Genomic DNA, 57,671 nt, shown 5'->3' with positions numbered 1-57,671 from the left:
TGTGCCGTTTTATGTCGGCGAGACTGTAAAAGTTATAGACGGTCCATTCAACGGCTTTAACGGAGTTATTGAAGAAGTGAACGAAGAGAAGCGCAAACTGAAAGTCATGGTAAAGATTTTCGGTAGAAAAACGCCGCTTGAATTAAGCTTTTTACAGGTAGAAAAAGAATAAGCACGTCTCATCCGGCAGCGGAGCTTCCAGGGCAATTTAAAGTAATTGCCTCTGCAGGTGAAAAAGTTCTTGTTCTTGTAATCCTGATTATTAATAACCAACATGAATTGCTACAATGGCTAAAGAAGTAGAGACTTTAATCAAACTTCAGATCAGAGGTGGCGCAGCAAATCCTTCACCCCCCGTAGGACCCGCATTAGGAGCCAAAGGGGTGAACATTATGGAATTCTGTAAGCAATTCAACGCTCGAACGCAGGAAAAAGCCGGCAAGGTTTTGCCTGTTGTTATTACTGTCTATAAAGACAAATCATTCGATTTTGTTGTAAAAACTCCACCTGCTGCTGTTCAGCTTCTGGAGTCGGCAAAAATTAAATCAGGCTCCCCCGAGCCCAACCGTAAAAAAGTGGCCTCGGTTACCTGGGAACAGGTAAAGGCCATTGCCGAAGACAAAATGAGCGACTTGAATTGTTTTACTGTCGATTCTGCAATGAGGATGATTGCTGGTACCGCCAGAAGTATGGGAATCACTGTTGAGGGTGATTTTCCGGTTAACAATTAAAATCCGTTTGCAACAATGACAAAACTAACAAAAAATAGAAAGTTAGCGTTAGAAAAGATCGAAGCCGGAAAGCAATATCCTATTGAAGATGCTGCCAAATTGGTGAAGGAGATTACCAAAAGCAAGTTTGATGCCTCTGTTGATATTGACATCCGACTTGGCGTGGATCCCCGAAAAGCCAATCAAATGGTACGCGGTGTTGTGACGCTTCCTAATGGTACCGGAAAAGAAACACGCGTTCTGGTGTTGTGTACTCCGGATAAGGAAGAAGAAGCTAAAGCTGCAGGTGCCGATTATGTTGGGCTCGACGAGTATATTGATAAAATCAAAGAAGGTTGGCTCGATTTTGATGTTATCATTACCATGCCCAGTGTAATGGCCAAAATTGGTGCTCTGGGACGGATACTCGGACCACGCGGTCTGATGCCCAACCCCAAAAGTGGTACCGTTACCATGGATATTGCCAAAGCTGTTAGTGAAGTAAAGGCCGGTAAAATTGACTTTAAAGTAGATAAGTACGGTATTGTACATTCTACTGTAGGAAAAGTTTCTTTTTCGCCCGATAAACTCGCTGAAAATGTGCGTGAATTTGTAGGTGTTATCCAAAAGCTGAAGCCTTCAGCCGCTAAGGGAACCTACATTAAGAGCATTACGCTCTCAAGTACCATGAGTCCCGGTATTCCTGTCGAAGCAAAATCGGTGGAGGTTTAAAGTTTAATGTTAACTGAAGAGTATTAGGAATCATGAAAAAGACAGATAAAAGCGCACTTATTAAAGAGCTGTCGGACAAAATCAATGAGTATAGTCACTTCTACGTCACGGATACACTTGGTTTAAATGCCGGCCAGACCAGCAATCTTCGTCGCGAATGCTTCAAGAAGGATATTAAGATGATGATGGTGAAAAACACCCTCTTTAAACTGGCTCTTGAGCAAAGCGACAAGAAGGTGGAAGGCTTAGACGATGCCTTTAAAGGCACTTCGGCTGTTCTTTTCTGTAATACAGGAAATGTTCCTGCCAAATTAATCAAAGAATTCCAGAAAAAAACCGAACTCCCTGTTTTTAAGGGAGCTTTCGTTGAGGAATCTGTGTATTTGGGCAGTGATCAACTGGAAGTGCTTACTAAAATTAAGTCTAAAGAAGAATTACTGGGCGAGGTTATCGGTCTTCTGCAGTCGCCTGCGAAGAACGTTATCTCTGCCTTGCAATCCGGTGGAACTAAAATTCACGGAATTCTTCAAACCCTTAGTGAAAAGGAATAATTTTTTACAAACTGAAATTGAAATTTTTTAATACCTAAGACAATGGCAGATATTAAGAAACTTGCAGAAGAATTGGTAAATTTGACTGTTAAAGAAGTGAATGAACTTGCTGATACTTTAAAAGAAGAATATGGAATTGAACCTGCTGCTGCAGCCGTAGCAGTAGCCGGTGGTGCTGCTGCCGGTGGCGAAGAAAGCGCCACTGCCGAGCAAACTGAATTCGATGTGATCCTGAAGTCGCCCGGTGGATCTAAACTGGCTATCGTTAAACTTGTTAAAGAAGTTACCGGTGTTGGTCTGAAGGAAGCTAAAGAGCTCGTGGATAAAGCACCTGCTCCCATCAAAGAAAAGGTCTCTAAAGAAGAAGCTGAAAGTCTTAAATCTCAATTAGAAGAAGCTGGAGCGGAAGTTGAACTTAAGTAGACAGGAAAAATATACCTGAATACGTTTACGGTTTAGGAACCCGTTTTTACGGGATCCTAAACCTTTTTATGCTTATATGTTTAAGTTCAAATAATTTGTTGATAGATGACTCCAATTACTACCGAAAGGATTAGCTTTGCTACCATCAAAAACCAACTGGACTATCCCGATTTTCTGGAAATTCAGTTAAAATCTTTCCGTGAATTTTTTCAGATGGGTACAACCCCCGAGGAAAGGAAAAATGAGGGGTTATGGCAGGTTTTCATGGAGAATTTTCCAATTACCGATACCCGGAACAATTTTGTTCTGGAATTTCTGGATTATGGTGTTGACCCGCCTCGATATACCATTGAAGAATGTGTTGAAAGAGGATTGACTTATTGTGTGCCCCTGAAAGCCAAACTGAAATTATATTGTACCGATCCGGAACACGAAGACTTTGATACTGTTGTACAGGATGTCTATTTGGGCACTGTACCATACATGACTGATAAAGGTAGCTTTATTATTAATGGGGCCGAGCGGGTCATCGTTTCTCAGTTGCATAGATCACCCGGAGTTTTCTTCGGACAAAGTGTCCATGCAAACGGCACAAAACTTTATTCAGCCCGCATCATTCCTTTTAAAGGATCATGGATTGAATTTGCAACCGACATTAATAATGTGATGTATGCTTACATCGATCGTAAGAAAAAACTGCCGGTTACCACATTATTGCGGGCTATTGGTTACGAAAGCGATAAGGATGTTCTTGAAATTTTTGACCTCGCTGATGAGGTTAAGGTTTCTAAAACTGCTCTTAAAAAAGTCGTCGGTCGAAAACTTGCTGCCCGGGTTCTGAAAACCTGGATAGAGGATTTTGTAGATGAAGATACCGGCGAGGTCGTTTCTATTGAACGGAATGAGGTGATTATTGACCGCGAAACCGTTCTTGAGGATGAGCATATTGATGAAATTATAGACGCGGGAGCCAAAACAATCCTCCTTCATAAGGAGGATCAAAATCTGTCCGATTACGCTATTATATATAATACGCTGCAAAAAGACCCGTGTAACTCTGAGAAAGAGGCTGTTGTTCACATCTACAGGCAATTAAGAAATGCGGAACCGCCTGATGAGGCTACGGCACGCGATGTGATTGACAAATTGTTTTTCTCCGACAAGCGTTACGATTTGGGTGATGTCGGACGTTACCGCCTGAATAAAAAACTGAATCTGAATATTGATCTTGAAACCAAGGTACTTACACGCGACGATATGATCGCTATTATTAAGTACCTGATTGAGTTGATTAATTCAAAAACTGAAGTTGACGATATTGACCATCTGAGCAATCGTCGTGTACGTACGGTGGGCGAACAAATGGCAAATCAGTTCGGTGTCGGACTTGCCCGTATGGCCCGTACCATTCGCGAGCGCATGAATGTGCGTGACAATGAGGTATTTACGCCTATCGATCTTATCAATAGTAAAACATTGTCTTCTGTTATTAACAGTTTCTTTGGAACCAACGCTTTGTCTCAGTTCATGGATCAGACCAATCCGTTGGCTGAGATTACGCATAAGCGACGGATGTCTGCGCTCGGTCCGGGTGGTTTGTCTCGCGAAAGAGCCGGTTTCGAGGTGAGGGACGTTCATTATACCCATTATGGACGACTCTGTCCCATCGAAACCCCTGAAGGCCCCAATATTGGTCTGATATCTTCACTTTGTGTGTTTGCAAAGGTCAATAATCTTGGGTTTATAGAAACACCCTACCGTAAAGTTGAAACCAGTAAGGTCAATCTATCCAATGAGGGTGTTTTTTATTTGACCGCTGAGGAAGAAGAGGCGAAGATTATTGCCCAGGCCAATGCTCCGCTTGATGATGACGGGCGTTTTGTGAATAGTAAAGTTAAGGCCCGTCATGATGGGGATTTCCCACTTATCGACCGCGAAGAAATTGCCCTGATGGACGTGGCGCCCAACCAGATTGCATCGGTAGCGGCATCTCTGATTCCTTTCCTTGAACATGATGATGCCAACCGCGCTTTGATGGGATCAAACATGATGCGTCAGGCTGTTCCTTTGCTTCGTCCCGAGTCGCCTATCGTGGGAACCGGGCTGGAAGGAATCCTGATCCGCGATTCAAGAACTCAGATTGTTTCTGAAGGTTATGGTGTTGTGGAATATGTTGATGCCCAGGAAATTGTTGTTCGCTACGATCTTACTGAGGAAGAACGTTTTGTTAGCTTTGAGCCCGAAACAAAACGATATGCACTGACAAAATATAAAAAGACCAACCAGAGTACCTGTGTTGATATGAAACCGCTCGTGAAAAAGGGCGACCGGATAGAACCCGGACAAATCCTTACCGAGGGGTATTCAACACAAAACGGAGAGCTGGCGTTGGGACGTAACCTGAAAGTGGCCTTCATGCCATGGAAGGGGTACAACTTTGAAGATGCCATCGTTATCTCCGAACGTTTAGTCAGGGAGGATGTGTTCACTTCTGTTCATATTGATGAATATTCACTTGAGGTGCGTGATACCAAACGTGGTTTGGAAGAGTTAACCGCGGATATTCCCAATGTGAGCGAAGATGCAACGAAAGAACTCGACGAAAATGGGTTGATCCGGATTGGTGCTCACGTTAAGCCAGGCGATATTCTGATCGGTAAAATTACCCCCAAAGGAGAGAGCGATCCTACACCGGAAGAAAAACTTCTGAGAGCAATCTTTGGAGAAAAAGCCGGGGATGTTAAGGATGCTTCTCTTAAAGCGTCGCCCTCATTGTCGGGTGTAGTTATCGATAAAAAACTTTTTTCAAGGGTTCTTAAAGATCGGAAGAATCGTACCAGCGATAAACCGGCTCTGGCTAAAATTGAGCAGGAATTTCATCGTGCTGCTGAAGAATTGAAGGGCCGGCTCGTCGATAAACTATTCTCTTTGATTAATGGTAAGACCAGCCAGGGAGTTAAAGATTATCTGGGAGTAGACCTGATTTCCAAAGGGACCAAGTTTACCCAGAAAATACTTCAGGAGTTGGATTATAATACGGTTAATCCAAATAAATGGACTACCGATAAGGAAAAGAATGAGCTCATACAGAGGGTCATCCACAATTACAGGATGAAATATAAAGAGCTTGATGCTAAAGAGAAAAGACAGAAATATAATCTTACAATAGGAGATGAACTGCCTGCCGGAATTGTCCAGCTGGCCAAAGTTTATATTGCCAAGAAGAGAAAAATAACGGTTGGTGATAAAATGGCCGGTCGGCATGGTAACAAAGGTATCATCTCCAGAATTGTTCGTCAGGAAGATATGCCATACCTTGAGGACGGAACACCTGTCGATATTGTGTTGAATCCACTGGGAGTGCCTTCGCGGATGAACCTTGGTCAGATTTACGAGACCGTACTTGGTTGGGCCGGAGAAGTTCTTGGTGTGAAATTTGCGACCCCTATTTTCGACGGTGCTTCAAATGAGGACCTCATTGAATGGACAAGAAAAGCTAAATTGCCGGATTTCGGCAAAACATATCTTTATGACGGAGGTACCGGTGAAAGATTTCACCAGCCCGCAACGGTGGGCGTTATCTATATGCTGAAACTTGGCCACATGGTCGAGGATAAAATGCATGCCCGTTCTATCGGACCTTACTCATTGATTACACAGCAGCCTTTGGGTGGTAAAGCTCAGTTTGGCGGACAGCGTTTTGGTGAGATGGAGGTATGGGCTCTTGAGGCTTTCGGAGCCTCCCATATTCTTCAGGAAATACTTACCGTTAAGTCCGATGATGTCGTCGGTCGCGCTAAAGCTTACGAAACCATCGTGAAGGGAGACCCGCTTCCCATGCCGGGAATTCCCGAATCACTCAATGTGTTGCTGCATGAAATGCGTGGTCTTGGATTGAGTGTGAATCTTGAATAGTACTCAGGCTGTGTGTTGCTACAGGCAGCACACTATGCTTTTTTAATTTTAAATTTCTAATACTCGGCTATATATGGCATTCAGAAGAGATCAGAAAGTCAAGAGTAATTTTTCCCGTATTACAATAGGTTTGGCTTCTCCCGAGGAAATTCTCGAAAGATCCAGCGGTGAAGTACTTAAACCTGAAACAATTAACTATCGTACATATAAACCCGAACGGGACGGGTTGTTCTGCGAACGCATTTTTGGGCCTGTTAAGGACTATGAATGTCATTGCGGAAAATATAAACGTATCCGTTACCGGGGCATTGTATGCGACCGTTGTGGTGTTGAAGTGACCGAAAAGAAAGTGCGACGCGAACGTATGGGACACATCTCCCTTGTTGTTCCTGTGGCACATATCTGGTATTTCCGGTCGCTTCCCAACAAAATTGGCTATTTGTTGGGTTTGCCTACAAAAAAACTCGACTCCATTATTTATTATGAGCGGTATGTGGTGGTTCAACCAGGGGTGACTGCTGCCGATGGTGTTAAATATATGGATTTCCTGACGGAGGAGGAATATCTCGATATCCTCGACAGTTTACCAAAAGACAATCAGCATCTGGATGATGAAGACCCCAATAAATTTATTGCCAAAATGGGTGCCGAGGCGTTGCATATGATCTTGTCGCGTCTCGATTTGGACGAATTGTCTTATGAGTTACGTCACAAAGCCAGCAACGAAACTTCACAGCAGCGCAAAAATGAAGCGCTTAAGCGATTGCAGGTGGTTGAATCTTTCCGTGAATCTAAAGGGGTGAATCGTCCCGAATGGATGATTGTGAAAGTCGTGCCCGTAATCCCACCGGAGTTGAGACCGCTTGTACCTTTGGACGGTGGACGTTTTGCTACCTCCGATCTTAATGACCTTTATCGCAGAGTAATTATCCGGAACAACAGGTTAAAGCGGCTGATCGAAATCAAAGCACCTGAGGTCATTTTACGCAACGAAAAACGTATGCTTCAGGAAGCTGTGGATTCGCTTTTTGATAACTCGCGCAAATCAAATGCAGTTAAGACAGATGCTAACCGTCCGCTGAAATCTCTTAGCGACAGCCTTAAAGGAAAACAGGGGCGTTTTCGTCAAAACCTTTTGGGTAAACGTGTTGATTATTCAGCCCGTTCTGTTATTGTGGTTGGTCCCGAGTTGAAAATGCATGAATGCGGTCTGCCGAAAGATATGGCTGCCGAACTCTATAAACCTTTCATCATTCGTAAATTAATTGAAAGGGGAATTGTTAAGACTGTTAAATCTGCCAAGAAAATTGTTGACAGAAAAGACCCTGTTGTCTGGGACATTCTGGAAAATGTGCTGAAAGGACACCCGGTATTGTTGAACCGTGCTCCAACATTGCACAGGTTAGGTATTCAGGCATTCCAACCCAAGCTGATTGAGGGTAAAGCCATTCAGTTACATCCGCTTGCCTGCTCGGCTTTTAACGCCGACTTCGACGGTGACCAGATGGCAGTGCACCTTCCTTTGGGAAATGCTGCCATTCTTGAAGCGCAAATGTTGATGCTGGCCAGTCAGAATATTCTGAACCCGGCCAATGGTGCTCCTATTACTGTGCCGTCTCAGGACATGGTGCTTGGGTTGTATTACATGACCAAGGCCAGACCGGGAGCACTCAACGAGGGTTTGGTTTTCTATTCGCCCGAGGAAGCAAAGATTGCCTATAATGAGGGTAAAGTAGAATTGCATACCAGGGTGAAGGTGAAAACCCGCGACCTTAATGAAGAAGGTGAGCTTGTTGAGGTAATGCTCGATACCACGGTTGGCCGCATATTGTTCAATGAATATGTTCCCGAAGAGGTCGGATATATCAATACCCTGCTGACAAAGAAAGCTTTGCGTGATATTATCGGACGTGTTCATAAAGTTTGTGGCACCCCGAGAACAGCCGCTTTCCTCGATGATATTAAATCTCTTGGTTACCGGTTGGCTTTTGAAGGCGGACTGTCATTTAATCTTCAGGATGTGATTATTCCTGCCGAGAAAACCACTCTTGTTGATGATGGATACAAGGAAGTGGAAGAAGTGATGAACAACTATAACATGGGATTCATCACGAACAATGAGCGCTATAACCAGATTATTGATATCTGGACACACGTCAATGCCCGTCTGACACAAACACTCATGAATCAGTTGAGTTCCGACAAGGATGGGTTCAACTCTGTTTTCATGATGCTCGACTCCGGGGCCCGTGGATCAAAAGAACAGATACGACAGCTTTCCGGCATGCGTGGTCTGATGGCAAAACCCCAGAAATCAGGTGCCGACGGTGGGCAGATTATTGAAAACCCGATTTTGTCAAACTTCAAAGAGGGACTTTCCGTTCTTGAGTACTTTATTTCTACTCACGGTGCCCGGAAAGGTTTGGCTGATACCGCTCTGAAAACAGCAGATGCCGGTTATCTGACCCGTCGATTGGTTGATGTTTCGCAGGATGTTATCATTAATGAAGAGGATTGCGGAACATTGCGCGGACTTACTGCCATCGCTATTAAGAGCAATGAAGAGGTTGTTGCTTCTCTTTATGAGCGTATTCTCGGAAGAGTTTCGGTACATGATGTTTATCATCCCCATACCGGCGACATTATTGTGAAAAGCGGAGATGAGATTGACGAGGAAGCTGCACGGATTATTGAAGAATCTCCAATTGAAAGAGTAGAAATACGTTCGGTACTTACATGTGAGTCCAAGAAAGGCGTGTGCGCCAAGTGCTACGGCCGTAACTTAGCCACTGGTAAGATGGTGCACAAAGGGGAGTCTGTTGGTGTCATTGCAGCCCAGTCAATTGGTGAACCTGGAACTCAGTTGACCCTGCGTACATTCCACGTTGGTGGTACGGCTTCAAACGTAACTTCCGAGAACAGCATGCTTGCCAGGTATGAGGGAATTGCTGAGTTTGACGAATTAAGAACCGTACCTTATACGACAGAAGAAGGACTTGATGTCGATGTGGTGATCGGACGTTTGGCAGAGTTACGAATTGTAGATAAAAACACTAATATTTCGCTCACAACCCAGCCTATCCCTTATGGGGCCAAGCTTTTTATTAAGAATGGTGCTGAATTGAAAAAGGGAGATTTGATTTGTGAGTGGGATCCTTTTAATGCCCTCATTATTACAGAAAAATCGGGTACCGTTTCATTTGAAAATATGATTGACGGGATTACCTTCAAAGAGGAGTCGGATGAACAGACCGGTTACAGAGAGAAGGTGATCATTGAAACACGTGACAAAACGAAAAACCCTGCCGTTCATATTAAAGATTCCAAAGGTGAAACCCTGAAAGTTTATAACCTCCCTGTGGGTGCTCACATTGCTGTTGATGAAGGGGATCAGGTTAAACAGGGTGAAACAATCGCCAAGATACCTCGTGCTGTGGGACGTTCAGGTGATATTACAGGTGGTTTGCCCAGAGTTACGGAGCTGTTCGAGGCCAGAAATCCTTCCAATCCGGCAGTTGTTTCCGAGATTGACGGCGAAGTGGTGTTTGGAAAGATTAAGCGTGGTAATCGTGAAATCATTGTGACATCCAAGAATGGCGAGGTGAAAAAGTACCTGGTTCCATTATCAAAACAGATTCTTGTTCAGGAAAACGACTATGTTCGTGCAGGTACACCACTTTCAGATGGTGCTATTACACCCGCTGATATTCTTGCCATTAAAGGACCTACTGCCGTGCAGGAATATATTGTTAACGAAGTTCAGGATGTATATCGTCTGCAGGGTGTAAAAATCAACGATAAACATTTCGAGATCATTGTCCGTCAGATGATGCGTAAAGTTGAAATTGATGATCCGGGCGATACCAAATTCCTCGAAAAGCAGCTCGTTGATAAGATTGAGTTTATGGAGGAAAACGATGAAATCTGGGGTAAAAAGGTAGTTATTGATTCAGGAGATTCAACAACACTGCGTCCCGGACAGATTGTTACAGCCCGCCGTTTGAGAGATGAAAATTCTCAGTTGAAGCGTAAGGACCTGAAGCTTGTTCAGACTCGCGATGCCGTACCTGCAACGTCCAGTCAGGTACTACAGGGAATTACCCGGGCTGCATTGCAGACGAAGAGCTTTATGTCGGCTGCTTCCTTCCAGGAAACAACCAAGGTTCTTAACGAAGCTGCCATCCAGGGTAAGGTGGACAACCTCGACGGTTTGAAGGAAAATGTGATCTGTGGCCATCTGATTCCTGCCGGTACCGGTTTGCGGGAGTACGATAAAATTATCGTAGGTTCCCAGGAAGAATACGATAAACTGGTTAATAAGCGCGAATCGGAACAGATTACGGATGAATAAAAAGGGACGTAATTGTTTAATTACGAACCATTGATATAAAAAGCGCGATTTTCTTTTCTGGAAATCGCGCTTTTGTCATTTTAAGGGACATCGAATTCGTCTAAATTCAATATCTTTAACCTGATTTAATGGTCAAAACTTTAAAAAGTCAAAATATGGAAGACCAAAACAACAACAAAAAGGGACAAATGAAGATTGAGCTTAATCCCGAAGTAGCTCAGGGCATCTATTCTAATCTGGCTATCATAAGTCATTCTCCATCGGAATTTGTGATCGATTTTGCCCGTATTATGCCGGGAGTTCCAAAGGCTTCCGTGAAATCAAGAATTGTGCTTACCCCGGAACATGCCAAGCGTTTGTTGCAGGCCTTGAAAGATAATGTGGCAAGATTCGAAGAAAACTACGGACCCATAAAGAGTATTGGCGGCCATGGGGATCAGGGGGACTTCCCGCCTATGAATTTCGGCCCCGCCGGTCAAGCGTGAACTTTACCGGAGTTGCTTAAAGCTAAGGAGATAAAAGTAACCGGCAGGCAGAGGTTAGTCATTAGTTTTTAGTCATTAGTTTTTAGTCATTAGTCATTAGTCATTAGTCAGTAGTGGGGTTTGATGGTAGTGACATGCTCAAAAAAACAACGGGAGTATGTCAATTTCATGTTTTGATCAGTTTATGATTTTAGTTAGATGAAACGAGTATGACAAGGTTTGCCTTAATAGATTATCAGATTTTTAGATATAAGATTTAAGATGAAATGAGCATAGATAGGTTTCCCACAATAAGAATATGTAAAAATCTTGCATGCGAGTTGCATCCGCCCTTAATAAATAAATTTTATACGGATGAATTAAAGAATTTTTTAGTGTCTGTTTATATAAGTTTTTGAACATCCTTTATTTCTGTTTTATCGGGACTTTTTTTAAATTGTTCTTTCAGGGCATAGAATGCTCCGTTTTCGGTTAGCTTTATATCAATTATGCCAAGAACGATGAGATTGACCAGTATTTTTTCGGCTTTTTTGCGCGAAATTTTTGCGATGCGTGTGAATTTAGAAAGCGTGATGTATTTGTCTTCATTGTTGAGCCATGTGAGTAATATTTGTTCAGGCTCCTGCAATTGGAAAAAAGTGCCCCGGTTTCTTTTTTGACGCATCCAAACCTTAAGCAATATACGGTTGGCCAGAAGATTTTTATCGTTGACCCTTACATATACCTTATACTTTCCCTCTTTTGTGGGGGCTTTATGTGGCTTTTTATCGCTTTTGGGAATGACAATTTCAACAACTGTTTTTCCTTCAATATGCCATTCGTGTAATTCAAAGTCAACGGCAGGCCGGCAATAGCGTTTGGCAGCTGCTTCAATCATGTAGTATTCTTCGTCGGATGATACCCCGACAATACGTCCGTTGTCTTTTACTCCGACTAACAACCGCCCTCCTTCAGTGTTGGCAAAAGCAGCCAAAGAACGTGCAATTTTTTTGCTGTCGTTAATGGCGTACTTAAAATCCTGCTGAAGATGCTCACCTTCTGCAATCCTGCTTTTCAAATACCTGTTCACTTCTTTTTTCCTTTTGGTTACAAATTTCGGGAAAATTAAGGGGAAAATGAAACGAGCATGGCAACGTTTTCCACAACAGAATATGTATAAGTTCTTGCATGTGAGTTCCTTCAGACCAATAACTTAGACTAATTTTATACGAATGAGATTTTAATTTCTGCACAAATTACTTGTGTTTAGAATAAATTAAAATTGACTTTGTTATGGGTTATGTGTTAAAAACATGATATAAGTCATAGCAAAACTCCATCAATTAATTCAACTTTAATAAAGAAAAAAATCTTCAATTTGTTTATTGTATTAAAATCAGTGTTATGCTTCCATCAAAAGATTACGTGAAAAAGCTTGCTGATCGCTACGGCCGGAAGGAGGAAAATCTGTTACCCATACTCGAAAATGTTTATGAGGATCAGCATTTGATTGCGGATGATGTGATGATTGAAATAGCCCGTGAGTTAGACATATCGGCAGCCCGGGTATATGGAACCGCCACCTTCTATTCTTTTCTCGAAACAAAGCAGTGTGGCAAATATGTGATTCGGGTATGTAAAACAATCACTTGCATGATGCATGGGAAAAATCTGGTTATTGAAGCGCTTCAGGATCTTTTGAAGATAAAAGTAGGAGAAACAACTGCTGACGGGCTATTTACACTGAAAGAGACCAATTGTCTGGGCCAATGTCATAAAGGCCCGGCCATGCTTATTAATAATGTGGTTTATACCGAGCTTACTCCCGGGAAAGTTAAAGATATTATCAACGAATACCGCCTTCAGGAGCAGGCCTCTGCATGAGCAGGTATTTTATATACGAATGAAACGAGCATGACAAGGTTTGTCTCAAAAGGACATGTATAAATCTCAATCATGCGAGTTCCATCAGACCAATAACTTAGACTAATTTTATACTGATGAAACGAGCATGACAAGGTTTGTCACAAAAGTTTATGTATAGAATCAATCATGCGAGTTCCATCAGGCCAATGACTTAGACTTATTTTATACTGATGAAACGAGCATGGCAAAGATTGCCACAATAAGAATATGTATAAATTCTTGCATGCGAGTTACATCCGACCTTAATAAATAAATTATATACGGATGAAAACATTCTGGTTATGAATAAAAGTCTGAAACGTCTCGATCTGATCTTTAAGAATGAGCATGATGCCGAAGCCATTCTTTCCAAATCGTTGTCACGAACCAACGAAGAATTGATTGAAGATTTAATTAGTTCCGGCTTGAAAGGTCGCGGAGGTGCCGGTTTTCCAACAGGGTTGAAATGGAAGCTTACGGCGGAAGCTAAAGGAGAGAACAAATATGTGATTTGCAACGCCGACGAGGGTGAACCGGGTACATTTAAGGATCGTGAAATACTTTCAAGCGTTCCCCATAAGGTGATGACCGGTATGGCTATATGTGCAAGGATTATCGGTTCACAAAAGGGATATATCTATCTTCGCGGAGAATATAAATTTCTGGTTCCGGAACTGAACAAAGCCATCGATGAATTTCATGCTTTGCTTGATAAGTTGAAGCTGCCATTTCGTATTGAAATATTCCTGGGTTGTGGTGCATACATCTGTGGTGAAGAAACGGCACTTTTCGAAAGTATGGAAGGACACCGTGGAGAACCGCGCAATAAACCACCATATCCGACAGATGCCGGTTACCTGGGTGGTCCAACTGTGATTAATAATGTGGAAACATTGGCTCATACCTATTCAATTTTTAAATACGGGCCGGAAAAATTCCGTGATCTTGGGGTGAAGGACAGCCGTGGAAGCAAAGTATTCTCAGTGAGTGGTGATACTCCCATCCCTGGTATCTATGAACTTGAATTTGGGATGACTCTCCAGAAATTCGTGGATGATTTTGGAGACGGAGATGCCAAAGCTGTTCAAGTGGGAGGAGCTGCCGGATTTTGCGTGCCCCGAAAGCGCTTTGAAAATACCAAGATTGGTTACAGGGGGAAATTAACCGGTATTTCACTCCCCACTGGTGGTTCCATGATGATATTTAATTCATCACGTTCGATGTATAATGTTCTTCACAATTATCTCGACTTTTTTGTAGAAGAGAGTTGTGGCCAATGCACGCCTTGCCGTGTCGGGACTCAGCAATTGTTGCTGGGTATTGAAGCTGTGAAACGGGGCGATAAGCCTTCAGGTTATCTGGATGAGCTTCTTTCGCTGGCTGAGACCATGCGTATTACGGCAAAATGTGGTTTAGGTCAGTCGGTGGCCAATTCGTTCAGTTCTATTGTTGAAAACTTCCGTGAAGAAATGATTTATTAATGCCAAATCCGGGTTTATTATGAAGGAAAAAGTTAATTTAAAAATAGATAATCTCAGCGTTTCGGTGGATGCCGGAACCACTATTCTTGAAGCAGCAAAGATGATCAATGTGCGCATTCCCACGCTCTGTCATCATGAAGATTTGTGTGTGGCCGGAAACTGCAGGGTTTGCGTTGTAGAGCAAAGTGGTGCCGACCGCCTGCTTCCGGCCTGTGCCTCACCAGTTAGTGAGGGTATGGAAATTCATACCAACAGCCTCAAAGTGCGTACTGCCAGGAAACAAATTATTGAACTGCTGATTTCGGAGCACAGGGCAGAATGTACCACCTGTTACAAAAATGGAAATTGCGAATTGCAGGCCCTGACTAATGAATATATTGTAGGTGAAAGCGGGTATATCCCGCTTGTTCCGCTAAAAGGTTACACCGTTGATGAGTTTTCTCCTTCTATAATAAAGGATGACTCAAAATGTATCCGCTGTCAGCGCTGTGTGCGTACCTGCGATCAGATTCAAAGTGTAGGGGCGTTGACCGTTGCTCACAAGGGGGGAAAAATGAAAATCTCAACTTTTTTTGACAGACCCATTTATGAAGTGGTCTGCACCAATTGCGGTCAGTGTGTTAACCGATGTCCCACCGGAGCTCTTACTGAGAAGACCTATATCAATGAAGTCTGGGATGCTATATATGATCCGGACAAATTTGTTGTTGTACAAACAGCTCCGGCTGTCAGAATAGCGCTTGGTGAAGCATTGGATATGGAACCCGGGGAAATTGTAACCGGCAAAATGGTTGCAGCGCTGCGGCGAATTGGATTTAATTCTGTGCTGGATACAGATTTTTCGGCCGACCTGACAATTATTGAAGAAGGGAACGAGTTGCTTCAACGCCTGAAAATGGCATTGAAAGACAAAGACCCGAATGTGAAATTGCCAATGACAACTTCCTGCTCTCCGGGCTGGATCAAATTTATCGAGCATACATTCCCCGATTTCCTGGAACATGTGTCAACAGCCAAATCACCGCAACAGATGTTTGGCGCTTTGGCCAAAACCTTTTATGCCAAGAAGATTGGTGTCGATCCGGCAAAAATGGTAAGTGTTTCGGTGATGCCATGCACAGCCAAGAAATTTGAAGCCAACCGGCCGGAGATGAGAGCATCGGGATATCAGGATGTTGATTATGTAGTAACAACCCGTGAATTGGCCCTGATGGTTAAACAGGCAGGGATTGACTTCAGTTCGCTTCCTGACGATGACTACGACAGTATTATGGGTGAAAGTTCCGGTGCAGGTGTTATTTTTGGTGCTACCGGTGGTGTTATGGAAGCGGCACTGCGGACTGTTTATGAAGTTGTGACAGGACGGGAAGTCCCTTTTGAAGGACTTAATATTATGCCTGTCAGAGGTATGGAGAATGTAAGAGAAGCGTCCGTCAAAATTGAAAACCCATTACCCGAATGGGACTTTCTCGACGGGGTGGAAGTGAAAACCTGTGTTGCCCACGGGCTTTCCAATGCAAAAAAAGTGATGGAATCGGTTAGAGACGGGAAGGCCGATTACCATTTTATCGAGATCATGGCTTGTCCCGGAGGATGCCTGGGAGGTGGCGGCCAGCCCTTACCCACTTCTCCCGAAATAAGGCAAAAACGTGCCGAGGCTATCTACAGAGAAGATGCAGGAAAGAAAATTCGGAAATCACATGAAAACCCCGAAATCATTCAATTGTATGACGAATTTCTTATAGAACCCCTTGGACACAAATCGCACGAATTGTTGCACACGACTTATACAACGCGTGAAAGATACTGAATGCTACATGGAGAGTTCATTAGTAGTGAACTCATTAATATTGGCTTCAGGGAGCATTAACTGCATGGTACGTACATATCATGACGCGGATTAACAAAAAGGACCGGGGTATTTCCCCGGTTTTTTAATAATCTGATTTCGGGGGGCCCGGTAAAAATATATTCGGGAGAATTCAGCCGGGTGGCAGGAACAATTAATAAACTGTCGGGCGTTTTTTTTGCTTCTTCAAGGGCTTTGTTGTTGGTTTCTTTTTTCCGGGTTCCGGCTATTATGGTCTGATACGGAACATTTGAATTGTCGAACAGCCGTTGAATGAAGACGAGCAGCCGCCATAAACTGCGTTGGTTTTCCTTACATCTGAATTCAGGATGCAGGATGGTAATTTCACTGTTGTTTGCCTTTGTCCATGAACCGGCCCATGTCGAAGCTTCCTTTTCACCATCCCGGGTGCAAACCGGGAAAAAAATGTGTCTTGGGTGCCATGACACATTAACTTTTTCAGGAAGTATAAGATAGGGGACTTTTAACATCCTGCAACCGGAAAAAAAGCGGGTAGCTTTGTATGTTTTATTGATGTTGACAACTGTTTGCGGAACTATGATCAACGAAATATCAGGCAAAGGATTTTCAAGCCATGCAGATATCACCTGAAAAAAATCTTTTTCGGACCCCGACACTTCATAATTCTCACTTTCGAGCTGTTTTTTCAGGCACAGTTCGCGATCATTGCAGGTGGTGATTAGTGGTTCGTAGTTCAATAGCCGTCCCAGTTTGTAACTTAGTTCAATGATTTGTTTTGACTGGTCGTCTGCTGAGATAACGGTTAGTAGAGCTGGCATTGTTTTGAATGTTTAAAAATTACTGGTCGGACATACTGCCTTGGTCAAAAATATGTAAATTTATTGAGTATCCTGACAATTTCAAACTTTAAGAAAGCCTTCATGAGTAACGAAACAAATATTACAATATGTCTCGGTAGCTCTTGTTTTTCAAGGGGCAACCGTCATACGCTCGAATTAATAAAAGGGTATCTTAAGGAACATGGGTTGGAGAATAAGGTGTTTTTTCATGGTGATCTGTGTGGCGGCCTTTGTGAATATGGGCCGATTTTGAAAATCAATGATAAGATATATAAGCATGTAAACTCGGAAAATATTTATGAAATACTTAACGAATTCTTTTTAGAGAAAGACGATGAGTATTAGTTTTTTGTCTTGGGTGTCTTACCCCTGATTTTCGCGTAAATTCGTGGACAACCAAAAATAATTGCGTAGCGTTAGCTTATCAGGCTAATTCGGATTTGATTTTTTATAACTTGTTGGTTCTGGCTTGTCCAGACTATGTAGATATAGTTTTTTTATTTATGGTACAGTTAATTCATGCAGACCCCGATAAATGTAATTTAAGTCTCACCTGTATTCGTGTTTGTCCGGCCAAGGCCATCAGAATAATAGGCAAGCATGCTGAGATATTGCCGTCGAGATGTATCGGTTGTGGTAATTGTGTTACCATGTGTTCCCAGAATGCTATTGATGTTCGTGATGAAAAGAAAATGGTTCAGGATTTACTCGAGGGCGATGTCCCGGTGGCTGCAATTTGCGACCCGACCATTTCGGCTGAATTTGTAGATATAACAGACTACCGGAAATTTGTGGGTATGATCCGTGCACTTGGATTTACGTATGTCATGGAGGGTGCTTTTGGTGTTGACCTCGTTTCTTTTCGCTACCGTGAATTATTATACAATTTTTATGGTAAATACTATATCAGTACAAATTGCCCTCCGGTGGTGTCCTATGTTGAAAAATATCATCCGGAACTGGTGGATAACCTTGCACCAATAGTTCCTCCTTATGTGGCTATGGCTAAAGTGACGAGACAGTTATATGGAGAAAACACCAAAGTAGTTTTTCTTACCGCGTGTGTTGCAGCAAAAGATGATGCTCGTTTTTTTAAAGGAGACGGACGTACTGATGCTGTGCTGACATTTCTGGAATTGAGAGAAATGTTTGCCGAAAAACGTATTACAGAAAACTCTGTGGAATTCAGCGATTTTGACCCTCCTATTGGTCGGAAAGGCGGACTTTTCCCTATTAACCGTGGAATGCTTCAGGCTGTTGACATAAATCAGGACTTACTTAGCGCCAGCATTATCATTACTGAAGGAAGAAATAACTTTCTTCAATCGTTACAGGAATTTAAGACAGAAATAGGTTTACAGCAGCATCTCGATCTTTTTTATTGTGAAGGTTGCATCATGGGGCCGGGAACATCGTCTGGCGGTAAAAAATTCTACCGGCGTTCCCAGGTGATCAAATATGTAAACAAAAGGCTCAGAGATTTCGATTATGAGACGTGGCAACAACAGGTTGAGTCGTTTCGCGACCTTGACCTGGGGCGTTCATTCAAACCCAGAGACCAACGGTTACCTTATCCTTCGGAAAGTGAAATTCAGCGTGTCTTGCATGAGATGGGGAAGGGGAAAGTGGAGGACCAGCTTGGATGCGGGGCGTGTGGTTATCCGTCGTGTCGTGAGTTTGCCGTTGCCTATTGTCAGGGACTTACCAATTATGAGATGTGTTATACCTATACCATCCGCAAGATGCATACCTATATTGGAAAGTTGAATGCCACCAATGAGAAACTCAAGAAAACAAAGGAAGCACTCAAACAGAGCGAAGAGAAGGCCAGAGAAGAGGAGAAAGCAGCCAGACTTGCTGCCGAAACTACTACAGCTATGCTCAACAAAATAAGGGCAGGAGTGGTGATTGTTGATGAAAATCTGAAGATTATTGAATCGAACCATAGTTTTATTAATATGATTGGTGAAGATGCCCAACAAATAAATGAAGTGGTGCCTGGCCTCAAAGGGGCCGAATTGCAGTCGCTGGTGCCATTTTACAAATTGTTCGCCACTGTTTTGCAATCGGGGCAGGATTTATTGAATCGTGATACGGCTTTTGGAAGTTCAATTCTAAATGTTTCTGTGTTTACTATTGAGAAAAACAAAATTGTGGGGGGTATAATACGCGACCTTACAGCTCCGGAAGTTAGGAGAGAAGAGGTGGTGACACGGGCTCGCGAGGTGATACGGGAGAACCTTGAAACAGTTCAGCAAATTGCATTTCTTTTGGGTGAGAGTGCATCCAAAACCGAAAAGATTTTAACATCCATAATTGAAGCGCAAAAGCTGGGAACACGTGATGATGCTGAGATAGACAAGAAGTAAAAGCCTTTATTCTGAACTGAGATGCATTTACCCGAACAACATATCTTCCTTGATATTTTTTGTGAGCAAAACGAACATGAAGGTGAATCCATTTGTGGTGATGTCTTTCTCTCGCGAAGGGTAAGAGAAGAGGGACGAACCATTGTGGTCTTGTCTGACGGGATGGGCTCGGGCGTGAAAGCCAATGTTTTAGCATCGCTGACTTCGTCGATGGCTGTAAATTTTACGATAGAGCACCGCGAAGTTAGAACAACGGCTGAAATAATTATGGATACCCTGCCTGTTTGTTCGGTCAGAAAAATAAGTTATTCCACTTTTACCATTATTGATGTCGACGACAGCGGTCAAACAACTATTGTGGAATACGACAATCCTCCATGTTTATTGCTTCGGAATAATCGGGAGTTCGATCCCGGGTGGGAAAATCTTGAACTTGAATCGGAAAAACACAAGGGTAAGATTATTCGAACCTGCAGTTTCGTGGCTCAAAAGGAAGACCGGATTGTTTTCTGGACCGACGGAATAATTCAGTCGGGAATGGGAACACGTTCATTCCCGTTTGGATGGGGACGCGAAGGTGCTGTTGAATATGCGCTCAAAGTGTTGGGGAACGAACCATACATTTCGGCCACTAAAATGGCCAGGAAAATTGTTAACATGGCGGCGCTCCATGATGGTGAAAGTCCCAAGGATGATACCTCCTGCGGAGTTATATATTTTCGTGAACCCCGAAAACTTCTTTTGGTGTCGGGGCCGCCGTTTGAAGAAAAACACGACCTGGATTTTGCTCTGAAAGTGCAGCGCTTCAATGGCAAGAAGATTATTGCCGGTGGAACTACCGCCGAAATTGTTGCCCGGGAGCTGGCATTGGAATTTGATGTCGGAATGCAATCTTCCGATCCCGAACTTCCACCGGTTTCTTATGTTGAGGGCATCAATCTTGTGACAGAGGGTATTTTGACGCTCGGAAAAGTGGCGCGGATACTCGAAAACTATCATCGCGACACAAAACTGGGAAATGGCCCTGCCGATCAGATTGTCCGAATGTTTTTGGAAAGCGATAAAATTCATATTCTAAACGGTACCAGGATTAATGTTGCCCATCAGGATCCCAATTTGCCGGTAGAACTTGAAATCAGGCGGACTGTCATTAAGCGTATAGTGAACCTCTTGGAAGAGAAGTTCCTGAAAGAGGTGACTGTAGAATATATGTAACAATGACCGCTCCACGATTTTGACAAAAATTGCCCTTCCGGGAATAGATTCTTCAATATTTTATTTGTTTCCCGGACTTCGTAGTCAGTAGGGGTCCGGGAAAATAAAACAGGTTAATTCAGCAATCATTCTTACGATAATTTAGACTTATTATTAATTACTTACAATGCGATTTTTTATTTTTTCTAATGGTAAAAAATTATAGTTTCGGGTAAATATTATTGAAAAAAATCTTTAATTATATATTTTTGATAATTAAGGTTTTGTGAATTTACAAGCATTCAAATTCAGGCCGAAAATCAAATGAAGATTAGTCAGTTAGTGGAAGTTCTGGATGGCAAGGTGGTTTGTGGTGAGCAGTTCCTCGACAAAGAGGTGCAATATGGTTTTGCAAGCGACTTGATGAGCGATGTACTTACTTTGGATAGTGACAAGCTGGTTTTAATTACCGGCTTGAATAATTTGCAGACAATAAGAACAGCTGAAATGGCAGACATAGAGTGTATTGTGTTTGTGAGGAACAAGAAGGTGTTGCCACCTATGATTGAAATTGCCTGTGAGCATCAAATGGTTTTAGTGGAATGCCGTTTTTCGATGTTTAATGCTGCTGCAAGGTTGAGTACAGCCGGACTACAGCCGGTGTATTAACAGTATAAAAATAATGAAGTTCAAATACGAAGTAGAGGGTGGAAATTTTGCAAAGGCCGGGAATGCCAGTAGTGAAGTTAAAAAGATAATGAAACAACTGAATGTTCCTCCGCCGATAATAAAACGACTTGTTGTTGCCCTTTATGAAGGAGAAGTTAACGTTGTTGCACATGCATGGAATGGTAGCATTTATTTGGAAATTGAACCGGATCGCATTAATGTAAAAATAAAGGACAATGGACCGGGTATTCCTGACATAGAGCAGGCAATGCAGGAAGGATTCTCGACTGCATCGCAGGCAGTACGCGAGATGGGGTTTGGAGCCGGAATGGGGCTTCCGAATATGAAAAAAAATGCCGACCAATTGGATATTACCAGTGAGATAGGGATAGGAACCATTGTTGAACTTGTAATTTTCTTAAACGGGGAAAAATAATGGCAGAAGCCGGATTTTATCATGCCCTGAAAGTCGATAATGAGCTTTGCTACGGTTGCACACACTGTATGAACATGTGTCCTACCGGGGCCATCCGAATAAGAAACGGGAAAGCATCGATAAGAGCCGATTGGTGTGTCGATTGCGGAGAGTGTATGCGAACTTGTCCGGTAGATGCTATTTATGTTGAGCAGGACGACTTTGATAAAATTTTCCGGTTTAAATGCAGGGTGGCTCTGGTACCAGCGGTACTAATCGGACAGTTTCCGTCGAAAGTGACCGAGGCTGAGATTTTTTCGGTGATGAGAGAGTTGGGATTTACACATGTTTTTCAGACGGAACATACGGCAGGTCTTATCAATCGCACCATGATTGAAGTTGCCCGCGAAGCTGGACAAAAGCCGGTTATTTCTTCTTTTTGTCCGGCCATTGTGCGGTTGATACAGATTAAGTTCCCTTCTTTGCTCGATCAGGTTTTGAGGGTGAAGCCCCCCATTGATGCATCAGCAGTTTATTTCAGGAAACGCCTGGAAGACGAAGGTATTGATCCGGCGGATATCGGAATTTTTTATGTTACACCCTGTGCAGCTAAAATTGCTGCCGTGAAAAGCCCTGTGGGGGAAGAAAAATCACCACTTGACGGGGTTATTAACATGAGTTTTATTTATAATAAGATATACCGGATGGTTAAAAACCGATACAACAGCCGGAGTATCTCTCCGGGCGAAATGTTGCCCTTGCTGAGCCCGCGATCAATAAAATACAGTCTCACCGGAGGCGAAGTTTCCGGTATGGAGGGACGCTGCCTGGCTATTGATGAGATACACAATGTGATTGAATTTCTGGAAAAACTGGAAAATGATGAGATTGAGGGGATTGATTTTCTTGAGCTCAGAGCCTGTGACCAAAGTTGTGCCGGTGGCGTTTTGGTTGGCGGAAACCGTTTTCTTACTGTAGAGCGGCTCCATAAAAGAGCTGTTCGGTTCGAAGGTGTTGCCGATATTCCGGGCGATATAAAAGCGTATTCGAATTTTATGTCGAAAAACGTGAGAATTGGTGAATTAAAACCCCGGTCGATGATGGCTCTGGATGAGGATATGAGTGAAGCCATGCGAAAGATGCAACAGGTTCGTCATCTGATGTGTTTTTTGCCCGGAATTGATTGTGGAGCCTGTGGTGCCCCCAATTGTCAAAGTCTGGCCGAGGATATTGTCAGGAAAGAGTCCCAACTTTCGGCATGTGTGTTTATTCAGAGAATGATGGAAAAACACAGTAAGCTCAGTAGTGAGCATGCCTTGAGAATCATAGAAAAAATATGGGGCAGGAACAGGCTCGATAAAAACTGTAACAAGAAAGGAGCTGAAAATGACAGTAAATGACATCGTGCATCAATTAGGTCTTACCGTTTTTGGTGGTGAAAAAGGTCTTGACCGGGAAATTACAGGCGGATATGTTTCCGATTTGCTGAGCGATGTTATGGGTAACGCATCCGAAGGTGATGTGTGGATAACCCTGCAGACCCATAAAAATGTGATGGCCGTGGCCTCATTGAAAGAGGTGGCTGCGGTGGTACTCGTCAAAGGGTTGAAACCTGACCATGATACCCTTGCTCAGAGCAATGAGGAAGATATTCCTTTGCTGGGGACCGAACTTGAGGCCTTTGATGTTGCAGGAAAACTTTATGCTTTGATTAATAAAAATGAACCAATATAATGCTCAGAATATTTCGTGCCGACTTGCATGTTCACACAGTGTTGTCGCCTTGTGGAAGTCTGGAAATGAGTCCGGTACGAATTATTCGTGAAGCCCGGCAAAAGCACATTGACATATTAGCGGTCGCAGATCATAATTCTACCCGCCAATGCCGGGTAGTTATGAATCTCGGACGTGATGCCGGAATAAAAGTTTGGGGCGGATCAGAGATCAACACCCGGGAAGAAGTACATTGCCTGGCATTGTTTGAGGATATGGAAGCAATGGATGAGTTTCAGAAATGGTTAGACAAGTGGCTTTGGGTCATTAAAAATAATCCCGACTATTTCGGCCATCAGGTTTGGGTGGATGAGAATGAGAATATTCTGGGTGAGGAGGAACGATTGCTGATTGTCTCGATAGACAGGAGTTTGGAACAGTCGTATGAAGAGGTGCATCGTTTGGGAGGTGTGTTTATTCCGGCCCATATCGATCGGAGTAGCAACAGCCTGATTAGTCAGCTTGGGTTTATCCCGTCGGATGTCAGAGCGGATGCATTGGAAGTTAGTCCAAATGCAGAACCAGAAGATGTTCAAAGGCAGGGATGGGGTAAAATAAAACCTTTGGTTGCCGGATCGGATGCTCATCAGCCTGATAAGTTAGGCACGCACATAACACATTTAAAAATGAAGGATACCACACTGGAAGAGTTTAAGAAAGCTTTAAAGTGTGAGTCAGGGAGAAAGATACTTCCACTTTGGGATAACAACGATTGAAATGAAACGGGCATGACGATGATTGTCGTAACAGATTGTTAGATGTAAGATATAAGACGAGTCCCGATTATCCGGGATGAGTTCCATTATACTTAAAAACTAATGAAGGACTTGTCGATGCACATACTTGATATTGTCGAAAATTCGGTGAAGGCAGGGGCAACAGAGGTCGTTGTTGACTTGAACCATCATGATGATGCTTTGGATATGACCATTCGCGACAACGGTTGCGGTATGGATTCCGAAACAGTAAAAAAGGTATTCGATTCTTATTTTACATCGCGGACAACCAGAAAAGTGGGATTGGGATTGCCGTTTTTAAAGATGAATGCAGAACAGACAGGCGGCACAGTGCGTGTTGAATCGGAACCCGGGAAGGGTACTGTAGTGACTGCCACATTTGTAATCACGCATATAGATTGTGTGCCACAAGGCGATATTGCAGCAACTTTAGCGCTTCTGATAACCGGTCATCCCGATATCAATTTCAGGATACGGGTAACAAAGACCACCGGCTCGTTTGAAATTTCTTCGGAAGAGATTAAGGAGGTTTTGGATGATGTTCCTGTTTCGCATCCTAAAGTGAATGTTTTTATCAGAAATATGTTGAAAGAAGAAATCTAAGTTTTTGAAAATTGATTCAGATATGAGTAATAAAGTAAAAAGTCTTCAGGACCTCAGAAAAATGAGGGATGAATTCAAGGGTAATATCAGCCTTAGGGAAAAAAGTGATCATCCTGATAATCTCGTGCAAATCAGGGTATCTATGGCCACCTGCGGAATTGCGTCGGGAGCCAGGGAGACCATGAACTATATGATTGATGAACTGGATCGTCAGGCTATAGAGGCTGTTGTAACCCAGACAGGATGCATGGGCTATTGTTATGCAGAACCGACCATTGAAGTGACACTACCAGGCGAAGAACCCGTTGTTTTTGGAAATGTTAACACAAAAAAAGCTTCGGAGATTATAGAAAAGTATATTAAGAACGGTGAACTTGTGGATGGTATCATTCCTGACACTTACAAAACCATTGATAATAGATAAATGAACCCGGTCTGAAAAGCATCTTTATTGCCAAACTCGTTGTTGTTTTAAATTTTTGCATCCTCATTAACAACAAGTTAATTCCGGTACAAAAATTTTAAACGCCTTGATTTTGACAAAAATATGCTTTTCAGACTGCACTCATAAATCCAAATCCATAATATTGCTATGGCCAAATATAAAAATCATATTCTTGTTTGCGGAGGTACCGGTTGCCGGGCTTCCCAAAGCGAAGCCATTGCTGCCAATCTTCAAAAAGCAGTTGATGCAAACAATCTGGGGAATGACGTTCAGATTGTGAAAACAGGTTGCTTTGGTTTCTGTGAAAAGGGTCCGGTTGTAAAGATGGTCCCCGATAATACTTTTTACGTTCAGGTGACTCCCGACGATGCCGAAGAGTTGGTTTTGGAGCATTTGGTAAAAGGACGAAAAGTTGAACGTTTGTTGTACGTTGATCCCGAAACCAAAGCACCGGTGAGCGACTCGAAACACATGGATTTTTACAAAAAGCAGTTGAGAATCGCTTTAAGAAACTGTGGCTTCATCGATCCCGAGAATATCGGGGAATATATTGCAAGGGATGGCTACAGTGCTTTGGGAACTGTTCTGGAGAAAATGTCCCCCGAAGAGGCCATAAAGGTCGTTAAGGATTCGGGCCTGAGGGGACGCGGTGGGGGAGGATTCCCTACCGGTCTGAAATGGGAGCTGACCTACAAATCAGAATCTGATCAGAAATATGTGGTTTGTAACGCCGATGAAGGTGACCCTGGCGCTTTTATGGACCGCTCAATTCTCGAAGGAGACCCGCATTCCGTGTTGGAAGCAATGGCCATTTGCGGTTACTGTATTGGGGCCGATGCTGGTCTGATATACATCCGTGCAGAATATCCGCTGGCCATTAAGCGGCTTAAAATTGCCATAGATCAGGCCAGGGAGTACGGTTTACTCGGTAAGGACATACTCGGTTCTGGATTTGATTTCGATGTAAGTATCCGCTATGGTGCCGGTGCTTTTGTGTGTGGCGAGGAAACAGCACTGATTCATTCGATGGAAGGTATGCGCGGAGAACCTACCGTGAAACCACCTTTCCCGGCACAGAGCGGATATAAAGGCAAGCCAACCAATGTGAATAATGTTGAGACGTTTGCTAATATTCCCGTCATCTTCCTTAAAGGAGCCGAATGGTTCAAAAACATAGGTACTGAAAGAAGTGCGGGAACAAAAGTTTTTGCACTGGCCGGTAAAGTAAATAATGTCGGGCTCATTGAAGTGCCAATGGGTACGACGCTGCGAGAGGTAATTTTTGACATTGGCGGTGGCATAAAAAGTGGAAAGAAATTTAAAGCGGTTCAAACCGGGGGGCCTTCCGGTGGATGTTTGACAGAGAAGCACCTGGATTTGCCTATCGACTATGATTCTCTGGTGGCGAGTGGATCAATGATGGGGTCGGGCGGTATGATTGTGATGGATGAGGATGACTGTATGGTTTCCGTGGCCAAATTCTATCTTGATTTCACGGTTGAAGAAAGCTGTGGCAAATGTGCGCCATGCCGTATTGGAAATAAGCGACTATATGAGTTACTCGATAAAATTACCCAGGGTAAAGCTGAAGAGGGCGATCTTACCCTTCTTCGAAATCTTGCCAATGTAATAAAGGATACTGCACTTTGTGGGTTGGGGCAGACATCGCCAAACCCGGTACTATCAACTATGGATAATTTCCCGGAAGAATATGAAGCCCACGTGAAAGATGGAAAATGTCCGGCAGGACAGTGCCCTGCTCTTGTGCAGTATGTGATCGACCCTAACCTGTGCATCGGATGTATTCTGTGTTCCCGGGTTTGTCCGGTTGATGCCATTTCGGGAGAGAGGAAGATGCCGCATTTTATTGATAACTCTGTTTGCATCAAATGCGGGGCATGTGTGGAGAAGTGTAAATTTGGAGCCATCAATGTTCAGTAAACAGATTGATAATCATTGAAAAAAATAAAAGGAATGAACTTAGTTAAACTAACTATAGATAATAAGCCGGTTGTGGTGGAACAGGGAACCACCATTCTGGAGGCCTCAAAATCTATCGGCATCAGGATTCCATCGTTGTGCTATATGAAAATGGACGACATGAATTTTGAGAATAAGCCAGGTGGTTGCAGGGTTTGTGTCGTGGAAGTTGAAGGACGCCGCAATCTTGCCCCTGCCTGTAAAACAGAGTGCCTTGAGGGAATGGTTGTCAAAACCCATACGGTCAGAGTGATAAATGCAAGGCGTACCGTTGTGGAACTGATTCTTTCTGATCACCCTGCCGAGTGTCTGACTTGTGCTAAATCAGGAGAATGTGAATTGCAGGCCCTGGCACAAAATCTTGGCATCAGGGAAATTCACTACACTGGAGAGCAGTCGCATTATAAAGGTGACCAGTCTCCGGCCATCATCCGCGAAATGGATAAATGTATCATGTGTCGTCGGTGTGAAACAGCCTGCAACGAAGTGCAGACAGTGGGCGTTTTGTCGGCTGTTAATCGCGGTTTCGAGTCGGTTATAGCACCTGCCTTCGAAATGGACCTTGATCATTCGGTGTGTACATATTGTGGTCAGTGTGTTGCTGTTTGTCCCACGGGAGCGTTGACCGAACGTGACTATACCTGGAAAGTAATCGAAGCACTGGTTGATCCGAATAAAACGGTGGTGGTTCAGACAGCACCGGCCGTCAGGGCAGCATTGGGAGAATCATTCGGGATGGAGCCCGGCACTCTGGTTACCGGTAAGATGGTGGCTGCATTAAAAAAACTGGGATTCGACTATGTGTTTGATACCGATTTTGCTGCCGATTTGACGATCATGGAAGAAGGAACCGAATTCCTCGATCGTCTTACACGCCATTTAAACGGGGATAAGAGTGTTAAATTGCCCATTCTTACCAGTTGCTGTCCGGGATGGGTCAAATTTTTCGAACATCAGTTCCCGGAGATGATTGATATTCCTTCAACCGCCAAATCGCCTCAACAGATGTTTGGTGCCATAGCAAAATCTTACTTTGCAAAGAAGCTTGATAAAAAACGTGAAGACCTTGTAGTGGTTTCGGTAATGCCTTGCCTGGCCAAGAAATATGAATGTACGCGCGAGGAGTTCTCCGTGAATGGCGATGCCGATGTTAATGTTTCAATTACCACACGTGAACTGGCTCAGCTTATCCGCAATGCCAATATTGATTTTGCTTCACTTACCGATGAGGAATTTGACCAGCCTCTCGGGGAATCGACAGGTGCCGGAGTTATTTTCGGAACAACAGGGGGCGTGATTGAAGCTGCTGTACGTACTGCTTATGAATTGCATACCGGGAAACATCTTGAAAAGGTCGAATTTAATGAGCTCAGGGGAATGGAAGGTTCACGGAAAGCGACCGTCGATTTTGACGGCATGAAACTTAACATTGGTATTGCGCATGGATTAGGCAATGCCCGTAAGCTGTTGGAAGATATAAAATCAGGAAAGTCGGATTTCCACGCCATTGAAATAATGGCTTGTCCCGGCGGATGTATCGGAGGGGGTGGTCAGCCTTATCATCATGGCAATGTTGATATACTGAAAAAACGTCAACGGGCCATCTATGAAGAAGATGCCGGAAAACCCATACGCAAGTCGCACGAAAATCCGTTCATACAGGAACTTTATAAAGAGTTTCTCGGAGAACCGCTCAGCGATCTGTCGCATGAGCTGTTGCACACCCACTATTTCAATCGCAGGAAAAAAGAGGAGATTGAAGAATAAGTTTTTAGTGGATAGTGGATAGTTTTTAGTGGATAGTGGATAGTTTTTAGAATGTTATAAGTTATTACATCATCTAACAATCTAACATCTAACATCTAACAATCTAACATCTAACATCTAACAATCTAACATCTAATATCTAACAATCTAACATCTAATATCTAAATATCTTTAATCTGATAATCTAAAGATTTGTTTTTATGGCAAAAGTAAAAATACCCGATAACAAAGTTCAGGAGTTGAAGAACATTTGCAAAAGTTTTAATAACGATCCCGGCGAGCTTATCAACGTTTTACATCAGGCACAGCAATTGTTTGGTTACCTTCCTGCCGAGGTTCAGGAAATCGTGGCTGATGAGATGAATGTTTCCGTGGCACACGTGTATGGTGTGGTGACATTTTATTCTTTTTTCTCCATGTTGCCTAAAGGGAAGCATCCTATTTCCATTTGCATGGGGACAGCGTGCTATGTGCGGGGAGCCGAGAAAGTACTCGAGGAGTTTAAACGCCTGCTGAATGTGAAAGTGGGTGAAACAACACCTGATGGCAAGTTTTCGTTGAGTTGTCTGCGATGCGTTGGCGCCTGCGGACTGGCTCCCGTGGTAACCGTCGGAGAGCGGGTTCACGGGCGTGTTTCGCCCGAAGATGTGAAGAAAATTCTGGACGAATATTAGGTGATTTTCTGTATTATTTTTTCAATAACCCGATAATCGTCGTAACTTTATAGTTTTAAAGACAAGGGTTATGTCAATTTTTTATCATCCGCAGAAATACAGGATTGAAGATCGTCCCATGCAGAATTTTATTGATTCTGATGAGATTTGGGAAATCCTGAAGAGAAATGAAAACCCCGATCCCGGACGGGTGAGGGAAGTTATTGCCCGCTCGCTGGATAAAAACAGACTGACACTCGATGAAACGGCGGTCTTGATCAACGCCAACACACCTGAACTGGTGGAAGAAATAAAGCAAGGTGCCCGCGATTTGAAAGAGAGAGTATATGGAAAGCGAATTGTGCTTTTTGCGCCTCTTTATATCGGAAATTTATGTGTCAACAATTGTGCATATTGTGGTTTCAGAACCAGTAATAAGAAACAAAAGCGGATTACTTTAACACCCGAGGAAATAAGCGAAGAGGTAACTATGCTCGAAGATGCCGGGCATAAACGGTTAATCCTTGTTTTTGGAGAGCATCCCAAATACGATGCAAAATTTATTGCCGATACCGCGCGCCACGTTTACAGTGTTAAACACCTTAACGGAGAGATTAGAAGGGTCAATATCAATGCCGCACCTTTAGATGTGAATGGTTTTAAAATTGTCAAAGAAGCCGGTATCGGTACCTATCAAATTTTTCAGGAAACTTATCATCGCGATACATATCTGAAAGTTCATCTTAGCGGGAAAAAGCGTGATTTCGACTGGCGTATTACGGCTCTTGATCGTGCCCAGGAAGCTACCATCGATGATGTGGGCATTGGTGCTCTTCTGGGACTCTACGACTGGCGGTTTGAAGTTTTGGGGCTTCTTCGGCATGTCAATCATTTAGAAGCGGTTTATAATGTTGGTCCGCATACCATTTCTTTTCCCAGGCTGAAAAAAGCATCCGGGTTTGACGCTAAACCCGAATTCGATGTTTCAGATGAAGAATTTACCCGCCTGGTGGCCATTTTAAGACTTGCTGTTCCTTACACGGGAATGATTCTTACTGCCCGTGAACCGGCACATATCCGCGATGAGGTTTTTCATTTTGGAGTGTCGCAAATTGATGGAGGAACCAACATTGAACTGAAGGGTTATTCAACAAAAAATCCCGAACAAAATCTTGATCAGGAACAATTTACCATTGGGGATAACCGAACCTTGAACGAGGTGATGGACGAACTTATTGGTCACGGCTTTTTGCCTTCCTTTTGTACGGCGTGTTATCGTTTAAAACGAACCGGCGAACATTTTATGGAGTTTTCTGTTCCCGGTTTCATCAAGCGCTTCTGTCAGCCCAATGCTATACTTACCATGGCCGAATATCTTGAAGATTATGCTCCGCAAGAGACCAAAGAGAAAGGCTACCGGCTTATCGAAGAGAATCTGAAAGACTATAAGGATGAACAGTTTCGGGATAAGCTGATCGACCGGTTGGAAAGAGTTAAAAAGGGGGAAAGGGATTTGTATTTTTAAAGTTTCCTTCGCGCCCGTTTTTCCATCAATAACAAAGAATAATAAACGAACTGGTTAAGGGGAACATCTACGCCTGCTTTTTCCGCCAGCTTAACAACAGTTCCGTTCTGATATTCCAGTTCCGATGGCTTCCCATCCCAGATATCCCGTGTAAGTGATGAGGTCGAATTATAGGGGAAGGTGTCGATAAACGCCATGGTTTTGTCCACTAAATCGGGCTCCAGATTTATTTTTAAAGCTTTGGCCAGCTTTGCAATTTCTTCAAAAATATTGCGCATCATTTGGCGCGTTTCTTTTTGTTCTCTCACTTCGCCATAAGTAGAGCGGGTAACAGCAAGCAGACCGCTTACACAGATGGCCAGGAATTTTCGCCACAGATCGGCCTGAATGTCTTTGGAAACACGAGCCTTGAACCCGGCTTCTTCAAATATTTTCTGAAGGTTGAGTACCCTTTGCGTCTGCGAGCTGTCACATTCACCAAAAACAATAGTGGGATCTACCGCCATGTGGTTGATTATTCCCGGAGCGTCAATTTTACTGATGATACGGCAAAGTCCGGAGAGCACATTTTTTGACGGTAAAAATTCTTTAATCTCATCGCTTGTCAGCACACCATTCTGGAGTGGCAGAACCATGGTTTTTTCATCGATGACAGACTTGAGTTGCCGTGCTATTTCCTTAACCTGCCAGGCTTTTACGGCAATAATCACGAGCCCGGGTGTGGCAACTTCCGAAATTTTGTCGGTTACCTTCACCTGTTCTACTGAAAAATCGCCGTTTATACTTTTTACCTTCAGGCCATTCTTTTCTATGGCTTCTTTGTGTGCACCTCGTGCAATAAAAGTAACATCATGTCCGGCGGCAGCTAAACGGCCGCCAAAATAGCCACCTACACCACCTGTACCAACGATTAATATCTTCATGTTAATGCTTTTGACAGTTCTTTGTGATATTTGAATGTTAGCGAAACTACGAAACTATTCAACAATCAAATTTTTATCCTTTGGATATCTTACCGAATAAACGAGTCGTAGTTCTTTGGTTTCGCCGGGAGCAAGTTCCAATTCCCACCTGAGAATGCCCGTAACGGGATTGACTTTTGCTCCGCTGCTTTCTTCCAGTTCTACCTTGATCTCGCTGTTAGCGGATACGGGATATTGGTCTTCCACCAAAACATTGGCAGAGGTATTTTTGGTATTCCTGACGGTTATTTTCCAGGCTTTTGTCTCTTTGCGGTTGTTACCAAAAAATGATTTGGAAGAGTAATCTTTCAACTGTTCCCGTTTTACAACAATTGCCGGGTCCCGTCCGATGGATATGTTCAGTGTATCTTCTGAAGTGTAGGGATTAAGCTGTGTTTTGCCCTGGTAGGTCTGATTGAAATAGATGTTGGCCTGACCGGGCAGAAGATTAAGATCGCTCCAGTCGGTGATCTGAGCCAGCAGATAAACATGAGGCGACAATTTAGGAACAGTGGCATACTGATAGCCGGCTTCGATCTGGTGGTCGCTGACAGCAACATCGTATCCCTGGTTATCAGCCGGAATGGTATAAGGAATCTGAATTTGGAAAGCAGTGGTGGTTTGTTGCTGCGTGGTGGTGACATTTTCAGGGCCAAGAGAATTAATACCACGTATTCGCATTGGCTTTTCCTGTTTTTGCTTATCATTCACAACAACAACCTCATTTAATTCCATCCGGGCCTCCGGCGTTCCATAAGATTTAAGAGGAAGGGGTGGTTGAAAATCCAGAAACCATGGTTGTAGTTCGGGCTTATAATTACTGACTGATGGATTTCCGGTAGACAACGTCAGGTTAACATTTTTCCATTCTTCATCGGTATTTTGGTAAACTTTTGCTTTGTAAACCAAAGTGAGCGGATCGTCTGTGTCGTCCACCCTTATGTCGTAGAATGGCTGCCAGCGTGCCTGACGAACGGCATAGGTCAACTGAACGGGCGCATTAACCGGTCTGTTGGTCGTAACGGAAACCTTTACGGTGCTGGTTGGACGGTCTTTTCGTGCATTAAGTTCATTTAGCTGTCGGTTGAGTTTGTCCAGTCGCTCTTTCATTTTTTTTGTATTCTGCCGGTTGGCAAAAAGAGAGGTTTCAATTTCGGTAAGTCTTTCTCTGAAGAAGTCGGTTGCCCGGATGAGTTGCTCTACATTGACGCCGGTTTCATTGCCACCAATAGATTGGTTGCTGAGCAACATCTCCCGCTCTTTTATGAAAACATCCTGTGTATTTTGCACAAGTTCGATGCTGTCCTGAAGTGCATCGCGCTGCTTTATGAGCTGTTCAATGCGTGTATCGGTTTTTGACTGTTGAAGATAATCGATACTGTGGTTGACCGAAAGAATGGTAATGTCCTTACCTGCAGCGACTTGCAGACTGTTTGGATTCAGTTGGGATGTTATGCCTTTGAAGTATAATTCGCTGTTACCTGCAGGGATATTTACCATGGTCTGACGGGTTACCTGAGCACCGTTGAGGTAAACGACGACATCCGATATTTCGGAGTCTAATTCTTTTACGGTTTGGGCATTTGCCATGGTAACCATCAGAATGGCAAAAAGAAGAAATAACGTTCTCATTTTATTTATGGTTTGATTGACAATACTTCGTTAAAATTTCACAAATCACTGGTAGTTCGTTGCTTATGAAATCAAAGAATAACACACAACATTCTCATCATAAAATCTTTGCGTCATAACGTTTCTGCCTTTAGGCTTTTTTAACGGAATAGAATCCACCGATCTGTTAAATTATTACTCTTCTTTTTTTCCTGACCACCAAACGGCTCCCTCCAGATGTTTTAGAAACAGTGGGTTGTGATACAATTCAGGCTCATGTCCCAGGGCTGTTTGAAAAACTCTTCCTTTTCCTACTTCTTTGTACCAGACCAGGGGGTGGTCGCCCATGCGTTGTTGTGCTCCTTCAAACCACCGGTTGTCATCCACTTCGTAAGAGTTTTCATCAATGGAGATTAGTACATGAACGTCGGCTCTTGGATTTCGGTCAAAACTGTACCATTCGTCAGTGATGATCCAGACAGAGTCAGGGAAATGTTCGGTGGCAGGATGCGAGCGGTCTTCAATGATGAGTTTACCTTGCTGCGACGGCGGATGCCCGACAAAAGAAGTTCCAATGGCTTCAACATACCATGGCCATTCATATTCTGTGTCTGTTCCGGTGTGCAATGTCAAAAGTCCGCCACCGTTTTCCACGTAATCTTTCAAGGCTTGCTGTTGACTTTCATTAAGGATGTCTTTGGTCGTATGTACAAACAAAACGAGGTCAAATTTTTGTAAATTGTCGGGTTTGAAAATATCTGCTTCTTCAGTGGCTGTTACGTTCCAGTTGTTTCGCTCTGCCAGCCGGCCTATGGCGGTCAGACTTTGCGGAATGGCTCCGTGCCGGTAACCCGCTGTTTTTGAAAAAGCAAGGATATTGAGTTCTGCCTTTTGTTGCTGTGCGTTGGATGAGGTTGCTATCATAAAAAATAGTAGTGTGAGATAGAATATCTGTTTCATCTGTATAAAATTTATTTATTAAGGTCTGATGGAACCCGCATGCAAGGATTTATACATGTTCTTTTGTGACAATCTTTGTCATGCTCGTTTCATCCGTATAAAATTAGTCTAAATTGTTGTAACAATGCAATTTATCATGATTTAATTGATGTTAGATTCTTCGCTTCGCTCAGAATGACAGACTGTCTAATGTCATTCTGAGGAGGTAACGACGAAGCATCTGTTCCCTGTTTTTGGTTTCTTTGGTGATTAGAGGTTAGATGGTGTTTATACATATTCTTATTGTGACAAACTTTGCCATGCCCGTTTCATTTAGTATGAAATTTAATTTTCAAAGACTAATGGAACTTGTTCCGGGTAATCGGGACTCGTTTCAATTGTCTTATATTCTGTTTGTGTGAACCATTTCTTTGTTTCTCTTCGTGCGCTCGGTGGTTGGTTATTTTACCACAGAGAGACACAGAGTTTTTTTGGTTATTTCTTGATGGAATATAGCAGGATTTTGCAAGATACGATTTTCCCAATCAAAAATATTAAGGAGAAGAGAAAATTTGTTGCCCGTAACACTGTTTTCAATATTTCTGATTTAGATCGACAGAGATATACCGCCAAAGCGTTTTTCTGTTTTTTTAGTTGCTGTCTGTTACGAGTGTTTGACTGTAAAGTTTCCAACAAAGTAAAGTATCGTTAACTGATTTCAATGCCAAAAACAGTTCCTTATCCGGGCGGAGACTTGACAGTAGGTTTTCTCAGGTGATGGCGAACGATTTGGCGGGACAAACTCAGACCGGTACTGCTGCCTTTTTTCCGGGTGCTAAAAAATATCTGAGCCCGGTCTAAAAAGCATCTTTGTTGCCAAATCCGTTGTTGTTTTAAATTTTTGAAACGAGCATGACAAGGTTCGTCTCAAAAGTTGATGTATAAACTCAATCATGCGAGTTCCATCAGACCAATGACTTAGACTTTTTTATACTGATGAATCCTCATTAACAATAAGTTAACATCGGTACAAGAATTTAAAACGCCTGGATTTTGACAAAAATATGCTTTTTATACTGCACTCATGATTGAAATGACACTTTAGTTTTTCACCGTTGCCAAAAAATCACTAATTTGGCGTGCAAAATTAATGAGTTGAACAATCAAGTGTTAGCAATATGAACCTATTTTTGATGATGCAGGCCGCTTCCCAGGGAGCTGAAATGGCTGAAGGCGAAGAAAAAGTTACCATTGATCTTATTGAACTTGTGATGCTGGGCGGCTGGATTATGATTCCGCTTTTCCTGCTTTCTTTTATTGCTGTTTATATTTTTATAGAACGGTATCTTGCCATAAAAAGGGCATCAAGAGAAGACAAGAGTTTCATGAATCGCATTAAGGATTACATTCATGAAGGGAAGATTGATTCTGCACTTGCTCTCTGCCAGTCAACTGACAATCCCATTTCCCGCATGATCGAAAAAGGGATTACACGCATTGGGCGTCCTTTGAATGATGTAAATACTGCCATTGAGAATGTCGGTAACCTTGAAGTGAGTCGTCTTGAGAAAGGATTGCCCGTTTTAGCCACGGTTGCAGGGGGTGCACCAATGATTGGGTTTACCGGAACGGTTATTGGTATGATTAAATCGTTCTGGGAAATGTCGAATGCCGGCAATAACATTGAAGTGGATATGCTGGCGGGTGGTATTTATACGGCTTTGGTTACCACTGTTACCGGTCTGATTGTGGGAATTATTGCCTATTTTGCCTACAATTGGCTGGTAGCCAGGGTCGAAAATGTTATATTTAAAATGGAGGCTCGAACCATGGAATTCATGGACCTTCTTAACGAACCGGCCGGATAGTGGTTTGAATATATGTTGCAGTACCCGGGGGTGCTTATTGATTAACTGAAACAATACAGGAACATGGCTTTAAAGTCAAGAAGTAAGATAAATCCAACATTTAGTATGTCGTCAATGACCGACGTGATATTTCTTTTGCTGATCTTTTTTATGATCACATCCACGTTGGTACATCCTACGGCATTAAAATTGTTGTTGCCTCAAAGTCCTAACCAAACAGCAGCCAAACCTTTAACAACTGTCTCTATTACACGTAATCTGGATTATTATGTCGAAGACCAGAGGGTCAGTTTTAGCCAGATTGAGCCGTTGTTGAGAAAAAAAGTCGGGCAAAATCCCGATATCTATATCTCACTGCATGTGGATGAGAATGTACCAATCAAGGAAGTGGTGAAGGTGATGAACATTGCCAAGCGAAATAAATATAAGATGATACTGGCAACACGGGCCAGGTGACAGTTTTTAGAAGAAAATTGGGAGTTGTAAGCAAAAAGACTGTAAATGAGATAGAGAAAAAATTGATGGATTTGTTTCTGGAAGACAAATAAAACAACAAAAATGACCGGTCGAACAAAAAGGGACAAACAAGCAGGTGTAATCGGAACTACCATTTTTCATGCGGTAATTCTGATTCTTCTCATGGTGCTGGGATTGTCCAGTATCCCGCGGGAAGAGGAGGGGATATTGGTCGATTTTGGTGATTCACCTACGGGAATGGGGGCGACCGAGCCTGTTTTTAATGAGCCGTCGGGCGAACAAAATACACAGCCATCCGCTCCGCCCGAACCTGTCAGTCCCCCACCTGCAACGACACCGGAGGCATCTGAAGAGTCTGTTAACACTCAGGATTTTGAGGAAGCTCCATCCATTAGTGAGGAAGAGAAAGCGAAACAGGAGGCCGAAAAGAAAAGACTGGAAGAAGAGCGAAAGCGTCAGGAAGAGATAGAACGTCAGAAAAGAATCGAAGAAGAACGTCAACGCCAGGAAGAACTGGAACGTCAAAGAAGATTGGAAGAAGAACGGAAGCGTCAGGAAGAGATGGAGCGTAAAGCTCAGGAAGCTCGTAATAATGTCACCAATGCATTCAGTAAAACCAACGGCACCGGTTCTTCTCAGGGCGAAACCGGTGATTCCGGAAACCAGGGCGCTCTTTCGGGTGAACCCGGCGCCGGCAATTACGATGGAACCGGAAGAGGTTCCAGAGGAACAGGCTTTGATCTTAGTGGCCGCTCATTAAATGGTGCTCTTCCTAAGCCGGAATACGATATCCAGGAAGAAGGAATTGTGGTTGTTGAAATAACGGTTGACCGGAATGGGAATGTCGTAAGTGCCGAACCCATCTTAAGAGGTACCACCACTCAAAATTCTTACCTCTGGCGTGTGGCCCGTCAGGCTGCATTAAAAGCCCGTTTCAACAGCGATCCTGATGCACCTGCCTACCAAAAGGGAACAATTACTTATCACTTTAATTTGAATTAACCACGTAGTGGTTAGTAATGGACAGGCAGAAGTTTGCCAGGCAGTCCTGCTTCATTATTGTTCCATAGGATGAGTCCGGTCTAAAAGGCATCTTTGTTGCCAAACTCGTTGTTGTTTTAAATTTTTGCATCCTCATTAACAAAAAGTTAACTCCGGTACAAAAATTTAAAACGCCTTGATTTTGACAAAAATATGCTTTTTATACCGCCCTCATGATTATAAAATGAGTTTTAAACAGCGGTGTACTCCAGAATTCACAGAAGAATGGATGAGTGCAGTATAAAAAGCCTTCAAACTGCTGATTTTTACCATTTTTACCCCTGACTCCTGAAGGGGGACTGCTAAAAATCAGCAGTTTGAAAAAGTCCCCTTTAGGGGATTTAGGGGTCAAAAGACTTTTTAGACTGCACTCATGGATTGATAAATTAAAGGAATTGAGAAAATGGATAAAGCAATTAATAAAACAATAACAGATTATAAAAATTGGTTCAGCAAGTATTCAGATTTTGAGTCTGTTTATGTTTTTGGTTCTTATGCAAAGGAAAACTCAAACCAGGACAGTGATATTGATTTAGCTATAATTTCAAGGGATTTAGATGATTCAAAACGATTTGATGTTCAAGTTCAACTAATGTTATTAGCTTCTCAAATTGATACACGAATTGAACCACATCCGATTTCGCAAAGTGATTTTTATTCGGATAATCCATTTGTAGTTGAGATAAAAAGACTGGATTTGAAATAACAGAAAAAGCTATATAAGTACAACGCACAACATTAAATATTTGGTTTTTAGTTGTTTATTTGGTTTATTCCGGGAAATGTGTGGAACTGCTTTGTGTTCTTTCGGCATTCGCCAATGTTTATAGCTAAAATTATCCAATAAAATGCGATGCCGAAGTTGTCGTACATATTTTTATCTAAAACACTCCCAATACTTTAAGTCCTGAGAAGAGAACTACTGCCAATAAGATATACCGAATGTTTTTGGCACCAATTTTTCTGGCATTGCGTGATGCTACCCATGCTCCTGCAGCATTGCCCGCTGCAAGAAGCAAACCATAGCTCCAGACTATTTTTCCCGCTAATAAAAAAATTACAAGTGCAACAATAGTAAAAGAAAGCACCATGAGAACCTTTACTGAGTTTGCTTTTACCAGGTCGTATCCTGCACTCAAAACAAGTCCTGCCAGCAAAAATAATCCTACACCGGCCTGGATAAACCCTCCGTAAACACCGATGAAAAAGAAAATAGCACTGTTAATAATTCGTGAGCGGGTGGTTCTTACTCGTCCTGCTTTTCCTTTTATCCAGCTGGTCGGTTTCAGAAGTATCACGAAAAACATGACAATCAGCAGCCCGCCTATAAAATAGTTAAGAAAATCCTCATTGACTTCAACAGCTATCAGGGCACCAACTAATGAACCGAAAAGAGTCGGGATGACCAGCGACCATTCTTTTTTGGGGCTGAGTTCCTTTTGACGGATAAAATTGCCCGTCGCTACAATGTTTTGCACGACCACGCCAATCCGGTTGGTACCATTGGCAACTGCAGGCGGCAGACCCATAAACATCAAAAGGGGGAGGGTTATCAGTGAACCACTCCCCGCTAATGTATTTATGACTCCGGCGGCCAGGCCGGCTAAAATCAATATGGTGACGTCTGTCATTTCCATCTATCGGGCAAAAATGGGGAAATCTTTCATCATTTGGTTTACTTTTCTGCGAACCGAAACAATGGTGTTTTCGTTGTCGGGATTACTGAGCACTTCGTCGATAAGGTCAACAACGTGTCCGATGTGCTCTTCTTTTAGTCCGCGGGTGGTGATGGCAGGGGTCCCAACGCGAATTCCCGAAGTCTGAAATGGAGACCGGTCGTCGAAAGGTACCATGTTTTTATTAATGGTAATATCGGCAAGCACAAGTGTGTTTTCGGCCTTTTTACCGGTTAGTTCGGGAAATTTGGTGCGCAAATCGATGAGCATATTGTGGTTGTCAGTCCCGCCCGAAATCACCTTGTAGCCTTTTTCAATAAAGCATTCCGCCATTTTTTGGGCATTTTTCTTTACCTGCTTTTGATATTCTTTGTACTCGGGCTGCAATGCTTCAAAGAACGATACCGCTTTTGCTGCAATGATATGTTCCAGGGGGCCGCCCTGAATACCAGGGAATACAGCTGAGTCGAGTAATGAGGACATTTTTCTGAGTTCACCTTTTTTGGTCCTGATGCCCATTGGATTGTCAAAGTCTTTTCCCATCAGGATAATACCGCCACGTGGTCCACGCAGAGTTTTATGGGTGGTTGATGTAACAACATGCGCATATTTCACCGGATTTTTCAGCAGACCGGCAGCAATCAGACCGGCAGGGTGGGCCATATCAATCATGAGGATGGCTCCGACTTTATCGGCAATGGCGCGCATACGTTCATAATCCCAGTCGCGCGAATAGGCTGAAGCACCCCCGATAATTAGTTTTGGCTTATGCTCCAGGGCAAGTTTCTCCATCATATCGTAATCAACCATGCCGGTATCTTCTTTTACACCATAAGCAATGGGTTTATAGAGCTTTCCGGAACTGTTGACCGGTGATCCGTGAGAGAGATGACCGCCGTGTGCCAGATCAAGACCAAGAAACTTGTCGCCCGGATTCAGTACCGTCATCAGCACTGCCATATTTGCCTGGGCACCACTGTGAGGTTGAACGTTGGCCCATTCGGCATCGAACAGCTCTTTCAGGCGCTCGATGGCAAGCGTTTCACTCTCATCCACCACCTGGCATCCTCCGTAATAACGTTTTCCGGGTAACCCCTCGGCATACTTGTTGGTCATACATGAGCCCATGGCTTCCATAACCTGGTCGCTCACAAAATTCTCTGATGCAATCAGCTCTATGCCGTTGAGCTGGCGCTGATGCTCTTTTTCAATCAGTTCAAAAATTTTGTCGTCTCTCTTCATTGTTTCGTAAAGTTAGGAACCCTTTAATCGTGGGTAGATGTTAAGTTAACAGATTGAAGAAGTGGCATTCTTCATGGAAATCATAAATCTTAACAGGAACAACCGACAAAAGGGCGGATATTATTTTTCAAATTTTCTCAAAGGTAAAGATTTCAGTTTATTTTTATTAGCTATTCGTATTTCAAATTTTCAACCTGATACAGAAATGTGTCTGTCCATAAAGTACCATTTGCTGTGTTACGCTTGCCGCCAGAAAACTCATTTACTAAAAGTAAACGCCGTTTTTGGCGTCTTCGCAAGCCTTGTAGCCGGTACTTTCTGACCAGACACATGATAAGTAAGAAATTTTTCCGACGTTATGGACGGGGTACTAACTAATTACTCATCAGAAAAGTGAATGAGAACTCTCCGGTAGACCGAGAATATTTTTGATTTTGATACAAATCCCAGATATCGCCCATTTTCAACAACCGGAAGGTTCCATGCCCCTGTTTCCTCGAATTTTCGCATTACCTGATCCATATTTTCATTGGCTTCTATAAAAGCGGGCGGTATGGTCATCAGGTTTTCCACTTTTGTGGTGTTGTACAGTTCGTTATTGAACATGATATCTCTTATATCGTCGAGAAGTACGATTCCCAGAAGTTTCCCGTCTTCATTCACTACCGGAAAGATATTTCTTCTGGCTTTGGCAATTATTTTCACCAGCTCACCAAGGGTTTGTTCGGGGCGGATTGTCATAAAATCGGTTTCGATGACTTTGTTAAGCCGCATCAGGGTAAGCACAGCTTTGTCTTTATGATGGGTTAGCAGCTCTCCCTTTTTGGCCAGTCGTTTGGTATAGATAGAGTGAGGTTCGAAATACATGATGGTGATATACGAAACGGTGGATGTAAGGATAAGAGGGAGAAACAGTGCATAGCCGTTGGTAATTTCGGCAATCAGAAAAATGGCGGTCAACGGTGCATGCATTACACCTGCCATGAGTGCTGCCATCCCTGCAAGTGTGAAATGAGATTCAGGCAAGCTGGCCCAGCCGAGTTCTTTTAATAATTTCGCCATAAAAAATCCGGCCACACCGCCTGTAAACAGGGTTGGCGCAAAGATTCCTCCAACACCACCGCTGCCGTTGGTGGCTGCGGTGGCCAAAACTTTGAAAATAATCAACAGGGCCAGAAAGCCCATAATTATGAAATTATTGTTCCTCAAATTGTAAAAGAAAGTATTTTCTACAATGGCGTCGGTATTTCCGCTCAACAGGGCAGAGATGGTTGTATATCCTTCGCCGTATAGCGGAGGGAAAAGGAATATGAGTAAGCTGAGAATTACCCCTCCTGAAAGTAATTTCAAATAAGGATTTTTGATTTTTGCTATCCGTTCTTCCACATACATGTTGCCCCTTGTCATGTACAGTGAAATTAATCCACCCAGGATGCCAAGTACAATATACCATGGCAGGTTGTTGAGCAGAAACTGCTCCTGGAGATGAAACGTAAATTCGGCACTCTTACCCAGAAAAAAATACGCGATGGTAGTAGCTGTCACCGACGATATCAGTAGCGGTATAACAGATGCCATGGTCAAATCGAGCATCAGGACTTCAAGGGTAAATACCAGGCCTGCTATGGGGGCTTTAAAAATACCGGCAATGGCGCCGGCAGCTCCGCTTCCCACCAGCAGGGTTATGGTCTTTTGGTTGAGGTGAAACATCCGTCCCAGTGACGACCCTATAGAAGCCCCGGTCAGAACAATCGGTGCCTCAGCACCTACAGAGCCTCCAAAACCGATGGTAAAGGTACTGGCTATTATAGATGTATAGGTATTGTGAGGTTTTAGATAGCCACCTTTTCTTGAAAAAGCATGCAATATTTTTGTGATACCATGACCGATTGAATCTTTAACAACATACCTGGTAAAGATGACGGTTAAGAAAATTCCAATAATCGGATAGGCCAGATAGAGCCAGTTTTGATGTTCAAGAGTAAATCTTCCGGTTAACAGCTGTTGAGTATAATGAATGGTATTTTTCAGAATAACAGCCGCCAAGCCACTGCCCAATCCTATAATGAAGCTCAGAATCAGGGTGAATTGTTTTTGAGGAATGTTTTTTACACGCCAGATCAAAAAACGTCCTAATAGTTTTGATGCCGTTTCCATTTGGAAAAACTGTAATGAGTGCGTTTTTGTGTCGGTTGCCAAACGCGGTTGGAATACTTGTGTCGCGCTGATTCAATCAAGTATGTATTTTGTGCGGCTGTCAGATTCTTGCCGGTGTACGCTAACCGGAGCGCAAAGGTATTTTTTAAGGACTGATATTCAAAAAAATGTGTGTTAAATTGTGTTGGGAGTATTGTTTCAGAAGATAAGGTGATTGGTTTGGTATTTTTTTCGTTCCTATTTTGTCGGAATATTTTCCAAAGTAGCAACCAAAAACTCCCAGAATTTCCGGACACTTTCCACATTGACCATTTCATCGGGTGAATGCGGGAAATTGATGGTTGGGCCGAATGATATCATATCCCAGTTTGGGTAGGTACTTCCGAGGATACCGCACTCCAGGCCTGCGTGAATGGCTTTTATTTCCGGTGTTTTTCCCCATTTGTTTTTATATACCGTTTGCATGGTTTTCAATATTTCGGAATCCATATTGGGTTTCCATCCGGGATATTGACCATCGAACCATACCTGAGCCCCGGCCAGCAGGAAAATACTTTCGAGTGTTGATTCCACGTCTTCTTTGGCCGTGTCCACCGATGAGCGTATCAAAGCTTTTACATGTACTTCTTTGTTTTTGGTCTGCACAATGGCGAGGTTGAGTGAGGTTTCAACCAACCCCGGCATATCGGTGCTCATCCTGATAACACCGTTTGGGCATGCCTGAATGGCATTGATAAGGTCGTCCTGGGTCATCTCATCCATCAAAAAATGGGGGGCTTTTGTTTCTTCAATTTTGAGTTCGAGATCAGGCTCAACGCTCTTTAATTCATTGGTGAAGATTTTTTTAAAGCGGGCAACTTCCTGTTTTACTTTATTCAGATTTTTTGCAGGAACTCCAATTAATGCAAAGGCTTCGCGGGGAATCGCATTTCGAAGGTTGCCGCCCTCAATGGACGATAGCCTTGCACCCTCGTTGGCGACAATATGTTTTAAAAGGCGGAACATCAGCTTGTTGGCGTTGCCGCGTTCGAGATTGATATCCAACCCCGAGTGTCCGCCTTTCAGTCCTGTAAGGCTAATTTTAAGGGCGGTGTAATTTTCCGGAAATTCCTCTTCCATGAATGTGAAAACGGCATTGGCATCTGTTCCACCGGCACATCCTACATATAATTCGCCCTCATCTTCCGAGTCCATGTTAATCATTATGTCACCCTTTAAGATGCCAGGTTTCAGGTGATTGGCTCCGGTCATTCCCGATTCTTCATCCACCGTGAAGAGAGCTTCTACAGGGCCGTGTTTCAGTTCTTTGCTTGCCAGCACGGCGAGTGCAGCTGCTACTCCTATTCCGTTATCCGCTCCCAGTGTGGTTCCGTTTGCTTTTACCCATCCGTTTTCTTCATACGCTTCAATGGGGTCTTTTTCGAAGTCGTGTTGTTTGTTACTGTTTTTTTGGGGAACCATATCGAGGTGTGCCTGAAGTACCACTCCTTTGGCCTTTTCCATTCCTTTGGCAGCGGGTTTGCGGATGATTACATTGCCCACCTCATCTTTTATGGTTTCCAATCCCAGTCTTTTACCTTCTTTTTCCACAAAATCGACAGCAGCAGATTCTTTTTTCGACGGGCGTGGAATTTGAGTAAGGGCATGGAAATAATTCCAAAGGCTTTCAGGTTCCAGATTTGCAATATTGGTGTTCATTTTTTTATGGTTTATTTTGGTTTCAAAATTATCTCACTTCCAGTATTAATGATCACGTGAAGGGATTATTCCCTGTCATATGTTCGGTAAAGAAGGTCAGTCGCTGAATGACTAATATCTGCCTGATCTCACCTCTAACAATATAACAATATAAAAGTTTAACAATCTAACAGCTTGACAGCCTATTTAGTAGTGATTTTCAGCAAAGCTCCCGTTTTCTGGTCCAGTTTCACTTTTGTTACGGAACTGTCGAGGAGTGAGGATGGCAAACGGTGCAAAGTACCGAACTGAGCAACCAATACTTCGGCTTCATTGAGCAAAACAGTGCGGTCGATTACTTTAACATTCACTTTCGCGGGTTTACAATAAATCAGTCCCGATCTTTCAGTTTTGTCTTCCCGGGGTTGCAACCGGCCTTTTTCAACCCCTGTTTCACTTTTTATTTCGATATAAACCGGTGTTCCGGCCATGTCGAGGTTGTCGGTAAATCCTTTTTGTTCTGAAAATCTGAAGAGTACCTGCTCGGCTGGCATTGAGGCATCAGGAATAAAAGTGAAGGTTTTGGTGACAAAAGTTGTCTCTTTTTTCCCTTTAAACAATGAGAGATACTGTTCTTCGAGTTTGTTAATGCCTTCAAGTATTCTTTCGTACGCCCCATTGTCGGGGGGAAGGGTTTGCATATCACTTTCGAGCAATCGTCTGCGGGCTTCTCTGAGCCGGTATATTTCTGCCGCTACTTCTTCGGCTGTTGCGGCACTCGATGTTTTAATGAGTTGTTCCTCGGTAAACGGCACATCGTCAAATGAGATGTCTTCGGGTTGTTTGGTGGTTTCAATTTGTAAATTCTGATGCACAGTGCCGGTACTTGTTTCATTCAGGTTGAGTCCTGTTAAAATACCATCGGGTGTCAGATTTACAGCAGCGCCGGAAGGTGTACCCTCAGACATAATCCTGAAAACACGATCGGCATCAGGTGCCCCTGAAGTATAGATACTGGCTTCAGTAATCTCCCATGATGTGCGGTCTTCGGTGATTATATCGTTGAGGTTCAGGAACCGTTGTGAATAACGGTAATATGGCCCTCTTTTTTCGATGGTTCTTTTGGCGGTAACTTCGATATTAACAACGGTTACCGGAAGATGGTAGAAAATGCCGTCTTGTTGAAGCGGTTTCTGTGCCGGAATTACATTGACTTCCGAAACATTTTTTTGTGCATTGCATGATGCAAAAGCAACCAGGAATATCAAATAAAGGATGTTTTTCATCAGTATAAAATTAGTCTAAGTTATTGGTCTGATGGAACTCGCATGATTGAGATTTATACATGTCCTTTTGTGACAAACCTTGTCATGCTCGTTTCATCAGTATATAATTTACTTAAGTTATTGGTCTGATGGAACTCGCATGTAAGGCTTTATACATATTCTTGTTATGGTATGCCTTGTCAGGCCCGTTTTATCTTACATCTTACCATCTTACATCTAAAAATCTATTAAACCAATCTTTGTCATGCTCGTTTCATCAGTATATAATTTACTTAAGTTATTGGTCGAATGGAACTCGCATGATTGATTCATTCTATACATCAACTTTTGTGATAAACCTTGTCATGCCCGTTTCATCTTAAATCTTATATCTAAAAATCTGATAATCTATTAAGGCAATCTTTGTCATGCTCGTTTCATCTTACATTTAATAAGTTGTTACGGCTGTTAGAATTGTTAAAGTTGTTAATATTATTAGTGCATTGGTTGTTAGAGTATTATAAGTTTTTTTGAATGGTGATATATAGCTATTTATTTTTCACGTTTTTCCAAAATTGAATTATCAAAGTTAGTAAAAAATAAGGCCGCGGGGTTATATTTCTGTTGTTTTAGCAAAGGCCGGGCCAAGGTTTTCTATGATTTTAGTTGCAATGGTGCCTCGCTGTCCCTCTTGAGCCGCCAGGTCTCCGGCGAGTCCGTGCACATAAACACCAACCCGTGCAGCATTAAAAGGTTCAATACCATTGGCCAGCAAAGCCAGGATAATTCCCGTCAGCGCATCTCCGCTTCCGGCGGTAGCCATTCCGGGATTTCCCGTTGGATTAAAGCGCACTTCACCCCGGGGCGAAATCACTGCTGTGTAAGCACCTTTAAGAACCAAAACGATGTTGAATTCTTTTGCAAATTCAATTCCTTTTTCCAGGCGCTGATAGTCATTTTCCGAAAGGCCTGCCAGCCTTTCAAACTCTTTGGGGTGGGGTGTCAGGATAGTTCCGGGCTGGAGGTAATTCAGATATTCTTTGTTGGCGGCCAGGATATTCAATCCGTCGGCATCGATAACCATTTTTTTATTTTGAGCTGCCGAAAGCAGCTCTCTAAAAGCTCTTTGTGAATTGATTTTTGTGCCTATTCCGGGGCCTATGCCAATAGCAGGGAAAGGTGATAAGTCAGGGAATTCGGTAAATATAAGGTCGGAACGGTCAACACTCATCATGGCTTCAGGGATGGCTGTTTGCAAAATTGATACGGCACTGTGAGGAACATGCGTGGTAAGAAGTCCGACCCCCGATTTGAGGCAAGCCATGGAGGCTATCAGGGCGGCACCCGTCTTGCCATAACTACCGGCGATAAGTAGAGCATGCCCCATGGTACCTTTGTGAGCGAAACGATTTGGGGGGGGCAGCATATTTTTAACTTCCCATGATTCGGTAATGTGCCAGGGGCTGAGGGTTTCTTCTATTTTTTTATTACTTAACCCTATGGGAAGCACTATCCACTGTCCCACCTGCGCTTTGTTTTCCGCGAAAAGAAAAGACAGCTTTGGTAATTGAAAGGTTAGCGTATAGGTTGCTTTAACAATGTTTTCACGAATGTTAGCACCATTGTCTTCGCAAAATAGTCCTGAAGGCACATCAACAGATACTTTTTGGTCATAGTTTTTGTTGATAAACGAAACAATGGACGATGCTTTTTCGTTAAGTGGTCTGTTAAGCCCCGACCCGAAAAGACCGTCAATGGCCACGGTTCCCGGATTTGTTGAATTGGGTAATGGTTTTGTGGATAAATCTGTTATTTTTGCAGATGAGATTTTCCGAAGCCTTTCGAGATTTGTTGCAGCATCAGGCGATAACCTTTCAGAGCGAATTAAGAAAATGTCAACATTTCTGCCTTCGGATATAAGCATTCGGGCAATCGCGAGAGCATCACCGCCATTATTGCCCGGACCCGCGAATATACTAAAACCTGCTGCCGGATACTTGTCAGATATCCATCGATAAGCCTGTGTGGCAGCCCTTTCCATTAAATGAATGGATGCAATAGGTTCGTTTTCAATGGTGAAGCGATCAACTTCACCTGTTTGTTTCGATGTGAGTATTTTCATCTAAATATGAGAAATGACACGTTAAACTTTAATGACAAAATGTATTTTTGTATTTATGAGCCCGGTCTAAAAAGCATCTTTGTTGCCAAACTCGTTGTTGTTTTAAATTTTTATATTCTCATTAACAACAAGTTAACTCTGGTACAAAAATTTAAAACGCCTTGATTTTGACAAAAATATGCTTTTTATACTGCACTCATTTATGCGTTAATTTTACATGACCTGATCTATTTATAAATTTGCAATGTCCAACTATCAGCGAAATACAACCGGCTTAAAAATAATGCATTATTCCCTTATCCGATTTATTTGTGGTTGCTTGAATTTCCTGATATTTGAATGTTTCATCAGTATAAAACAAGTCTAAGTCATTGGCCTGATGGAACTCGCATGAATGAGTTTTATACATGTTCTTTTGTAACAATCTTTGTCATGCTCGTTTCATCACGAAAAGTTATGAATAAATCAGGCTAAGTTCTATTTTGCACGAATTTGAGTTTTTTTTTGCCACCATCATTGTTGTTGAGAGCTTTCAGATACTCATTAACAATGGGCAAATGCGGGCTCAAATATCCTTCAGTTTTGAAAAAGTAACAAAATAACGATTGCATTGCAAATAAACCAAATTTAAAAAAAAAAAAGAATGGACACAGCTTCACAAAAACATCCCCAGGGTCTGTGGGTACTTTTTTTCACAGAAATGTGGGAACGGTTCAGTTATTACGGGATGCGTGCTCTTTTGGTACTGTATCTGACTTCCAGTATTATTAACGGCGGATTTGCTTATGCCGAAAATCATGCGCTCGAAATTTACGGAATATTTACCGGGCTGGTTTACCTGACACCGATACTCGGTGGTATCATTGCCGACCGTTTGATCGGACAGCGTAAGTCAATTATTATCGGGGGTATTATTATGGCACTCGGGCAGGCAGCTCTGGCTTATTCGGAGTATATTGCCGAGCCCGGAGCTGGCGAAGCACTTCAGGTATTGCGGGAATACTGGTTGTTTATTGGTTTGGGGCTTCTTATTCTAGGTAACGGATTCTTTAAGCCCAATATTTCAACGATGGTAGGTCGGCTGTATGCCGACGGAGACCCGCGGAAAGATTCTGCCTTTACCATTTTTTACATGGGTATCAACCTGGGGGCTTTTCTGGCGCCTCTCATTGCCGGCTATCTTGGTGAAAACATCGGATGGTCGTGGGGGTTTGGCTCAGTATCTGTCGGAATGATACTGGGAACTCTTTGGTTTTGGCTGCAGGAAAGAAAACTTGGTACCATTGGTTTTGGACCGAAACGCACTTTCCAGACTGATGTTGCCAGACTTAACGGTCGCGACTGGTTGGATATTCTTGCCTGGGTGCTCGGTATTATCGCATTCATTTATCTGTTTGTTGAAGTCTGGTGGACCCTTCCCGAAGATGTCACTACCTGGATTATTCGTATTGTTGCCATAGCAGGTATTTCGGTTATAGCTTACATTATCATAAAAAATACAACCGGCAAAACCGAATGGAGCCGTATCGGAGCTATCCTGGTGTTCTGTTTCTTTAACATCTTTTTCTGGTCGGGATTTGAGCAGGCAGGTGGAACTTTTAACCTGTTTGCCCGTGATTTTACAGACCGTGTCATTGGAAGTTTTGAAATTCCTCCTTCATGGTTTCAGTCGGTTAATGCCGCTCTGATAGTCGGCCTGGCACCGGTTTTTTCAATGCTATGGGTGTGGCTTGGCCGTCGCAATCCCAACACACCGGTGAAATTTGGACTGGGATTGTTTCTGCTCTCAATGGGTTTTGTCGTAATGTACTTAGCCGATACCAAAGCATCGGCTACCAACCTGGTGAGTCCTTTGTGGCTGGTAACAGTCTACCTGCTCCATACTATGGGTGAGCTTTGCCTGAGCCCGATCGGATTGAGTATGATCAGCAAATTGTCTCCTCCGAAGATTACTTCTCTCATGATGGGACTCTGGTTTGCTTCAACCGCCCTCGCCAATTATCTGGCCGGTGCTTTGAGGAGTATCCTTGAAGTATATCTGCCTGACATGAATTTATTCCTTTTCCTGGTTATTACATCAGGCTCAGCCGCATTGCTCATGTTTATTATTTCTCCATGGCTGAAGAAAATGATGCGGGGAATTGATTAATTGAGAGTTTGCAGTCTGCTGTAAAACCTGGATGGACTGTTTTAATATAAAAAAGCCTGCAAGACCGGTTATGAGCCGGCTTGCAGGTTCTTTTGTTATTTGGAGGGGCCGATACGACCTCTTAATAAAATTCTTGCATGCGAGTTCCATTTGACTAATAACTTTGACAAATTTTATACGAATGGAAACAGAATTGCTTAGTTGCTTCGACCCGACAAATCCGGTTTTTCGAGTCATTGAGGTTGATATTCAAGTACTTGTTTTGCAACGCTTTGTAAGTATTTTCCCAATCTTCCAATTTATTTAATTTTTTATCGTTGTCGGCAGTGCCTTGCTGAGCTTCACCGCTTTCTCCGGCTTGTTGGCATCATGACAATTTCTATCCCGACACATTAACATTCTTCCGAAGTTTTCGTTGTGAGATGCTCAAATATCAAATAATACAAGTAACCGCGTACTATTATAAAACGGGAAATAGTGATCTATTTTCAAATTAAATTTGATGACGACGCTTGTATTTGGCCGATATGTTGAGCATCGTGATAAAAAATTTATGAATAAAAGCAGAATATGTCATTATTGTTAATAAAATAGAAAAGAGTGCAGTATAAAAAAGCCTTCAAACTGCTGATTTTTACCATTTTTACCTGATCTCTAAAGGGAACTGCTAAAAATCAGCAGTTTGAAAAAGTCCTCTTTAGGGGATTTAGGGGTAAAAAGGCTTTTTAGACTGCACTCAGAAAAGGTAATTGAAATTTTGTAGGTTTTGCCGATATGTCTTTTTGCCATTACGCCGTTTGAGTTAAATATTGGATATTTTTTGTAAATTTGAAAGGGTAGCTGCTTGAAGTTTTGGGATATGACCGTACCTAAAGAAAAAGGCGAGAACACCCGAAGATGTCCCGCCTTAAATGTTTTCACAACGGAATAATCCTTATTGTGAATTGCTTCAAAATGTAATTCAAATATAATAAAAAATTAGTAGGAAGACAAAACCAAAATAATAACACCGAAAACTATTTGAGATGAAACGCATTTTAGGACTTGACCTGGGAACAAATTCTATCGGGTGGGCGCTGGTAGAAAGCGATGAAGAGCAAAAATCAGGTAAAATTCAAGGAATTGGAAGTCGCATAATTCCAATGGATCAGAATGAATTGGATAATTTCAACAAGGGAAACACTGTCTCACAAACAGCAGAACGCACCAGATTAAGGATGGTCAGGAGATTAAGAGAAAGGCATCTTCTGAGACGGGAACGATTACATCGGGTTTTGAAGGAAATTGGTTTTTTGCCTGAACACTATTTAGAGCAAATAGACTTTACTGAAAAACCAGGTGGGTTTTTACCGGGGAAGGAACCTAAAATTGCTTATAAGCCTGATAATTTTAAAGATAAATATGATTTTTTGTTTCAAGATTCTTACCATGAAATGCTCTCCGATTTTCAGGATAAGAATCCTGAATTTATACAAAAGCGAAAAAAAGTTCCACAAGACTGGACAATATATTATTTAAGGAAAAAAGCACTTACTGCTAAAATAACAAAAGAGGAACTGGCCTGGATTATTCTGAATTTTAATCAAAAAAGGGGATATTATCAACTCCGGGGTGAGGATGAGGATGTTGCGAAAAATACAAAAAAAGAAGAATTTCATGCCTTGAAGGTGGTAAAAGTAAAAGAACGGGAAGATTCTGAAGGTGCCTCGGGGAAATGGTATGACATAGAACTCGAAAACGGCTGGGTTTATCCGCGACAAAGTAATATTCGCCCCGATTGGGAAGGTAAAATTCTTGAGCTTATTGTTACATACAATCTTGATAAGGATGGAAATATTAAAACCGATAAGGAAGGAAACGAAAAAAGATCCTTTAGAATGCCTAATAAGGATGATTGGACTTTGAGAAAAAAAAGGACTGAAAATGAAATTGAAAAAAGTGGGAAAACGGTAGGAGAATATATTTACGATAATTTGCTGGATGCCCCTGATCTGAAGATAAGGGGAAAACTGGTTAGCACCATCGAACGTAAGTATTACAGAAGTGAACTTGAGCAAATATTAACCGCACAAAAGAAATATCACCCGGAGTTATCCAACAGTGAACTTTTTAATAAGTGTATCAGCAATCTTTATCCCAATAATGATATACATCGTAAAGCCTTGTTGAGTAAGGATTTTGTTCATTTGATTATAAATGATATCATCTTTTATCAAAGACCATTGAAAAGCAAAAGATCTACAGTTAGTAATTGCCCTTTGGAGTATCGGGTTTATGTTGATAAAGTTACAGGAGAAAAAAAGAAAGTTCCTTTGAAATGCATTCCAAAATCACATCCTCTTTATCAGGAGTTTCGTTTATGGCAATATGTTAAAAACCTGAGACTGTTTGAAAAAGAGAGGTTTGAAAACGGTCGGTTGCTGACAAATGTGGATGTGACAGAGCAGTTTTTGCCAGATGAGGACAAATATGTGGAACTATTTGAATTTTTGAATGGTCGCAAAACATTTAAACAAGACGATATACTGAAATTTGCGGGCATAAAATCTGCAAAAGACAGGGTGAAATATTATTGGAACTATCCGCAGGAAAAGGAGTATCCGGGAAATGAAACCCGTTACTTGATTGAGTCACGATTGAAAAAAATTGAAAATGTTCCGGATGAGTGGTTAAATTATGAAAAGATTGAGGAGTTGTGGCATTTATTATACTCGGTTACTGACAAAGTAGAAATAGAGAAGGGGCTGCAATCCTTTGCCGCTAAATATCAGTTGCCCGATTTGTTTGTCGAGGTTTTTAAGGGATTTCCCCGCATGGAACGTGAGTACGGAGCATTTTCCAAGAAGGCCATAAAAAAACTGTTGCCTCTCATGCGAATGGGAAAATATTGGAAACTGGAAAATATTAATCCGGATTTAATTGAAAAAGTTCAAAAAATTATCGATGGTGAGGCAGATGACAATATAAACGATGGGATACGAGAGCGGTTTTCTGAAATAAATGAAATGTCTGATTTGCGCGGGATGCCTCTCTGGAAAGCCTCTTATCTGGTTTATGGCAGGCATTCGGAAGCCGCAGAAGTGATTAGATGGAGAACATCTGCCGATCTGGATCAGTATATTAAAGATTTCAAACAACACGCTTTGCGTAACCCGATTGTCGAACAAGTAGTTCTTGAAGCTTTGAGGGTTGTAAAAGATGTCTGGAACTATTTTGGAGAAGGCAGGGAGAAATTTTTCGATGAAATTCATGTGGAAATAGGAAGAGATCTGAAAAATCCGGCTGATAAGCGTCAAAAAATAGCCAATCAAATTCAGGAAAATGAGAATACAAATCTTCGAATAAAGGCGCTTTTGGTCGAGTTGTTTAATGATCCGGAGGTTCAAAATGTCAGACCTTATTCTCCTGTTCAGCAACAATTACTTAAAATTTATGAAGACGGAGTGCTTAATGCAGAGAGAGATATTCCTGATGATATTCAGAAAATCTCGAGAATGGCCAACCCTACCAGAAACCAATTGATCAGGTATAAGCTTTGGCTTGAACAAAAATACCGGTCACCATATACAGGCGAAATTATTCCGTTAAATAAATTGTTTACTTCTGAATATGAGGTGGAACATATAATACCGAGAGCAAGATATTTTGATGATTCTTTCAGTAATAAAATTATTAGCGAGGCTGAAGTTAACAGGAAAAAAGACCGAATGTTGGCTTTTGAGTTTATTAAAAAGTTGGGCGGTAGTACGATAGACTTGAATTACGGGAAAAAAGTGTCTGTATTAACAGTTGAGGAATATCAGCAATTTGTAAAAGATCATTATGGCATTAATCCACACAGTCGTTTAAAAATGCAGAAACTACTGATGGACGAAATACCTGAAAGTTTCATCGAACGTCAGCTTAATGATAGTCGCTATATCAGTAAGATGGTGCGCAATCTTCTTTCTAACATTGTGAGGGAAGAAAATGAAAATAGTCCTGTTGCAAAACAATTGATTACCTGCTCGGGATCCATAACCAATACTCTCAAGCAGGAATGGGGACTGAATGATGTTTGGAATACCATCATAACGCCTCGTTTTGAGAGATTAAATAAAATGGGTGAGCAAAAGTATGGTGAATGGGTAAACAAAGAAGGAAAGCCTGTTTTTCAGATTCAAATGCCTTTGGAGTTGCAGAAAGGGTTTAATAAAAAGAGGATTGATCATCGACATCATGCTCTTGATGCCTTAATTGTTGCTTCAGCTACCAGGAGTCATGTTAATTATCTCAGTAACGAAGCAGCAAAAACTAATGCTAAAGATACCAGGTTCGATTTGCGAAACAGGCTTTGTTACAAAGAGAAACGAGGACAAAACAGAAATTTTACCTGGCGATTCTATAAGCCATGGAATACGTTTACCGAAGATGCAAAAAATGCACTGAATGATATTGTCGTTAGCTTTAAGAGCAATCACCGTGTTATTAATAAATCAACCAACCGGTACTTTAAATGGGAAAATCTTCCCGGAGGAATGAAGAAAAAGAGACTTGTAAGACAGGAAAAGGGCGATAATTGGGCCATCAGACAATCTTTGCATAAAGATACGGTGTTAGGTAAAGTTTCGCTGCGAAAAGTAAAACCGGTTTCGCTTTCAGTAGCTCTTGATTCCTGGAACAATATAGTTGATAAAGCTTTAAAGAAGAAAATTCGTTCTTTAAAAGATCAGGGATATGATAAAAAGCTGATGTTAAAATATTTCAAAGACCGGAGAAACGAGTATAACGGGGAAAATATTTCAAGAGTAAATGTTTATTATTTCGACGAAGAGATGGCTGCCCGCCGGGTTGATCTGGATACTTCTTTTAATAGTGAAAAGCGGATTGAGGGAATTACCGATTCAGGAATTAAAAAAATTATTTATGCGCATCTTAAAAATGAAAAGTATCACGGTCAAAAAGATGACAAGGGGAAAGATATTTCTCCTTATGAGCTGGCTTTTTCACCCGAAGGTATTGCAGAAATGAATGCCAATATTAAACAACTTAATGGAGGAAAACCGCATTGCCCAATCTATAAGGTAAGACTTGCAGAACCTGTCGGTGAAAAGTTTCAATTAGGTGAAACAGGCAACAAAACCGAAAAACTTGTTGAGGTGGCAAAAGGAACAAATCTTTTCTTTGGCGTTTATGCAAATGATGAAGGTGTCAGGAGCTTTGCCACTGTCCCTTTTTATTTAGCCGTGGAGAGAGAAAAACAGGGGTTACCGGCTGTTCCGCAAGAAAATGAAAATGGCGATCAATTGCTTTTTTGGCTATCGCCTAATGATTTAGTCTATGTTCCAAGTGAAGAAGACGCACATTTTGCTAATCCTAAGCAAATAGAATTAGATAATTCACGCATATATAAAATGGTGTCATCTACTGGAACCCAATGTTTTTTTATTCCACATTTTGTAGCAACTCCAATTGTGCAAACAATAGAATTAGGTCCCAATAATAAATCGGAAAGAGCCTGGGATGGGCAAATGATAAAAAAAGTTTGCTATAAGCTGTCTGTTGATCGTCTGGGAAATGTAGAAATTGAATAATAATCAGAAACAGGGAGGGTTTCACTTTGAGTGAAGTCTTCACTAAAGTACTACTGAAATTTTGACGATCAAAATTTTAAAATCCTGGTCTATGATAAAAAAAACGCTCTATTTTGGAAATCCTGCCTACCTGAGTCTGAGAAACAATCAGCTGGTTTTGAAGTTTCCCGAAGCTAAAGGATTAGATGAAAAATCAGGAAAGAACACCATCCCGATTGAAGATATAGGTGTAATGGTTCTTGACCACAAACAAATTACTATTACTCACGCACTGATAGAGAAGCTGTTGGCAAATAATTGTGCAATTGTGACCTGCGATCAATCTCACATGCCGCAGGGACTGATGATGTTGCTTGCGGGGAACACCGTTCAGGGAGAAAGATTTACCCACCAATTATCATCGTCTGTTCCGTTACGGAAACAGCTATGGCAACAAACCGTGAAATCAAAAATTACCAATCAGGCAACTTTGCTAAAGCTATCAGGAAGAGGCGTGAATACCGACAATATGTTCTTCTGGGCATCGAAAGTTACCTCAGGCGACAGCGAAAATCACGAGGCAAGAGCGGCAGCATACTATTGGGCCAATATTTTTGATATTAAGGATTTTCGTAGAGGAAGAGATGAGGCGCCTCCTAACAACTTATTAAACTATGGTTATGCCATTTTAAGAGCCATAGTTGCCCGTTCTTTGGTTGCATCAGGTTTGTTACCTGCCATCGGAATTCATCATCACAACCGTTATAATGCTTACTGCCTGGCAGATGATATAATGGAGCCTTACCGGCCTTTTGTTGATAAGCTGGTGCTGGATATTATTGAAGCTGGTTTTGATTATACACAACTCAGCAAAGATGTAAAATGGCATTTGTTAAGCATTCCGCAGTTGGATGTTTTAATAAAAGGGAAACGAAGTCCTTTGATGATTGCAGTATCACAGACAACGGCTTCTTTGTATAGTTGCTTTGAGGGCAGCAGCCGCAAAATTCTTTATCCCCAATTTGCGAACTGATATGGATCGCCTTAATGAATACCGTGTTATGTGGGTAATGGTTCTTTTTGATTTACCGACGGAAACAAAAAAAGATCGGAAGATTTACAGCACTTTCCGGAAAAAGATGCTGAACGACGGTTTTGTAATGTTTCAGTTTTCTATTTACATCAGGCATTGTCCAAGCCGTGAAAATGCAGATGTGCATATTAAGCGCGTAAAAAGTTTTTTGCCGGCCAAAGGACAGGTTGGTATTATGCGAATTACCGATAAACAATTTGGCGATATGGAACTTTTCTACGGGAAGGAAACCGTGAAGAAAGAAACGCCTTATATGCAGTTGGAATTGTTTTGAAAACAAAAAAAGCCCGGTTTTCCGGGCTTTTTTAATGCAACTGACAGCTCATTTTTTAATTCTAATTTTCAGTGTAGTGTGCTGATAATCAAATTCTTGCTTTTTGGTCTGCTGTCAGCGCCACTACAAAGATACATTTTGAAAGCAATTCACAACTACATTTTGATAGTTAATCACTCGTAATCGCTGTCAGCGCCACTACAAAGATACATTTTGAAAGCAATTCACAACGCA

45 protein-coding genes (1 of these 45 running past the window's edge) are annotated in these 57,671 nt (G+C 42.3%); 33 read left to right on the top strand and 12 right to left on the bottom strand.

Annotation, left to right across the window (positions count from 1 at the left end; genetic code table 11):
- The 8 genes from nusG to ATH1_RS0103755 all read left to right on the top strand — a co-directional run.
- Nucleotides 1-172, top strand: the 3' end of a protein-coding gene (nusG, locus tag ATH1_RS0103790; RefSeq protein ID WP_010417766.1) for a transcription termination/antitermination protein NusG. Its footprint begins 371 nt before the window's first position; only the last 172 of its 543 coding nucleotides appear in the window; its start codon lies beyond the left edge, outside the window; it ends in the stop codon at nucleotides 170-172.
- 115 nt (nucleotides 173-287) lie between these two features.
- The gene (gene rplK / locus ATH1_RS0103785) at nucleotides 288-731 is read left to right on the top strand and encodes a 50S ribosomal protein L11 (RefSeq protein ID WP_010417764.1); all 444 of its coding nucleotides are present in this window, start codon (nucleotides 288-290) and stop codon (nucleotides 729-731) included.
- A 15-nt stretch (nucleotides 732-746) separates the two neighbouring features.
- On the top strand, nucleotides 747-1,442 hold the full coding sequence (rplA, locus tag ATH1_RS0103780) for a 50S ribosomal protein L1 (protein ID WP_010417763.1): 696 nt from the start codon (nucleotides 747-749) through the stop codon (nucleotides 1,440-1,442).
- Nucleotides 1,443-1,474: 32 nt separating this feature from the next.
- Nucleotides 1,475-1,993, top strand: a complete 519-nt coding sequence (rplJ, locus tag ATH1_RS0103775; protein WP_010417761.1) for a 50S ribosomal protein L10 — start codon at nucleotides 1,475-1,477, stop codon at nucleotides 1,991-1,993.
- A gap of 42 nt (nucleotides 1,994-2,035) precedes the next feature.
- Entirely contained in the window at nucleotides 2,036-2,416 is a 381-nt protein-coding gene (gene rplL / locus ATH1_RS0103770) for a 50S ribosomal protein L7/L12 (RefSeq protein ID WP_010417759.1), read from the top strand.
- A 105-nt stretch (nucleotides 2,417-2,521) separates the two neighbouring features.
- On the top strand, nucleotides 2,522-6,331 hold the full coding sequence (rpoB, locus tag ATH1_RS0103765) for a DNA-directed RNA polymerase subunit beta (RefSeq protein ID WP_010417757.1): 3,810 nt from the start codon (nucleotides 2,522-2,524) through the stop codon (nucleotides 6,329-6,331).
- Between the two features lie 73 nt (nucleotides 6,332-6,404).
- A complete protein-coding gene (gene rpoC / locus ATH1_RS0103760) occupies nucleotides 6,405-10,682 on the top strand; it encodes a DNA-directed RNA polymerase subunit beta' (RefSeq protein ID WP_010417754.1) in 4,278 nt (1,425 codons plus the stop codon).
- Between the two features lie 155 nt (nucleotides 10,683-10,837).
- On the top strand, nucleotides 10,838-11,167 hold the full coding sequence (locus ATH1_RS0103755) for a DUF3467 domain-containing protein (RefSeq protein WP_010417751.1): 330 nt from the start codon (nucleotides 10,838-10,840) through the stop codon (nucleotides 11,165-11,167).
- A gap of 382 nt (nucleotides 11,168-11,549) precedes the next feature.
- On the opposite strand, the gene ATH1_RS18885 is transcribed toward ATH1_RS0103755, so the two are convergent.
- A complete protein-coding gene (locus ATH1_RS18885; protein ID WP_010417748.1) occupies nucleotides 11,550-12,236 on the bottom strand; it encodes an AlbA family DNA-binding domain-containing protein in 687 nt (228 codons plus the stop codon).
- A 314-nt stretch (nucleotides 12,237-12,550) separates the two neighbouring features.
- On the opposite strand from ATH1_RS18885, the gene ATH1_RS0103745 reads away from it, so the two are divergent.
- From ATH1_RS0103745 to ATH1_RS0103735, 3 genes are all read left to right on the top strand, one after another.
- Nucleotides 12,551-13,030, top strand: a complete 480-nt coding sequence (locus ATH1_RS0103745) for an NADH-quinone oxidoreductase subunit NuoE family protein (RefSeq protein WP_010417746.1) — start codon at nucleotides 12,551-12,553, stop codon at nucleotides 13,028-13,030.
- A gap of 323 nt (nucleotides 13,031-13,353) precedes the next feature.
- Nucleotides 13,354-14,532, top strand: coding sequence for an NADH-ubiquinone oxidoreductase-F iron-sulfur binding region domain-containing protein (locus ATH1_RS0103740; RefSeq protein WP_010417742.1), 1,179 nt, complete (start codon nucleotides 13,354-13,356; stop codon nucleotides 14,530-14,532).
- A 19-nt stretch (nucleotides 14,533-14,551) separates the two neighbouring features.
- Nucleotides 14,552-16,342, top strand: coding sequence for an NADH-dependent [FeFe] hydrogenase, group A6 (locus ATH1_RS0103735; protein WP_010417740.1), 1,791 nt, complete (start codon nucleotides 14,552-14,554; stop codon nucleotides 16,340-16,342).
- A gap of 56 nt (nucleotides 16,343-16,398) precedes the next feature.
- On the opposite strand, the gene ATH1_RS0103730 is transcribed toward ATH1_RS0103735, so the two are convergent.
- A complete protein-coding gene (locus tag ATH1_RS0103730; RefSeq protein WP_010417738.1) occupies nucleotides 16,399-17,181 on the bottom strand; it encodes a hypothetical protein in 783 nt (260 codons plus the stop codon).
- A gap of 102 nt (nucleotides 17,182-17,283) precedes the next feature.
- Between ATH1_RS0103730 and ATH1_RS0103725 the strand changes: the two genes are divergently transcribed.
- From ATH1_RS0103725 to hydG, 14 genes are all read left to right on the top strand, one after another.
- Entirely contained in the window at nucleotides 17,284-17,547 is a 264-nt protein-coding gene (locus ATH1_RS0103725; protein ID WP_044114856.1) for a (2Fe-2S) ferredoxin domain-containing protein, read from the top strand.
- 158 nt (nucleotides 17,548-17,705) lie between these two features.
- Nucleotides 17,706-19,571 (top strand): [Fe-Fe] hydrogenase large subunit C-terminal domain-containing protein, encoded by a 1,866-nt coding sequence (locus ATH1_RS0103720; protein WP_029163944.1) that lies wholly within the window; start codon nucleotides 17,706-17,708, stop codon nucleotides 19,569-19,571.
- A 21-nt stretch (nucleotides 19,572-19,592) separates the two neighbouring features.
- Nucleotides 19,593-20,786, top strand: a complete 1,194-nt coding sequence (locus tag ATH1_RS0103715) for a SpoIIE family protein phosphatase (protein WP_010417729.1) — start codon at nucleotides 19,593-19,595, stop codon at nucleotides 20,784-20,786.
- A gap of 303 nt (nucleotides 20,787-21,089) precedes the next feature.
- A complete protein-coding gene (locus ATH1_RS0103710) occupies nucleotides 21,090-21,434 on the top strand; it encodes a hypothetical protein (RefSeq protein WP_010417726.1) in 345 nt (114 codons plus the stop codon).
- Nucleotides 21,435-21,447: 13 nt separating this feature from the next.
- Nucleotides 21,448-21,870: an ATP-binding protein gene (locus ATH1_RS0103705; protein WP_010417723.1), complete on the top strand. Its 423-nt coding sequence runs from the start codon at nucleotides 21,448-21,450 to the stop codon at nucleotides 21,868-21,870.
- On the top strand, nucleotides 21,870-23,249 hold the full coding sequence (locus ATH1_RS0103700; protein ID WP_010417721.1) for a [Fe-Fe] hydrogenase large subunit C-terminal domain-containing protein: 1,380 nt from the start codon (nucleotides 21,870-21,872) through the stop codon (nucleotides 23,247-23,249). The genes ATH1_RS0103705 and ATH1_RS0103700 overlap by 1 nt, the downstream gene beginning before the upstream one ends.
- Complete coding sequence (locus ATH1_RS0103695) at nucleotides 23,236-23,583, top strand: CBS domain-containing protein (RefSeq protein WP_010417718.1); 348 nt, start codon at nucleotides 23,236-23,238, stop codon at nucleotides 23,581-23,583. The genes ATH1_RS0103700 and ATH1_RS0103695 overlap by 14 nt, the downstream gene beginning before the upstream one ends.
- Complete coding sequence (locus ATH1_RS0103690) at nucleotides 23,583-24,338, top strand: PHP domain-containing protein (protein ID WP_010417715.1); 756 nt, start codon at nucleotides 23,583-23,585, stop codon at nucleotides 24,336-24,338. Before ATH1_RS0103695 ends, ATH1_RS0103690 begins: the two co-directional genes overlap by 1 nt.
- A gap of 102 nt (nucleotides 24,339-24,440) precedes the next feature.
- On the top strand, nucleotides 24,441-24,962 hold the full coding sequence (locus tag ATH1_RS0103685) for an ATP-binding protein (RefSeq protein WP_029163943.1): 522 nt from the start codon (nucleotides 24,441-24,443) through the stop codon (nucleotides 24,960-24,962).
- A 22-nt stretch (nucleotides 24,963-24,984) separates the two neighbouring features.
- Nucleotides 24,985-25,386 carry a (2Fe-2S) ferredoxin domain-containing protein gene (locus ATH1_RS0103680; RefSeq protein WP_010417708.1) on the top strand — a complete coding sequence of 134 codons (402 nt, stop codon included), beginning with the start codon at nucleotides 24,985-24,987 and terminating at the stop codon, nucleotides 25,384-25,386.
- A 168-nt stretch (nucleotides 25,387-25,554) separates the two neighbouring features.
- A complete protein-coding gene (locus ATH1_RS0103675) occupies nucleotides 25,555-27,348 on the top strand; it encodes an NADH-quinone oxidoreductase subunit NuoF (RefSeq protein WP_010417705.1) in 1,794 nt (597 codons plus the stop codon).
- A 33-nt stretch (nucleotides 27,349-27,381) separates the two neighbouring features.
- Nucleotides 27,382-29,154 (top strand): NADH-dependent [FeFe] hydrogenase, group A6, encoded by a 1,773-nt coding sequence (locus ATH1_RS0103670; RefSeq protein WP_010417702.1) that lies wholly within the window; start codon nucleotides 27,382-27,384, stop codon nucleotides 29,152-29,154.
- A gap of 200 nt (nucleotides 29,155-29,354) precedes the next feature.
- Complete coding sequence (locus ATH1_RS0103665; RefSeq protein WP_010417699.1) at nucleotides 29,355-29,828, top strand: NADH-quinone oxidoreductase subunit NuoE family protein; 474 nt, start codon at nucleotides 29,355-29,357, stop codon at nucleotides 29,826-29,828.
- Between the two features lie 70 nt (nucleotides 29,829-29,898).
- Complete coding sequence (gene hydG, locus ATH1_RS0103660; protein ID WP_010417694.1) at nucleotides 29,899-31,332, top strand: [FeFe] hydrogenase H-cluster radical SAM maturase HydG; 1,434 nt, start codon at nucleotides 29,899-29,901, stop codon at nucleotides 31,330-31,332.
- Here hydG and ATH1_RS0103655 read toward each other — a convergent pair.
- From ATH1_RS0103655 to ATH1_RS0103645, 3 genes are all read right to left on the bottom strand, one after another.
- The gene (locus tag ATH1_RS0103655) at nucleotides 31,329-32,255 is read right to left on the bottom strand and encodes a ketopantoate reductase family protein (RefSeq protein ID WP_010417691.1); all 927 of its coding nucleotides are present in this window, start codon (nucleotides 32,253-32,255) and stop codon (nucleotides 31,329-31,331) included. The two genes, hydG and ATH1_RS0103655, sit on opposite strands and share 4 nt — an antisense overlap.
- 54 nt (nucleotides 32,256-32,309) lie before the next feature.
- Complete coding sequence (locus ATH1_RS0103650; RefSeq protein ID WP_010417689.1) at nucleotides 32,310-33,926, bottom strand: DUF4139 domain-containing protein; 1,617 nt, start codon at nucleotides 33,924-33,926, stop codon at nucleotides 32,310-32,312.
- Between the two features lie 174 nt (nucleotides 33,927-34,100).
- Nucleotides 34,101-34,865, bottom strand: coding sequence for a ThuA domain-containing protein (locus ATH1_RS0103645; protein WP_010417687.1), 765 nt, complete (start codon nucleotides 34,863-34,865; stop codon nucleotides 34,101-34,103).
- A gap of 1,157 nt (nucleotides 34,866-36,022) precedes the next feature.
- On the opposite strand from ATH1_RS0103645, the gene ATH1_RS0103640 reads away from it, so the two are divergent.
- The 3 genes from ATH1_RS0103640 (at nucleotide 36,023) to ATH1_RS0103630 (ending at nucleotide 38,191) form a co-directional block, all read left to right on the top strand.
- On the top strand, nucleotides 36,023-36,712 hold the full coding sequence (locus ATH1_RS0103640) for a MotA/TolQ/ExbB proton channel family protein (RefSeq protein ID WP_010417685.1): 690 nt from the start codon (nucleotides 36,023-36,025) through the stop codon (nucleotides 36,710-36,712).
- Between the two features lie 63 nt (nucleotides 36,713-36,775).
- Nucleotides 36,776-37,168 (top strand): ExbD/TolR family protein, encoded by a 393-nt coding sequence (locus tag ATH1_RS0103635; RefSeq protein WP_029163942.1) that lies wholly within the window; start codon nucleotides 36,776-36,778, stop codon nucleotides 37,166-37,168.
- A 102-nt stretch (nucleotides 37,169-37,270) separates the two neighbouring features.
- Nucleotides 37,271-38,191, top strand: a complete 921-nt coding sequence (locus ATH1_RS0103630) for an energy transducer TonB family protein (RefSeq protein WP_010417679.1) — start codon at nucleotides 37,271-37,273, stop codon at nucleotides 38,189-38,191.
- A gap of 199 nt (nucleotides 38,192-38,390) precedes the next feature.
- Here the strand turns inward: ATH1_RS0103630 and ATH1_RS22725 are convergent, their stop codons facing one another.
- The gene (locus tag ATH1_RS22725) at nucleotides 38,391-38,639 is read right to left on the bottom strand and encodes a hypothetical protein (RefSeq protein ID WP_085930707.1); all 249 of its coding nucleotides are present in this window, start codon (nucleotides 38,637-38,639) and stop codon (nucleotides 38,391-38,393) included.
- Between ATH1_RS22725 and ATH1_RS0103625 the strand changes: the two genes are divergently transcribed.
- Nucleotides 38,634-38,936: a nucleotidyltransferase domain-containing protein gene (locus ATH1_RS0103625; protein WP_010417677.1), complete on the top strand. Its 303-nt coding sequence runs from the start codon at nucleotides 38,634-38,636 to the stop codon at nucleotides 38,934-38,936. The two genes, ATH1_RS22725 and ATH1_RS0103625, sit on opposite strands and share 6 nt — an antisense overlap.
- Nucleotides 38,937-39,111: 175 nt before the next feature.
- Here the strand turns inward: ATH1_RS0103625 and ATH1_RS0103620 are convergent, their stop codons facing one another.
- The 6 genes from ATH1_RS0103620 to ATH1_RS0103595 all read right to left on the bottom strand — a co-directional run bounded on the left by ATH1_RS0103620 (nucleotide 39,112) and on the right by ATH1_RS0103595 (nucleotide 48,369).
- Nucleotides 39,112-39,867, bottom strand: a complete 756-nt coding sequence (locus ATH1_RS0103620) for a sulfite exporter TauE/SafE family protein (RefSeq protein ID WP_010417674.1) — start codon at nucleotides 39,865-39,867, stop codon at nucleotides 39,112-39,114.
- Complete coding sequence (gene glyA / locus ATH1_RS0103615) at nucleotides 39,868-41,148, bottom strand: serine hydroxymethyltransferase (RefSeq protein ID WP_010417671.1); 1,281 nt, start codon at nucleotides 41,146-41,148, stop codon at nucleotides 39,868-39,870.
- A 378-nt stretch (nucleotides 41,149-41,526) separates the two neighbouring features.
- On the bottom strand, nucleotides 41,527-43,305 hold the full coding sequence (locus tag ATH1_RS0103610; protein WP_010417668.1) for a chloride channel protein: 1,779 nt from the start codon (nucleotides 43,303-43,305) through the stop codon (nucleotides 41,527-41,529).
- Nucleotides 43,306-43,542: 237 nt separating this feature from the next.
- The gene (locus tag ATH1_RS0103605) at nucleotides 43,543-45,003 is read right to left on the bottom strand and encodes an aminoacyl-histidine dipeptidase (RefSeq protein ID WP_010417666.1); all 1,461 of its coding nucleotides are present in this window, start codon (nucleotides 45,001-45,003) and stop codon (nucleotides 43,543-43,545) included.
- 182 nt (nucleotides 45,004-45,185) lie between these two features.
- On the bottom strand, nucleotides 45,186-46,268 hold the full coding sequence (locus tag ATH1_RS0103600) for a DUF4831 family protein (protein WP_010417663.1): 1,083 nt from the start codon (nucleotides 46,266-46,268) through the stop codon (nucleotides 45,186-45,188).
- A gap of 592 nt (nucleotides 46,269-46,860) precedes the next feature.
- Nucleotides 46,861-48,369, bottom strand: a complete 1,509-nt coding sequence (locus tag ATH1_RS0103595; protein WP_010417661.1) for an NAD(P)H-hydrate dehydratase — start codon at nucleotides 48,367-48,369, stop codon at nucleotides 46,861-46,863.
- Nucleotides 48,370-49,012: 643 nt separating this feature from the next.
- Between ATH1_RS0103595 and ATH1_RS0103580 the strand changes: the two genes are divergently transcribed.
- From ATH1_RS0103580 to cas2, 4 genes are all read left to right on the top strand, one after another.
- Entirely contained in the window at nucleotides 49,013-50,518 is a 1,506-nt protein-coding gene (locus ATH1_RS0103580) for a peptide MFS transporter (protein WP_010417653.1), read from the top strand.
- A 1,025-nt stretch (nucleotides 50,519-51,543) separates the two neighbouring features.
- Nucleotides 51,544-56,091 (top strand): type II CRISPR RNA-guided endonuclease Cas9, encoded by a 4,548-nt coding sequence (gene cas9 / locus ATH1_RS0103575; protein WP_010417651.1) that lies wholly within the window; start codon nucleotides 51,544-51,546, stop codon nucleotides 56,089-56,091.
- Between the two features lie 91 nt (nucleotides 56,092-56,182).
- Complete coding sequence (cas1, locus tag ATH1_RS0103570; RefSeq protein WP_010417649.1) at nucleotides 56,183-57,103, top strand: type II CRISPR-associated endonuclease Cas1; 921 nt, start codon at nucleotides 56,183-56,185, stop codon at nucleotides 57,101-57,103.
- A gap of 1 nt (nucleotide 57,104) precedes the next feature.
- The gene (cas2, locus tag ATH1_RS0103565) at nucleotides 57,105-57,437 is read left to right on the top strand and encodes a CRISPR-associated endonuclease Cas2 (protein ID WP_010417646.1); all 333 of its coding nucleotides are present in this window, start codon (nucleotides 57,105-57,107) and stop codon (nucleotides 57,435-57,437) included.
- The last annotated feature ends 234 nt before the right edge of the window (nucleotides 57,438-57,671 follow it).

It is taken from the genome of Anaerophaga thermohalophila DSM 12881, from assembly GCF_000191885.1.
GTDB lineage: Bacteria > Bacteroidota > Bacteroidia > Bacteroidales > Marinilabiliaceae > Anaerophaga > Anaerophaga thermohalophila.
The sequence above is the reverse complement of the archived record's forward strand: the minus strand, read 5'-3'. Positions and strand labels throughout refer to the sequence as shown.

Excerpts from the sequence above, each read along its gene's own strand:
- ATH1_RS0103735 (WP_010417740.1), top strand. The coding sequence starts at position 14,552 with ATGAAGGAAAAAGTTAATTTAAAAATAGATAATCTCAGCGTTTCGGTG.
- ATH1_RS0103670 (WP_010417702.1), top strand. The coding sequence starts at position 27,382 with ATGAACTTAGTTAAACTAACTATAGATAATAAGCCGGTTGTGGTGGAA.
- rplK (WP_010417764.1), top strand. The coding sequence starts at position 288 with ATGGCTAAAGAAGTAGAGACTTTAATCAAACTTCAGATCAGAGGTGGC.
- ATH1_RS0103675 (WP_010417705.1), top strand. The coding sequence starts at position 25,555 with ATGGCCAAATATAAAAATCATATTCTTGTTTGCGGAGGTACCGGTTGC.
- ATH1_RS0103620 (WP_010417674.1), bottom strand. The coding sequence starts at position 39,867 with ATGGAAATGACAGACGTCACCATATTGATTTTAGCCGGCCTGGCCGCC.
- ATH1_RS0103720 (WP_029163944.1), top strand. The coding sequence starts at position 17,706 with ATGGTACAGTTAATTCATGCAGACCCCGATAAATGTAATTTAAGTCTC.
- ATH1_RS0103580 (WP_010417653.1), top strand. The coding sequence starts at position 49,013 with ATGGACACAGCTTCACAAAAACATCCCCAGGGTCTGTGGGTACTTTTT.
- ATH1_RS0103630 (WP_010417679.1), top strand. The coding sequence starts at position 37,271 with ATGACCGGTCGAACAAAAAGGGACAAACAAGCAGGTGTAATCGGAACT.
- ATH1_RS0103755 (WP_010417751.1), top strand. The coding sequence starts at position 10,838 with ATGGAAGACCAAAACAACAACAAAAAGGGACAAATGAAGATTGAGCTT.
- ATH1_RS0103665 (WP_010417699.1), top strand. The coding sequence starts at position 29,355 with ATGGCAAAAGTAAAAATACCCGATAACAAAGTTCAGGAGTTGAAGAAC.
- ATH1_RS0103725 (WP_044114856.1), top strand. The coding sequence starts at position 17,284 with ATGAGTAACGAAACAAATATTACAATATGTCTCGGTAGCTCTTGTTTT.
- hydG (WP_010417694.1), top strand. The coding sequence starts at position 29,899 with ATGTCAATTTTTTATCATCCGCAGAAATACAGGATTGAAGATCGTCCC.
- glyA (WP_010417671.1), bottom strand. The coding sequence starts at position 41,148 with ATGAAGAGAGACGACAAAATTTTTGAACTGATTGAAAAAGAGCATCAG.
- ATH1_RS0103705 (WP_010417723.1), top strand. The coding sequence starts at position 21,448 with ATGAAGTTCAAATACGAAGTAGAGGGTGGAAATTTTGCAAAGGCCGGG.
- cas2 (WP_010417646.1), top strand. The coding sequence starts at position 57,105 with ATGGATCGCCTTAATGAATACCGTGTTATGTGGGTAATGGTTCTTTTT.
- cas9 (WP_010417651.1), top strand. The coding sequence starts at position 51,544 with ATGAAACGCATTTTAGGACTTGACCTGGGAACAAATTCTATCGGGTGG.
- ATH1_RS0103710 (WP_010417726.1), top strand. The coding sequence starts at position 21,090 with ATGAAGATTAGTCAGTTAGTGGAAGTTCTGGATGGCAAGGTGGTTTGT.
- ATH1_RS0103700 (WP_010417721.1), top strand. The coding sequence starts at position 21,870 with ATGGCAGAAGCCGGATTTTATCATGCCCTGAAAGTCGATAATGAGCTT.
- ATH1_RS0103625 (WP_010417677.1), top strand. The coding sequence starts at position 38,634 with ATGGATAAAGCAATTAATAAAACAATAACAGATTATAAAAATTGGTTC.
- rpoC (WP_010417754.1), top strand. The coding sequence starts at position 6,405 with ATGGCATTCAGAAGAGATCAGAAAGTCAAGAGTAATTTTTCCCGTATT.
- ATH1_RS0103595 (WP_010417661.1), bottom strand. The coding sequence starts at position 48,369 with ATGAAAATACTCACATCGAAACAAACAGGTGAAGTTGATCGCTTCACC.
- ATH1_RS0103650 (WP_010417689.1), bottom strand. The coding sequence starts at position 33,926 with ATGAGAACGTTATTTCTTCTTTTTGCCATTCTGATGGTTACCATGGCA.
- ATH1_RS0103605 (WP_010417666.1), bottom strand. The coding sequence starts at position 45,003 with ATGAACACCAATATTGCAAATCTGGAACCTGAAAGCCTTTGGAATTAT.
- rpoB (WP_010417757.1), top strand. The coding sequence starts at position 2,522 with ATGACTCCAATTACTACCGAAAGGATTAGCTTTGCTACCATCAAAAAC.
- ATH1_RS0103655 (WP_010417691.1), bottom strand. The coding sequence starts at position 32,255 with ATGAAGATATTAATCGTTGGTACAGGTGGTGTAGGTGGCTATTTTGGC.
- rplL (WP_010417759.1), top strand. The coding sequence starts at position 2,036 with ATGGCAGATATTAAGAAACTTGCAGAAGAATTGGTAAATTTGACTGTT.
- rplA (WP_010417763.1), top strand. The coding sequence starts at position 747 with ATGACAAAACTAACAAAAAATAGAAAGTTAGCGTTAGAAAAGATCGAA.
- ATH1_RS0103640 (WP_010417685.1), top strand. The coding sequence starts at position 36,023 with ATGAACCTATTTTTGATGATGCAGGCCGCTTCCCAGGGAGCTGAAATG.
- ATH1_RS0103740 (WP_010417742.1), top strand. The coding sequence starts at position 13,354 with ATGAATAAAAGTCTGAAACGTCTCGATCTGATCTTTAAGAATGAGCAT.
- rplJ (WP_010417761.1), top strand. The coding sequence starts at position 1,475 with ATGAAAAAGACAGATAAAAGCGCACTTATTAAAGAGCTGTCGGACAAA.
- cas1 (WP_010417649.1), top strand. The coding sequence starts at position 56,183 with ATGATAAAAAAAACGCTCTATTTTGGAAATCCTGCCTACCTGAGTCTG.
- ATH1_RS0103645 (WP_010417687.1), bottom strand. The coding sequence starts at position 34,865 with ATGAAACAGATATTCTATCTCACACTACTATTTTTTATGATAGCAACC.
- ATH1_RS0103680 (WP_010417708.1), top strand. The coding sequence starts at position 24,985 with ATGAGTAATAAAGTAAAAAGTCTTCAGGACCTCAGAAAAATGAGGGAT.
- ATH1_RS0103730 (WP_010417738.1), bottom strand. The coding sequence starts at position 17,181 with ATGCCAGCTCTACTAACCGTTATCTCAGCAGACGACCAGTCAAAACAA.
- ATH1_RS0103715 (WP_010417729.1), top strand. The coding sequence starts at position 19,593 with ATGCATTTACCCGAACAACATATCTTCCTTGATATTTTTTGTGAGCAA.
- ATH1_RS0103600 (WP_010417663.1), bottom strand. The coding sequence starts at position 46,268 with ATGAAAAACATCCTTTATTTGATATTCCTGGTTGCTTTTGCATCATGC.
- ATH1_RS0103690 (WP_010417715.1), top strand. The coding sequence starts at position 23,583 with ATGCTCAGAATATTTCGTGCCGACTTGCATGTTCACACAGTGTTGTCG.
- ATH1_RS0103610 (WP_010417668.1), bottom strand. The coding sequence starts at position 43,305 with ATGGAAACGGCATCAAAACTATTAGGACGTTTTTTGATCTGGCGTGTA.
- ATH1_RS0103745 (WP_010417746.1), top strand. The coding sequence starts at position 12,551 with ATGCTTCCATCAAAAGATTACGTGAAAAAGCTTGCTGATCGCTACGGC.
- ATH1_RS0103685 (WP_029163943.1), top strand. The coding sequence starts at position 24,441 with ATGAAGGACTTGTCGATGCACATACTTGATATTGTCGAAAATTCGGTG.
- ATH1_RS0103635 (WP_029163942.1), top strand. The coding sequence starts at position 36,776 with ATGGCTTTAAAGTCAAGAAGTAAGATAAATCCAACATTTAGTATGTCG.
- ATH1_RS0103695 (WP_010417718.1), top strand. The coding sequence starts at position 23,236 with ATGACAGTAAATGACATCGTGCATCAATTAGGTCTTACCGTTTTTGGT.